Annotated in this window: 40 protein-coding genes and 1 pseudogene (2 of these 41 cut by a window edge); 15 read left to right on the top strand and 26 right to left on the bottom strand. The window is 66.4% G+C overall.

What is annotated here, in order from left to right; all coding sequences use genetic code 11:
• Positions 1 to 594, top strand: the 3' portion of a protein-coding gene (locus ABFO07_RS17450; RefSeq protein WP_059984970.1) for a DUF2827 family protein. It extends 543 nt beyond the left edge of the window; only the last 594 of its 1137 coding nucleotides appear in the window; the start codon falls outside the window, past its left edge; the stop codon is at positions 592 to 594.
• A 39-nt stretch (positions 595 to 633) separates the two neighbouring features.
• Here ABFO07_RS17450 and ABFO07_RS17445 read toward each other — a convergent pair whose 3' ends face one another.
• From ABFO07_RS17445 to ABFO07_RS17415, 7 genes are all read right to left on the bottom strand, one after another.
• Complete coding sequence (locus ABFO07_RS17445; RefSeq protein ID WP_230942271.1) at positions 634 to 1041, bottom strand: hypothetical protein; 408 nt, start codon at positions 1039 to 1041, stop codon at positions 634 to 636.
• 125 nt (positions 1042 to 1166) lie between these two features.
• Positions 1167 to 1961: an EAL domain-containing protein gene (locus tag ABFO07_RS17440; RefSeq protein WP_059885868.1), complete on the bottom strand. Its 795-nt coding sequence runs from the start codon at positions 1959 to 1961 to the stop codon at positions 1167 to 1169.
• A 506-nt stretch (positions 1962 to 2467) separates the two neighbouring features.
• Positions 2468 to 3610, bottom strand: a complete 1143-nt coding sequence (locus ABFO07_RS17435; RefSeq protein WP_059803765.1) for a DUF2827 domain-containing protein — start codon at positions 3608 to 3610, stop codon at positions 2468 to 2470.
• Positions 3611 to 3771: 161 nt separating this feature from the next.
• Positions 3772 to 5769: an acetyl-CoA carboxylase biotin carboxylase subunit gene (locus tag ABFO07_RS17430; protein WP_059803763.1), complete on the bottom strand. Its 1998-nt coding sequence runs from the start codon at positions 5767 to 5769 to the stop codon at positions 3772 to 3774.
• 78 nt (positions 5770 to 5847) lie between these two features.
• Positions 5848 to 6633, bottom strand: coding sequence for an enoyl-CoA hydratase/isomerase family protein (locus ABFO07_RS17425; protein WP_060148096.1), 786 nt, complete (start codon positions 6631 to 6633; stop codon positions 5848 to 5850).
• Positions 6634 to 6643: 10 nt separating this feature from the next.
• Positions 6644 to 8251, bottom strand: coding sequence for a carboxyl transferase domain-containing protein (locus ABFO07_RS17420; protein ID WP_059563173.1), 1608 nt, complete (start codon positions 8249 to 8251; stop codon positions 6644 to 6646).
• A 34-nt stretch (positions 8252 to 8285) separates the two neighbouring features.
• Positions 8286 to 9467, bottom strand: a complete 1182-nt coding sequence (locus ABFO07_RS17415) for an isovaleryl-CoA dehydrogenase (protein ID WP_059803757.1) — start codon at positions 9465 to 9467, stop codon at positions 8286 to 8288.
• Positions 9468 to 9637: 170 nt separating this feature from the next.
• Here ABFO07_RS17415 and ABFO07_RS17410 point away from each other — a divergent pair, with 170 nt between their 5' ends.
• Entirely contained in the window at positions 9638 to 10384 is a 747-nt protein-coding gene (locus tag ABFO07_RS17410) for a TetR/AcrR family transcriptional regulator (RefSeq protein WP_347469338.1), read from the top strand.
• A 28-nt stretch (positions 10385 to 10412) separates the two neighbouring features.
• Here the strand turns inward: ABFO07_RS17410 and ABFO07_RS17405 are convergent, their stop codons facing one another.
• Entirely contained in the window at positions 10413 to 10859 is a 447-nt protein-coding gene (locus tag ABFO07_RS17405) for a hypothetical protein (protein ID WP_060015215.1), read from the bottom strand.
• A gap of 374 nt (positions 10860 to 11233) precedes the next feature.
• Here ABFO07_RS17405 and ABFO07_RS17400 point away from each other — a divergent pair, with 374 nt between their 5' ends.
• From ABFO07_RS17400 to ABFO07_RS17380, 5 genes are all read left to right on the top strand, one after another.
• The gene (locus ABFO07_RS17400; RefSeq protein WP_322242618.1) at positions 11234 to 13393 is read left to right on the top strand and encodes a TonB-dependent siderophore receptor; all 2160 of its coding nucleotides are present in this window, start codon (positions 11234 to 11236) and stop codon (positions 13391 to 13393) included.
• 192 nt (positions 13394 to 13585) lie between these two features.
• Positions 13586 to 14377 carry a transcriptional initiation protein Tat gene (locus ABFO07_RS17395; protein WP_347469337.1) on the top strand — a complete coding sequence of 264 codons (792 nt, stop codon included), beginning with the start codon at positions 13586 to 13588 and terminating at the stop codon, positions 14375 to 14377.
• Between the two features lies 1 nt (position 14378).
• Positions 14379 to 15473, top strand: a complete 1095-nt coding sequence (locus ABFO07_RS17390) for a molybdate ABC transporter substrate-binding protein (RefSeq protein WP_347469336.1) — start codon at positions 14379 to 14381, stop codon at positions 15471 to 15473.
• Between the two features lie 35 nt (positions 15474 to 15508).
• Positions 15509 to 16219: a c-type cytochrome gene (locus tag ABFO07_RS17385; protein WP_060351906.1), complete on the top strand. Its 711-nt coding sequence runs from the start codon at positions 15509 to 15511 to the stop codon at positions 16217 to 16219.
• Positions 16216 to 17172: a c-type cytochrome gene (locus ABFO07_RS17380; RefSeq protein WP_060351905.1), complete on the top strand. Its 957-nt coding sequence runs from the start codon at positions 16216 to 16218 to the stop codon at positions 17170 to 17172. Before ABFO07_RS17385 ends, ABFO07_RS17380 begins: the two co-directional genes overlap by 4 nt.
• A 19-nt stretch (positions 17173 to 17191) precedes the next feature.
• Here the strand turns inward: ABFO07_RS17380 and ABFO07_RS17375 are convergent, their stop codons facing one another.
• Both ABFO07_RS17375 and ABFO07_RS17370 read right to left on the bottom strand, forming a co-directional pair.
• Entirely contained in the window at positions 17192 to 19108 is a 1917-nt protein-coding gene (locus tag ABFO07_RS17375; RefSeq protein WP_347469335.1) for an SMP-30/gluconolactonase/LRE family protein, read from the bottom strand.
• 475 nt (positions 19109 to 19583) lie between these two features.
• Positions 19584 to 20777, bottom strand: coding sequence for a porin (locus ABFO07_RS17370; RefSeq protein ID WP_060362715.1), 1194 nt, complete (start codon positions 20775 to 20777; stop codon positions 19584 to 19586).
• Positions 20778 to 21335: 558 nt separating this feature from the next.
• On the opposite strand from ABFO07_RS17370, the gene ABFO07_RS17365 reads away from it, so the two are divergent.
• The 3 genes from ABFO07_RS17365 (at position 21336) to ABFO07_RS17355 (ending at position 23342) form a co-directional block, all read left to right on the top strand.
• The gene (locus ABFO07_RS17365) at positions 21336 to 21875 is read left to right on the top strand and encodes a GNAT family N-acetyltransferase (RefSeq protein ID WP_060015203.1); all 540 of its coding nucleotides are present in this window, start codon (positions 21336 to 21338) and stop codon (positions 21873 to 21875) included.
• A 62-nt stretch (positions 21876 to 21937) separates the two neighbouring features.
• Complete coding sequence (locus ABFO07_RS17360) at positions 21938 to 22672, top strand: metallophosphoesterase family protein (protein WP_060028534.1); 735 nt, start codon at positions 21938 to 21940, stop codon at positions 22670 to 22672.
• 58 nt (positions 22673 to 22730) lie between these two features.
• A complete protein-coding gene (locus ABFO07_RS17355) occupies positions 22731 to 23342 on the top strand; it encodes an alpha/beta fold hydrolase (RefSeq protein ID WP_059563160.1) in 612 nt (203 codons plus the stop codon).
• A gap of 18 nt (positions 23343 to 23360) precedes the next feature.
• Here ABFO07_RS17355 and ABFO07_RS17350 read toward each other — a convergent pair whose 3' ends face one another.
• Positions 23361 to 24680, bottom strand: a complete 1320-nt coding sequence (locus tag ABFO07_RS17350) for an ATP-binding protein (protein WP_375782258.1) — start codon at positions 24678 to 24680, stop codon at positions 23361 to 23363.
• Positions 24680 to 25420, bottom strand: coding sequence for a response regulator (locus tag ABFO07_RS17345; RefSeq protein ID WP_059563158.1), 741 nt, complete (start codon positions 25418 to 25420; stop codon positions 24680 to 24682). Before ABFO07_RS17345 ends, ABFO07_RS17350 begins: the two co-directional genes overlap by 1 nt.
• Positions 25421 to 25644: 224 nt before the next feature.
• Here ABFO07_RS17345 and ABFO07_RS17340 point away from each other — a divergent pair, with 224 nt between their 5' ends.
• Positions 25645 to 26229: a thioredoxin family protein gene (locus ABFO07_RS17340; RefSeq protein WP_347469334.1), complete on the top strand. Its 585-nt coding sequence runs from the start codon at positions 25645 to 25647 to the stop codon at positions 26227 to 26229.
• Positions 26230 to 26327: 98 nt separating this feature from the next.
• Here ABFO07_RS17340 and ABFO07_RS17335 read toward each other — a convergent pair whose 3' ends face one another.
• The 5 genes and pseudogenes from ABFO07_RS17335 to ABFO07_RS17315 all read right to left on the bottom strand — a co-directional run bounded on the left by ABFO07_RS17335 (position 26328) and on the right by ABFO07_RS17315 (position 40085).
• On the bottom strand, positions 26328 to 28100 hold the full coding sequence (locus tag ABFO07_RS17335; protein WP_059563156.1) for a ShlB/FhaC/HecB family hemolysin secretion/activation protein: 1773 nt from the start codon (positions 28098 to 28100) through the stop codon (positions 26328 to 26330).
• A gap of 569 nt (positions 28101 to 28669) precedes the next feature.
• Positions 28670 to 29201: pseudogene (locus tag ABFO07_RS17330) on the bottom strand (POTRA domain-containing protein); the annotation flags it as partial.
• A 60-nt stretch (positions 29202 to 29261) separates the two neighbouring features.
• Positions 29262 to 29681 carry an SMI1/KNR4 family protein gene (locus ABFO07_RS17325; protein ID WP_081067688.1) on the bottom strand — a complete coding sequence of 140 codons (420 nt, stop codon included), beginning with the start codon at positions 29679 to 29681 and terminating at the stop codon, positions 29262 to 29264.
• Positions 29681 to 39010, bottom strand: coding sequence for a hemagglutinin repeat-containing protein (locus tag ABFO07_RS17320; protein WP_347469333.1), 9330 nt, complete (start codon positions 39008 to 39010; stop codon positions 29681 to 29683). Before ABFO07_RS17320 ends, ABFO07_RS17325 begins: the two co-directional genes overlap by 1 nt.
• Before the next feature lie 433 nt (positions 39011 to 39443).
• Positions 39444 to 40085, bottom strand: a complete 642-nt coding sequence (locus tag ABFO07_RS17315) for an FMN-binding negative transcriptional regulator (protein ID WP_124491998.1) — start codon at positions 40083 to 40085, stop codon at positions 39444 to 39446.
• A 127-nt stretch (positions 40086 to 40212) separates the two neighbouring features.
• Between ABFO07_RS17315 and ABFO07_RS17310 the strand changes: the two genes are divergently transcribed.
• Positions 40213 to 41724: a PLP-dependent aminotransferase family protein gene (locus tag ABFO07_RS17310; protein ID WP_347469332.1), complete on the top strand. Its 1512-nt coding sequence runs from the start codon at positions 40213 to 40215 to the stop codon at positions 41722 to 41724.
• Between the two features lie 257 nt (positions 41725 to 41981).
• Positions 41982 to 44126 carry a penicillin-binding protein 1A gene (locus ABFO07_RS17305; protein ID WP_230948189.1) on the top strand — a complete coding sequence of 715 codons (2145 nt, stop codon included), beginning with the start codon at positions 41982 to 41984 and terminating at the stop codon, positions 44124 to 44126.
• Here ABFO07_RS17305 and add read toward each other — a convergent pair whose 3' ends face one another.
• Both add and ABFO07_RS17295 read right to left on the bottom strand, forming a co-directional pair.
• Positions 44127 to 45230 carry an adenosine deaminase gene (gene add / locus ABFO07_RS17300; RefSeq protein WP_347469331.1) on the bottom strand — a complete coding sequence of 368 codons (1104 nt, stop codon included), beginning with the start codon at positions 45228 to 45230 and terminating at the stop codon, positions 44127 to 44129.
• Positions 45231 to 45277: 47 nt separating this feature from the next.
• The gene (locus ABFO07_RS17295; RefSeq protein ID WP_059892354.1) at positions 45278 to 46627 is read right to left on the bottom strand and encodes an NCS2 family permease; all 1350 of its coding nucleotides are present in this window, start codon (positions 46625 to 46627) and stop codon (positions 45278 to 45280) included.
• Between the two features lie 116 nt (positions 46628 to 46743).
• Here ABFO07_RS17295 and ABFO07_RS17290 point away from each other — a divergent pair, with 116 nt between their 5' ends.
• On the top strand, positions 46744 to 47655 hold the full coding sequence (locus tag ABFO07_RS17290) for a LysR family transcriptional regulator (RefSeq protein WP_059803714.1): 912 nt from the start codon (positions 46744 to 46746) through the stop codon (positions 47653 to 47655).
• Positions 47656 to 47667: 12 nt separating this feature from the next.
• Here ABFO07_RS17290 and ABFO07_RS17285 read toward each other — a convergent pair whose 3' ends face one another.
• From ABFO07_RS17285 to ABFO07_RS17270, 4 genes are all read right to left on the bottom strand, one after another.
• Positions 47668 to 48720 (bottom strand): nucleoside hydrolase, encoded by a 1053-nt coding sequence (locus tag ABFO07_RS17285; protein ID WP_124492001.1) that lies wholly within the window; start codon positions 48718 to 48720, stop codon positions 47668 to 47670.
• An 8-nt stretch (positions 48721 to 48728) separates the two neighbouring features.
• Positions 48729 to 49841: a porin gene (locus ABFO07_RS17280; RefSeq protein ID WP_059563148.1), complete on the bottom strand. Its 1113-nt coding sequence runs from the start codon at positions 49839 to 49841 to the stop codon at positions 48729 to 48731.
• 166 nt (positions 49842 to 50007) lie between these two features.
• The gene (locus ABFO07_RS17275; RefSeq protein WP_347469330.1) at positions 50008 to 51057 is read right to left on the bottom strand and encodes a hypothetical protein; all 1050 of its coding nucleotides are present in this window, start codon (positions 51055 to 51057) and stop codon (positions 50008 to 50010) included.
• A gap of 225 nt (positions 51058 to 51282) precedes the next feature.
• The gene (locus tag ABFO07_RS17270; RefSeq protein ID WP_059885244.1) at positions 51283 to 52704 is read right to left on the bottom strand and encodes an MFS transporter; all 1422 of its coding nucleotides are present in this window, start codon (positions 52702 to 52704) and stop codon (positions 51283 to 51285) included.
• A gap of 405 nt (positions 52705 to 53109) precedes the next feature.
• Between ABFO07_RS17270 and ABFO07_RS17265 the strand changes: the two genes are divergently transcribed.
• Entirely contained in the window at positions 53110 to 55557 is a 2448-nt protein-coding gene (locus ABFO07_RS17265) for a mechanosensitive ion channel family protein (RefSeq protein WP_060351585.1), read from the top strand.
• Between the two features lie 145 nt (positions 55558 to 55702).
• Here ABFO07_RS17265 and ABFO07_RS17260 read toward each other — a convergent pair whose 3' ends face one another.
• The 3 genes from ABFO07_RS17260 to ABFO07_RS17250 all read right to left on the bottom strand — a co-directional run.
• Complete coding sequence (locus ABFO07_RS17260) at positions 55703 to 56059, bottom strand: VOC family protein (RefSeq protein WP_059563144.1); 357 nt, start codon at positions 56057 to 56059, stop codon at positions 55703 to 55705.
• A 423-nt stretch (positions 56060 to 56482) separates the two neighbouring features.
• Positions 56483 to 56890 (bottom strand): VOC family protein, encoded by a 408-nt coding sequence (locus tag ABFO07_RS17255; protein ID WP_081064352.1) that lies wholly within the window; start codon positions 56888 to 56890, stop codon positions 56483 to 56485.
• Positions 56877 to 57671 carry the final stretch of an RHS repeat-associated core domain-containing protein gene (locus ABFO07_RS17250; RefSeq protein WP_347469329.1) on the bottom strand. The gene runs 3867 nt beyond the window's last position, so the window shows 795 of its 4662 coding nt (coding positions 3868–4662); its start codon lies beyond the right edge, outside the window; it ends in the stop codon at positions 56877 to 56879. The genes ABFO07_RS17255 and ABFO07_RS17250 overlap by 14 nt, the downstream gene beginning before the upstream one ends.

The following is a 57671-nucleotide window of genomic DNA, read 5'->3' as shown; positions in this document are numbered from 1 at the left end:
CTGAAGGCGCGCTTCGGCTACCGGAACCACGGCCCCGCGAAACGCATCGCGTTCTTCGAGCCGAACCTGAACGTCGTCAAGAGTTCGATCGTGCCGATGCTCGCGGCGAACGCGTGCTACGTCGCGCATCCGGAGCTGGTCGAACACGTATACATGACCAACACGTTCGACAAGAAGGAAAACGTCGCCTTCAAGCATCTCGCGCTCGGGCTCGAGATGGTGCGCGACGGCAAGGCGACGGCCGACGTGCGCGCGCCGTTCGTCGCGTGGGCCGCGCATCACACCGACATCGTCGTGTCGCACCATTGGGAAAACGGCCTGAACTTCCTGCTCTACGACGCGCTGTACGGCAACTACCCGCTGGTGCACAACTCGCCGTTCCTGCGCGACGTCGGCTATTACTACGCGGATTTCGAGATCTTCGATGCAGCGCGCGCGATCGCGACCGCCGCGCAGACGCACGACGCACGGCTCGACGACCAAGCGCGCGCGGCCCGCGACTGCCTGAGCCGCGTCGACGCATGCGCGGCGCCCAACGTCCGCGCGCATTCCGAAGCGATCCAGCGCGTGTTCGGCAGCCGCGCGCTCGGCTGACGCAGGTTCCAGCGCCGATGCCGGCGCCGCGCCGCCGCGCTAGCCGCGCACGACATGGCCGCAAGCGGCCATGAAGGCGCGCCCCTGCCGCCGCCCCGCGCGCATCAGCGACGCGAAGATGCGGCGCGTCGCGCGGCCGTACCGGGCGCCCCCGCCGTTCACCTGCTGTTCGAGACTGCCGACGATGCCGTGCGCGATCGCCGATTCGTGTCCATACACGCCAGCCAGGATTCCCGCGCAGTAGTAGCCGGCCGCCAGCTCGCGGCTCGCGTGGTCGGGCAGGCGCGCTGAGACGATACGGTGCGCGGCCGCCTTCAGGCCATCCAGATAGTGCGTGAGGTCGGTGTGCCGGGCAGCGGGCTCGCCGCCCAGGCGGTGGAGAATGTCCGCGACTTCCCGGATTGCCGCCAGTTCACGCGGGATCGCCAACTTGCTGTTTCCATCCACGACCGTTGCCCCTGTCACGACCCGGCTTCCCGCCGGGCGTCGAGCGCGCCGGCCGGCTAGCCGCGATACGGGCGCACGGCCAGTCCGCCGCCCTGCTTCGTTGCCCGCGCAGCGGGCGAGCCCGGTCACGCGACGTGCGCGCGCCCGGAAAAATGAAACCCCTGCGCCCACGGGATGCCGGCATCCATCATCACCCGCCGGTCGAGCTCGTTCTCCACGCCCTCGGCGACGATGTCCCGCGCATGCTCGTACGCCTGCGCCACGAGCCGGCGCAGCTGATAGCGGCCGACCGCGTTGTGCCGGACCAGCACCAGCATCGACCGGTCCATCTTCACGATATCCGGATTGCCGACCACCAGATGATTCGCCGCGCTGTAGCCCACGCCGAAATCGTCGATCGCGATCCGGCAGCCGCTCTGCCGGATCCGGCTCACGAACGCCCGGCCGGTGACCGGATTCAGCGGCGCGGTTTCGGTGATCTCGATCACCAGGCGCTTCGCGACCGACGGCGCGTCGTCGAGTTCGTCGAAGATCGCGCGCCACCCTGCGTCTTCCGTCGCGCTCGTCGCCGACACGTTGCAGCCGTAAACGGCATGCGCATCGGCCCGCAGGCTGTCGATGGTCCGGCGAACCACGAGCTGGTCGAACCAGCGCATCAGCCCCATCGCCGAGATGCGCGGCAGGAACGAAGCCGGCCGCAGCAGGTTGCGCGGCCCGTCCGCGAAGCGCGCGAGACATTCGCGATAGAGCTCGCCGCCCGACAGGTCGGTCCGGCAGACGGGCTCGCGCGCGAATTCGAGACGGTTCTCGATGTAGCGGCATGCCGCCACGAGATCGACATGGGCGCCGCCCGTGTCGAACAGGGGATCGGCTTCGTCAGTTTTCGTTGTCGCGTCTCGGCGACCTTCGTCCGCATTCATCCCTGCATTCCGGCAAACGGCGAGCCGCGTGAATCGGCTCATTCCTCATCATCAACGCCGGAGAAGCAAAAATATCCCCGCCCGCATTTTCTCAACAGAACAGCATCGAATCGATTTGCCAATACCCGTCGAGAAATCTCAAGGCCATTCTAGATTTAAGGCAATTCGAATACTGTCAACGATATTCAAATTTGCGAAGACGCAGGCAGAAAATATTTCAATAAAATCATACAAATACGGATACAACGAGACGCACCCACCTTCGCCGTCATTATTTCCCGAATGAATTCAATGGCGACCAATCAAGGCAATTACCAGGTTTCACGCACACGTCGATAATCGCCGCGCCGATTAAATCAAACGCAGCCAATCAAACCTGACCGTGTTTAACAATCTTACAGAATAGTTAACATTAGAATCAATTTCGGCGGGACCAACCCCGGCCCGCCTCACTTGTGCCTTGAAAGCCACCGGAGACATGGCCTCCGGTGGTTTCTTTTTTTCAGTCAGCCGGCCGCCGCGCCGATCAACTGCGCGAGCAGCGTGTCGTACTCGGCGACGAGCGCGGGGTTCGCCGACGTATAGCGCAGCAGGATCTCGCGCTGGCGCCGCGCGTAACCCGCCCAGTCGTCGTCGTGCGTATGCAGCGCACGCAGCAGCGCGTCGGCGCCCTGCTGCACGTCGTTGTCCGGATAGTAGTAGCCGAGATCGGGCGCGAGGCTCGCGTTGTGCACGAGCGGATACCCCTGCCAGCACACGTCGAAATAGAAGTAGTTGAGCGGATTCGACCACTGGTGCGACACGACCACGTCGGTCAGCTCGGACAGGAACACCGGCGTGTCGAAGCGGCCGACGAAGCTCGCCTTGCCGGCGCGCACGATCTCCAGGTAGTTCATCAGCATCACGAACTCCTGGCTCTCGCGCGCGAGCCGGTCGGCGTTCGTCACGTGCGTGAACGCGATCGCGTCCGGCTCGCGGCGATACGCCTCGTCGATGATCAGCAGCGGATACACGCAGAACTTCACCACGTTGTGGTTCGGCTCCATCACCGTCAGCCGCTTCCCGCGCGCGCCGCTCGGCCGGTATTCGCCGTGGCCGGGCAGCGTGGCGGCCCGCTCGGCGAGGAACATCGGATCCCACACGAACGGCACGACGCGGCCCGGGCAGCGGCGCAGCGACTGCAGGAACGGCAGCGACGACGGCGCAATCTGCGGAATCGCCCACACCTCGTCGTAGCCGCGGTTGATGAACAGCGTTTCCCACAGCCGGCGGCCGAACAGCATCGCTTCCATCGCGTTGATGTACTCGACGCCGCAGCAATAGCTGACGATCTTCGTGCCGCGCGCCTTCAGGTAGGCGGTCTGCTCCTCGCTGATCTGCCCGCCGAGCTCGATCAGCACGTCGAGCGCATCCTTCGCGTCGGCGAACGCGCGCGTGTCGTACACCGCGCGGCTCCACGGCAGCGCGTCGGTCAGCGGCACGTCGGTGGTGTTCACGAGCGTCACGCGGTAGCCGTGCGGCGAAGCCATCAGCAGCTTCGCGAGAAACAGCGCGTTCTGCTTGATGCCGTTGATCCAAAGGCTTTCGTCGGGCGCGCGCAGGCCAATCGTGATGCCGATGCGCAGGCCGTTCAGGACAGGAGACGTCATCGTCGGCGAGGATGGGAGGAGTGGGAATTCGCAGTGTAGCGCGCGTAGCGGCGCCCGGGGCGGGCGCCGTGCGCGGCGGACAGTCTAGCGGATCGCCGGCCGCAAGACTGTCAGGGATGGTCAGGGCCCGTCATGCGGACGACGGGCCCCGTTCGGCGGACTCAGGCGTCCGCCATCACCAGCAGCTGCGCGCCATCGGCAACCTGGTCGCCGACGCCATACAGCACCTCCGCGACCACGCCCGCGCTCGGTGCGCCGATCGTGTGCTCCATCTTCATCGCTTCCATCACGATCAGCGGCGTGCCGGGCTCGACCGCCTGGCCGGCCTCGACCAGCACCGCGATCACCTTGCCGGGCATCGGCGCGGTCAGGCGGCCGCCGCCGTGCTCGGCATCGCCCGCGTGCGCGAGCAGGTTGCGCCATTCGAACGCTTCGGCGGCACCCTGCGTAAACACATGGAACGTGTCGCCGTCCGCGAACACGCGGCCGCTGCTGCGCACGCCGTCGAGCGTCACGTCGAAGTCGAGCGGGCTCGCGCCGCGCGTCCACGCGAACGGCTGCGCCGGCGCGTCGCCGATCGCGAGCCGCTTGCCGGCCGCATCGTCGTCGACGGTCACGGTGAGATCGGCGTCGCGGTCGATCGCGCGCCATTCGAGCGTGCGGCGAAAGCCCGCGTTCAGCCGCCAGTTCGACAGCGCGGCCCACGGCGTGCCGCTGTCCGACACCCCGTCGCGCTCGCGCGCGCGCAACGCCGCGCAGGCGAGCGCCAGCGCCGCGCGCGGCGGCTGTTGGGGCGCGAACAGCGCGTCGTGATTGCGTTCGATCAGGCCCGTGTCGAGATCGGCTTCGGCGAACGGCCGGCACGCGACGATGCGCTGCAGGAAGGCCGCGTTCGTGTACAGGCCGACCACTTCGCATTCGCGCAGCGCGCGCGCCATCCGGCCGAGCGCTTCCGCGCGGTCCGCGCCGTGCACGATCAGCTTCGCGATCATCGGATCGTAGAACGGCGTGATCGCATCGCCCTCGCGCACGCCACTGTCGACGCGCACCGGCGCGCCGATCGAGAACTCGACGCCGTCCGGCAGACGCAGGTGCTTGAGCGTGCCGGTCGACGGCAGGAAGCCGCGCGCGGGGTTCTCCGCATAAAGGCGCGCCTCGATCGCGTGGCCGGTCACGCGCAGCTGATCCTGCTTCAGCGGCAGCGGCTCGCCCGCCGCGACGCGCAACTGCCATTCGACGAGGTCGAGGCCCGTGACCATCTCGGTGACGGGGTGCTCGACCTGCAGGCGCGTGTTCATCTCCATGAAGTAGAACGCGTCGCCCGTCATGATGAATTCGACGGTGCCCGCGCCGACGTAGCCCACCGCGCGCGCGGCCGCGACCGCCGCCTCGCCCATCGCCTGCCGCACTTCATCCGGCAGGCCCGGCGCGGGCGCTTCCTCGAGCACCTTCTGGTGACGGCGCTGCACCGAGCAGTCGCGGTCGAACAGGTAGACCGTGTTGCCGTGCGTGTCGCCGAACACCTGCACCTCGACGTGGCGCGGGCGCAGCAGGTATTTCTCGATCAGCACGCGGTCGTTGCCGAAGCTGCTGGCCGCTTCGCGCTGGCACGACGCGAGCGCCGCCGGGAAATCGTCTGAGCGCTCGACCACGCGCATCCCCTTGCCGCCGCCGCCCGCGCTCGCCTTCAGCAGCACCGGGTAGCCGATCTCGTCGGCCTCGCCGTGCAGCAGCGCGGCGTCCTGCTCGTCGCCGTGGTAGCCGGGCACGAGCGGCACCGCGGCCGCATGCATCAGCGCCTTCGCGGCGGCCTTCGAGCCCATCGCCGCGATCGCGTCGACCGGCGGCCCGATGAACACGAGGCCGGCCTTCTCGCACGCGTGCGCGAAATCCTCGTTCTCGGACAGGAACCCGTAGCCGGGGTGGATCGCCTGCGCGCCGGTCGCGCGCGCGGCTTCGATGATGCGCTCGATGCGCAGGTAGCTGTCGGCGACCGCCGAGCCGCCGATATGCACGGCCTCGTCGCACGCGGCGACGTGCTTCGCGTGCGCGTCCGCGTCGGAATACACGGCGACGCTGGCGATGCCGAGACGTTTGCACGTCGCGGCGACCCGGCAGGCGATTTCACCGCGGTTGGCGATCAGAATCTTGTCGAACATGGCTTCGATGTCGTCCGGTAAGGGATGGGGTTCGCGCTTCGCCCGCCGCTCACGCGAGGCGAAGCGTCAAGGTCTGCGTCATGCCCGCCATGCCGGCGTGCGCTTCTCCAGGAACGCGGCGATGCCCTCGCGCGCTTCCGCGCCCGCGCGGGTGCGCGCGATCCAGTCGGCGGTCTGCTCGATCAGCGCCGCATCGAGCGGGCGCCCCGCGACGTCGGCCACGAGCCGCTTGCACGCGCACACCGCGTCGGGCCCGTTCGCGACGAGCGCCGCCGCGAGCGTCGCGACGGTCTCGTCGAGCGCCGCGGCCGGCACCGCCTCATGCACGAAGCCGAGCGCCGCCGCGCGCGCGCTGTCGAACACCTCGGCCGTCGTGAAGTAGCGCCGCGCCGCGCGCTCGCCCATCGCGCGCACCACGTACGGCGCGATCGTTGCCGGGATCAGCCCGAGCCGCGCTTCGGACAGGCAGAACTTCGCGCCGTCCGCGACGATCGCGATGTCCGCGGCCGCGACGAGGCCGACGCCGCCCGCATACGCGTCGCCATGCACGCGCGCGATCACCGGCTTGCCGCAGCGGTGGATCGCCTCGAGCATCCGCGCGAGCTTGCGCGCGTCGGCACGGTTCTCGTCGTCCGAGTAACCGGCCATCTTCTTCATCCAGTTCAGGTCCGCGCCCGCGCAGAATGCGGGGCCTTCGGCTGCGAGCACGACCGCGCGCACGCCCGCGTGCGCGTCGAGCCATTCGAACGCGGTGGTCAGCTCGGCGATCATCGTCTCGTTGAACGCGTTGCGCACGTCGGCGCGCGCAAGCGTCACGGTCGCGACGCGGTTTGCTTCGGATACCTTGATGGTTTCGTAGCGCATCGCAGCCTCCTTACATGCGGAACACGCCGAAGCGCGTATCGTCGATCGGCGCGTTCATCGACGCGGCGAGGCCCAGGCCGAGCACGTCGCGCGTCTGCGCGGGATCGATCACGCCGTCGTCCCACAGCCGCGCGCTCGCGTAGTACGGATGCCCCTGGCGCTCGTACTGGTCGCGAATCGGCTGCTTGAACGCCTCTTCTTCCTCGAGCGGCCACGAGCCGCCCTTCGCCTCGATGCCGTCGCGGCGCACGGTCGCGAGCACCGACGCGGCCTGCTCGCCGCCCATCACCGAGATGCGCGCGTTCGGCCACATCCACAGGAAGCGCGGCCCGAATGCGCGGCCGCACATCCCGTAGTTGCCCGCGCCGAACGAGCCGCCGATGATCACCGTGAACTTCGGCACCTTCGCGTTCGACACGGCCGTCACCATCTTCGCGCCATGCCGCGCGATGCCTTCGTTCTCGTACTTGCGGCCGACCATGAAGCCCGTGATGTTCTGCAGGAACACCAGCGGGATCTTGCGCTGGCAGCACAGCTCGATGAAATGCGCGCCCTTCACCGCCGATTCCGAGAACAGGATGCCGTTGTTCGCGACGATCCCGACCGGATGGCCCCAGATGTGCGCGAAGCCCGTGACGAGCGTCGTGCCGAAGCGCGCCTTGAACTCGTCGAATTCGGAATCGTCGACGATGCGCGCGATCACCTCGCGCACGTCGAACGGCTTGCGCGTGTCCACCGGAATCACGCCGTACAGGCTCTGCGCGTCGTAGCGCGGGGGCTTCGCGTCGCGCAGCGTCACCGGCGTCGCGATGCGCGGGCCCAGGTTGCCGACGATGCTGCGCGCGATCGACAGCGCATGCGGGTCGTTCTGCGCGAGATGGTCGGCCACACCCGACAGGCGCGTATGCACGTCGCCGCCGCCGAGATCCTCCGCGCTCACTTCCTCGCCCGTCGCCGCCTTCACCAGCGGCGGGCCGCCGAGGAAAATCGTGCCCTGGTTCTTCACGATGATCGACTCGTCGCTCATCGCCGGCACGTACGCGCCGCCCGCCGTGCACGAACCCATCACCACGGCGATCTGCGCGATCCCCGCGGCCGACATCGTCGCCTGGTTGTAGAAGATGCGGCCGAAGTGGTCGCGATCGGGGAACACGTCGTCCTGGTTCGGCAGGTTCGCGCCGCCGGAATCGACGAGATACACGCACGGCAGCCGGTTTTCCGCGGCGATTTCCTGCGCGCGCACGTGCTTCTTCACGGTGACGGGATAGTAGGTGCCGCCCTTGACCGTCGCGTCGTTGCAGACGATCACGCACTCGCGCCCGGCGATGCGGCCGATGCCGGTGATGATGCCGGCGCCCGGCGCATCGTCGTTGTACATGCCGTTCGCCGCGAGCTGCGACAGCTCGAGGAACGGCGTGCCCGGATCGAGCAGCTGCGCGATCCGGTCGCGCGGCAGCAGCTTGCCGCGCGACAGGTGCTTGTCGCGCGCGGCCGGGCCGCCGCCCTGCGCGAGCTGTTCGATTTTCGCGCGCAGGTCGGCGACGACCGCCTCGAGCGCCGCGGCATTCGCGCGGAATTCTTCCGAACGCGGGTTCAGCTTGGATTCGATGATCGGCATCGACAGGGCTCCGTTCGCGTGACGTGGCGTGGCGTTACATCGTTTCCGCGAACAGCTCGCGGCCGATCAGCATGCGGCGGATCTCGCTCGTGCCGGCGCCGATCTCGTACAGCTTCGCGTCGCGCCACAGGCGGCCGACCGGGTATTCGTTGATGTAGCCGTTGCCGCCGAGGATCTGGATCGCCTCGCCAGCCATCCACGTCGCCTTCTCGGCCGTGTACAGGATCACGCCCGCGCAGTCCTTGCGCACCTGGCGGATGTGGTCGCTGCCCGCCGAATCGAGGTGGCGGCCGACCGCGTACAGGTACGCGCGGCATGCCTGGAACGTCGTGTACATGTCGGCGACCTTGCCCTGGATCAGCTGGAATTCGCCGATCGCCTGGCCGAACTGCTTGCGGTCGTGGATGTACGGCACGACCGCGTCGAGGCACGCGGCCATGATGCCCGTCGGGCCGCCCGACAGCACCGCGCGCTCGTAGTCGAGGCCGCTCATCAGCACCTTCACGCCGCCGTTCAGCTGGCCGAGGATGTTCTCTTCCGGCACCTCGACGTCCTGGAACACCAGCTCGCCCGTGTGCGAGCCGCGCATGCCGAGCTTGTCGAGCTTCTGCGCGACCGAGAAGCCCTTCATCCCCTTCTCGACGATGAACGCGGTGATGCCGCGCGGGCCGGCCTCGATGTCCGTCTTCGCGTAGACGACGAGCGTGTCGCAATCGGGGCCGTTGGTGATCCACATCTTGGTGCCGTTCAGCACGTAGCGATCGCCGCGCTTGTCCGCGCGCAGCTTCATGCTGACCACGTCGGAGCCGGCGTTCGGCTCGCTCATCGCGAGCGCGCCGATGTGTTCGCCCGACACGAGCTTCGGCAGGTATTTCTGCTTCTGCGCGTCGGTGCCGTTGCGGTGGATCTGGTTCACGCACAGGTTCGAGTGCGCGCCGTACGACAGGCCGATCGACGCGGATGCGCGCGAGATCTCCTCCATCGCGACCATGTGCGCGACATAGCCCATGTTCGCGCCGCCGTATTCCTCGGCGACGGTCATGCCGAGCACGCCCAGGTCGCCGAACTTGCGCCACAGGTCCATCGGGAACTGGTCGGTGCGGTCGACCTCCGCCGCGCGCGGCGCGATTTCCTTCGCCGCGAAAGTCGCGACGGCGTCGCGCAGCATCTCGATGTCTTCACCGAGCATGAATTGCACGCCGGGCAGGTTGCTCATGTCTCCTCCGTCTCCAGAAAGTGCGTTGCGCGCACCGATTTCTGAGTTTTGCTCAAAACCGGATGCTGCGCCGATTTGTTAGCCAATACTGCGGAAATTTTGCGTAGTGTCGCGCCTGGCGCGGGCCGTCGTCAATAGTTTTTTGAGTGATACTCAGATATGATCGCCGAATGACAGCCGCCGCTTCCGACACCATGACCGCCACCGTCAAAGCCGACCGCGCCGACGCGCCCCGCGCGCCCGCCGGCCGCAAATCCCAGCAGCGCGTGCAGGACATCCTGCGCGCCGGACGTGAAGTGTTCGCCGAAAAGGGCTACGAGCACGCGACCGCCGCCGAGATCGCGCAGCGGGTAGGCGTGTCCGAGGCGACCGTGTTCAGCTACTTCCGCGGCAAGCGCGAGCTGTGCGCGCGGGTGATCGCGGACTGGTACGACGAAATCATCGCGGCGTTCGAGCACGGCATGCCGCTCGACGCGCCGGTGCACCAGCAGTTCGCGTTCATCGTGCACACCCACCTGCGGCTGATGCTCGTGAACGGCACCGGGCTGTGCGCGCTCGTGCTGTCGGAAGGCCGCGCGAAACAGCACGCGCTGAGCGACGAGCTGACCGCGCTGCAGCGGCGCTACACGGCGCCGCTGATGGACGTGCTCGCGCGCGGCCAGGCGGCCGGCCAGGTGCGCACCGACCTGCCGCTGAGCCTGCTGCGCTCGATGGTGTTCGGCCCGATGGAGCACGTGCTGTGGGACGCGATCCTCGGGCACCGCAAGCTCGATACGGAGGCCACCGCCGCGCAGCTGATCGACATGCTGTGGGCGGCCATGCAGTCGCCCGCGCCGGAACAGGCGGCGCTCGTGCGTTTCAGGAACGAGGTGGCCGAAGCGGTGCGGCGGCTGGAAGGGGCCGGCGCGCGCGCGTGAGCGCGCCGCCGGTCGATCAGTCAGTCGGTCAATCCGCCAGGCGGCAGTGCGTGAGCTTGAGCCCCGGCAGCACCGGTGCGTCGACGTAGCCTTCGTTCAGGCAACTGAAGCGCAGGTTCCCGGATGCCGTGAACGCCTTGATCTCGCGCCCCGGGAATTTCGCTTTCAGCGCATCCTGGTCGGCCGCGTCGAAATGGGTGTCGAACTGCGCGCCGTCGCTCGTCACCGCACCGAAATACGTGCCGCCCGGGTCGCTGCCCATCCGGATCACCGCGCCGACGAACGCGAGCCGCTTGCCGTCGTATTTCGCCTTGGCCGCGGCCATGTCTTTCGTGTACGCCTCGATCACGGCCCCGTATTGCGTGTCGATCGCGGCGCCGTCGGCCGGCGCGGCCACCGCGCACTGCCCGACGCCAGCCAGCGCGGCGCAGGCCGCGAGCGCGGCCGCCGCATGTCGTGCGGAAATGGTGTTCATCTTGTGGTCTCTCAGGTCTTGAAGTAAAAGACGGCGCCGTGCCGGATGCCCCGTCATGCGCCGCGAGGTTCGCCGTCGTGTTTTCAGTTGTTCGGCCGACGGCGAATGGCTGCGATCGCGCGCTCTTGTCATGGCGATGCGTGCGAATGCGCGCGCTACGGTAGCAGACGGCCTATGGCGGTGCAATCGCGTCGCCGCGCGGCCGGAATCGGCGGAAACGGTCTTCCCGGGCCCCGCCGGAAACGGCGTTCAACGTGAGTCCGGCTCACGCTCTTATTGCAAATGATTCTCATTAACAATATGATGCCGCCTCCGGCCGCCCTGGCGCCGGCCATCGTGTTCCCGATTTCCCGCTTCCCATCCGCTACCGATTCATGCCTGTCCGCCGAACGACCCGCCGCGCCCGCGCCTTCCGCCCGTTGCACGCAAGCCTGCCCGCCCTGATCACGTTCTGCATCGCGAGCGGCGCGCATGCCGGCACCGACGACACCGCCGGGGCCGATGCGCCCCCCGCTGCGCCGGCCCTGCCGACGATCAGCGTCAACGCATCGGCCGTCGCCGATCCGACCATCGGCTACCAGCCGCGCACCACGTCGATCGCGGGCGCGCAGGACACGCCGCTCGAGAAGATCCCGCAATCCGTCGCGGTCGTGAGCAGCAGCGTGATGCAGGACCAGCAGGCCCGTTCGCTCGACGACGTGCTCGGCAACATCAGCGGCGTCACGCAGACCAACACGCTCGGCGGCACGCGCGACGCGTTCATCAAGCGCGGCTTCGGCTCGAACAACGACGGCTCCGTGCTCGTCGACGGCGTGCGCACGCCGGTGCTGCACAGCTATCTCGCGACGATCGACCGCGTCGAGGTGCTGAAGGGCCCCGCGTCGCTGCTCTACGGGATGCAGGACCCGGGCGGCGTGATCAACCTCGTCACGCGCAAGCCGGAGGACACGTTCGGCGGCGCGATCTCCGCGACGCGCACGAGCCACGGCGGCGCGGGCGCGACGTTCGACCTCACGGGCCCGCTCGGCAAGCCGGGCCAGGTCGCGGGCGGCACGCTCGCGTTCCGCCTCACCGGCGAATACGACACGAGCCGCTACTGGCGCACGTTCGGCCGCCAGCGCGACGCGCTGATCGCGCCCGCGCTGTCCTGGCACGACGCGAACACGTCGATCGACGTCAGCTACCAGTACGTCGACTACACGACGCCGTTCGACCGCGGCACCGCGCTCGTCAACGGCCGGCTCGACGATTCGCTGCGCTATCGCCGCTACGAGGAGGCGTGGTCGCAGAGCAGCGGCATCCAGGAGACGTTCCGCGCGCGCGTCGAGCATCGCCTGTCCGACGCGTGGCGGCTTCGCGCGACGTATGGCTGGGGCCGCGACCGCTATGCGCAGACCATCACCCGCGCCACGAGCCTGAACGGCGCGACGGGCGCGATGATGCGCTCGTCCGACGCGAACCTCGGGCGCAACGATTCGGACCAGATCGCGACGCTCGGCCTGCTCGGCAACGTGACGCTCGCGGGGATGAAGCATGCGCTCTACGTCGGCGGCGAATACGAGCGGCAGCGCAGCTTCCGCGGCGACACGATCCGCGGCAAGGCGACGCCGGGCTTCAACCTGTTCGATCCCGTCTACGGCCTGCTCGCGCCCGGCGGCACGCCGAACCGCGCGCAAAGCGACAGCCTGTCGAAGGTGCACGCGTACTCGATCGTGCTGCAGGACTCGGTGAACCTCACCGAACGGCTCACCGCGGTGGCCGGGCTGCGCTGGGAGGACTGGCAGCAGGAATCGGGGATGGGCCGGCCGTTCGTGTACGCGGACCGCTCGCACGGGAACGTGTGGCTGCCGCAATTCGGGCTGGCATACGCGATCACGCCGTCGCTGACCGCGTATGCGAACGTGAGCCGCTCGTTCAAGACGAACGTGTCGTCGAACGCCGCCGCGCCGCTCGCGCCGGAATCGGGCCGCGTGGTGGAGGCCGGCCTCAAGTTCAACGTCGCGCGTGCGATCACCGGCACGCTCGCGGTCTACCAGATCGACAAACGCAACGTCGCGGTGACCGTCGACAACGTGACGTCGACGATCGGCGCCGCGCGCTCGCGCGGGGTCGAACTCGACGTCGCGGGGCAGCTCACGCGCCACTGGAGCGTGATCGGCAGCTACGCGTACACGAACGCGAACGACCGCGAAGCGAACCTGCCGCTGATCAACGTCGCGCGCCATACCGGCAGCCTGTTCGCGGTGTACGACACCGCGCTCGCGAACCTGCCGGGCCGCTGGCGCTTCGGCGGCGGCGCACGGTTCGTCGGCGCGCGGCCCGGGGATACGGCGAACCGCTTCACGCTGCCCGGCTACGTGACCGTCGACGCGTTCGCAGCATATGAAACGACGATCGGCAAGTTCCCGACGCGCTTCCAGCTCAACGTGAAGAACCTGCTCGACAAGACCTACTACCCGTCGAGCAACAGCAACCTGATCGTGGCGGTGGGCGAGCCGCGCCTCGTCACCTTCACGACGACGGTGTCGTTCTGACCGCCGGCAGGCACGGTAGGCGCGCCCCGGCCGGCGCGCCCGTTTGATCAGACGAATCATCGGGCCCCCGAATATCTCCCATCCGATATCGCGATTTCCGCGATCGATCGCGCCCCTCTAGACTGGCTGCGCAGTCTCGACGTGGCGCCGCGCCTGCGGCTGTCGAACCGAATCCCGATCCGGAGACACGCGATGACGAATCCGCATGCGCGCCGCGGCGCGCTGAAGACATTCGGCCTGGCCGCCGGCGCGGCGCTCCTCGGCGCCGCGAGCCGCCCGCAGGCGGCCACCGCCGGCACCGGCGCGCTGCTGCCCGGCGGCGCCGCCCGCCTCGCCGCGCTCACGCGGCGGCTGGCCGCCACGCCGAGGCGGCGCGACTTCAAGACCGTCCCGATGATCCTCGAGCATCCCGACCAGTGGGACCACGCGGCGCTCGCCGAGGTGCTCGGCTATCGCGGCGGCCCGAAGCAGGCGTGGGACAACACCGAGCTCGGCGGGCCGTGGCTGAACCTGATGCGCAACGCGCTGAACGCGCAGGTCTGGGCGTTCGGGCACCCGGATTTCCTGGTGGTGTCCGCGACGCACGGCAGCGCGCATCTCGCGCTGTACGACCAGGCCGCGTGGGACAAATACGGCCTCGCGAAACTGGCCGGCGACACGTTCCCGGCCAACACGCTGCTCGACGCGAAGCCCGCGCAGGCGAAAGGCGCGGGCGATCACGAAAGCGCGGACGGCGCGTTTTCCGCGCGCGACAACAGCATCGCCGCGCTGCTGCAGCGCGGCGTCGTGTTCCTGACGTGCCACAACGCGATCTGGGAGCTCGCGGAGCGGCTCGCCGGCACGAACGCGAATCCGGACAAGCTGCCGCTCGACGCGCTCGCCGCCGACCTGACCAACCATGTGATCCCGAGCGCGATCGTCACGCCCGGCGCGGTCGGCACGCTGCCGGAACTTCACCAGGCCGGTTTCTCGTACGCAAAATAAGATGACGCACACGACGACATCCCCTCACGCACCGGCCGTGTCGCGCCGGGCACGCCGCATCCTGCGGGCCGTGCTGGCGGGCGCGATGTGCGCCGCCGTTGCTGTCGTTGCCGCATCGGGCGCACCGGCCGCGTTCGCCGCCTCCGCCTCCGCCTCCGCCGCCACCGACACCACCGTGTTCCCGCCGTGGCAGCACGGCCGCAACAACGACGCGCTGCATCGCGGCCTCGAATTCACGGTGCCGCAGGTCGACGTGCTCGCCGATTTCCACGGCGACCTGAGCGCCCCGAAGCTGGTGCTGTTCGTCGGCGGCAACTACTTCTTCGCGATGGCGCCGCTCGTCGCGCAGTTCGAGCAGGACCACCCCGAGTTTCGCGGCAAGATCTTCTGGGAGACGATCCCGCCCGGCCTGCTCGTCACGCAGATCAAGGCCGGCGGCACGATCACCGTCGGCAACATGACGTGGACGGTCAAGCCCGACGCGTATTTCGCGGGCCTGTCGAAGGTCAACGAGCTGATCGCGGACGGCACGCTCACGGGCCCCGCGGTGCCGTACGTGACCAACCAGCTGACGATCATGGTGCGCGCGGGCAACCCGGCACGCATTGCATCGCTGAACGATCTCGCGAAACCGGGCCTGCGGCTCGCGATGCCCAACCCCGAATTCGAGGGCGTCGCGCGGCAGATCCGGGCGTCGCTCGTCAAGGCGGGCGGCGACGGGCTCGCGCGCGCCGTCTACGACGACAAGGTGCGGGCCGGCACGACCGAGCTGACCCGCATCCATCATCGCGAGACGGCGCTGTTCCTGATGCAGGGGCGCGCCGACGCCGGCGTGCTGTGGCGCTCCGAAGCGATGTTCCACGAGCAGGCCGGGCATCCGCTGGGCCACGTCGACATTCCGGCCGCGCAGAACGCCACCGAGATCTACGCGGGCGCGCTGGTGAAGGATGCGCCGCATCGGGAAGCGGCGCGCCAGTGGCTTGCGTTCCTGCGCTCGCCGGATGCGTTCCGGATCTTCCAGCGCTACGGCTTCGGGCGCTACGATGCCGATGCAGGTGCCGACACGAACACGCAGGCTGAACAGACGCACCCATAGCAACAAATAGAACGCATCCCCACACCGGAGGAGACTTGAACGATTCGATCGTGAAGCCGCGCCGCCGCGCGGCCGCCGCGTGGCTGGCCGCCGCCGGCCTGCTGTCGGCCGCGCCCGGCGCGCACGCGGCCGACGCGGCGCTCGGCAAGACCATCGCGACGCAAGGCAGCGCGACGGGCGCGGCCGCGTGCATCGGCTGCCACGGCGCGCACGGCGAGGGCATCGCGGCGGCCGGCTTTCCGCGTCTTGCCGGCGTGCCGGCCGCCTATCTGTCGGCGCAGCTCGCCGCGTTCGCGGACGGCAGCCGCCAGAACCCGGTCATGCAGCCGCTCGCGAAGCTGCTGTCGGCGCCCGAGCGCGACGCGGTAGCCGCGTATTTCGCGGCGCTGCCCGCGCCGCCCGGCATCGCGGCGGGCGACGATGCGCCGATCGCGCCGTCCGACACCGGCGCATGGCTCGCGACACGCGGACGCTGGACCGACGGCCTGCCCGCGTGCGCGCAGTGCCACGGCCCCGGCGGCATCGGCGTGGGCGCCGCGTTTCCGCCGCTGGCCGGGCAGCCGGCCGCCTATCTCGCGGGCCAGTTGCATGCGTGGCAGCAAGGCACCCGTCCGCCCGGGCCGATGGCGCTGATGCCGCACATCGCCGGCAAGCTGTCCGACGCGGACATCGACGCGGTGGCCGCCTACTACGCCCGCACCGGCGCCACGCCGGCCATCGCCGCCACGCAACGGAGCACGCCATGATCGATCGATTCCTGTCCGGGTGGGTGCGCGGCACGCTCGCCGCGCTGCTGTGGACGGCAAGCGGTTCGGGGTTCGCCGCCGATGCGCCGGCCGCGCCCGCACCCGCACCCGCCGCCGCTTCCGCGACCGACGCCGCCGCCCCCGCGAGACGCTTCACGCCGCCCGCCGAATCGGCGATGCCCGGCGGCGACTTCGGCAAGACCGTGAAGCTCGGCGAGCAGATCTTCCTGCATACGCCCGAATTCGCCGGCAAGTACGTCGGCAACCGGCTGACCTGCGCGAGCTGCCACCTCGACGCGGGCCGCCGCCCCGATGCGAGCCCGATGTGGGGCGCGTATCCGCTGTATCCGGCGTACCGCATCAAGAACGGCCACGTGAACACGTTCGCCGAACGCCTGCAGGGCTGCTTCCGCTACAGCATGAACGGCAAGGCGCCGCCGAACGGCGACCCGATCCTGGTGGCGCTCGAAACCTACGCGTACTGGCTCGCGAAAGGCGCGCCGATCGGCGAGAAGCTGCCGGGCCAAGGCTTCCCGAAGCTGCCGCCGCCCGCGCTGAAGGCCGACTACGCGCGCGGCAGCGCAGTCTACGCGCAGCACTGCGCGCTGTGCCACGGCGCCGACGGGCAGGGCCAGTCGAGCGGCGGCAAGCCGGTGTTCCCGCCGCTCTGGGGGGCGCGCTCGTTCAACTGGGGCGCGGGGATGAGCGACATCCGCAACGCGGCCGGCTTCATCAAGGCCAACATGCCGCTCGGGCTCGGCGGCACGCTGACCGACCAGCAAGCGTGGGACGTCGCGACGTTCATGGACAGCCACGAACGCCCGCAGGACCCGCGCTTCACCGGATCGGTGGCCGCGACGCGCGCGCAGTTCCACGACACGCCCGACTCGATGTACGGCCTGACCGTGAACGGGCGCGTGCTCGGCGCACCCGGCGCAGCCGGCGCGCGCTGAGCCGAGCGCGCCGCCTCGGTCACGGCCGCCAGCGGTACACGACGATGCTGGACCCGTTGTAGTTGTCCTTCGTGATCACGTACTCGCCGGTCGAGCGCAGATACGCGCGGATCCCGTACATCGAGTCCACGTCGTTGCCGACGTCCATCGCAGCCGGGTTCGAATTCGTCAGCGTGGCGACGAGGCTGCCGGTGTTCAGGTCGAACACGTCGATGTTCGGCACCGTGTGCACGTACCCGACGAACAGGTAGCGGCCGGCCGCCGCGATCGATTTCGGGTTCGCGCTGGTCAGGTCGATCACCGGGTTCGGCGCGGTCGTGTTGCCGGCCTTCCAGCCGTGATAGACCTCGATGTGCCCGTTCATCGCGGTCCAGTCCCAGTTCCCGGCGAGGCCCTGCGCGAGGATCATCGTGTCGCTGTCCGACTGGTAGACGATGCGCGTGGTGGGCGCGACGGTGGCCGGCACCGGCGTCGTCGTGGCCAGGCCCCACGACGGCTTGCCGGTCGCGTCGAAGCCGGTCATCGGGTAGCGGGTGATCGCGTTCGTGCCGTTCAGGCCGGCCCACACGTCACCGTTGCCGTCGATGCAGAAGCCCGCCGTGACCTGCAGGGTGGTCCGGAACGGCTTGCCCGGCAGCATGCCGGCCGGAATCGCGATATAGCCGTTTGCCGCGTTGAAGTAATAGAAGTTGAAGTTGCCGGGGTTCTGCCCGGACGCCACGAGGATCCGGTTGCCGCCCACCGCCACGAGCTGCCCGAAAAACTGGCCGCGCTGGTAGTCCTTGATGTCGAGACGCGGATCGTTCTTGTAGGTGAACGGATCGATCGTGTTCGCGACGAACGTGCCGCCCGCGGTGCCGGTGTAGATGTTGTTGCCGCTGTAGAAGTACGCGCCGTCCGTCACCGGGTCCGGCGCGCCGATGCCTTCGAAGTTGAGCGCCTGCAGCTTCCATTGCAGCGCGCCGGCCGGGCTGTACGCATGCAGATCGGTGCTGCCGTTGCGCCCGAGATCCCAGCCGCCGCCCCACGCGTTGTTGAGCACGTACAGGTTGCCGGCCGCGTCCTTGCCGATGCCCACGACGCGCGTGAAGCGCTTGTCGCCCACCTGCCCCTTGATCCCCGACGTGGAGTCGAGATAGCCGCCCAGCACGCCGAACGAGCCGACCTGCGCCGGAATGCCGACGATGCTGTAGTGCTTGATGTTCATGTCGGGGCCCTGGTCCCCCACCATCAGCAGCCCGGTCGACGCGTCGAAATACAGCGCGGACGGCCGCGCGCCGGCCGGCATCTGGATCGTGTTCAGCAGCGCGCCGGCCGGGCTGTACTGCACGACCACGCCCGCGCTCATCCGCGCGACCCACAGGTTGCCGGCCGCATCGAGCGCGAGCGCGCCGGGGCCCGTTACGCCGATGTCGCGCTGCCAGACGCCGTCGGTCGTGAACACCCGCACGCGATTGCCGTAGAAATCGCTGACGTACAGCAGCGTGCCGGCCGTCGCGAGCCCGGTGATCACGTCGGCGTACTGGACGCCCGTCCACACGCTGACCGGAATCCGCAGGTCGCGGGTGTTCGTCGAGCGGTTGTAGCGCCCCACCGAGCCGCTGCCGAACGTGCGGTTGTAGCCGAGCGCGACGAAGATCGACGATGCGTTGCCGGTGATCGCGCCGCCGTGGAACTCGTCGTGCAGGCCGATCGTGCCGATGCCCTGGCCGTTCTGGTACATCGCGACGCCGCCCGCGTTCTCGTCCCAGCGGGATGCCGTGTAGACCACACCTTCCGGCGCGACCCACATCGATCGCGCGCCGTTGCCGACGTGCGCGGCGATCGTGCCGAACGTGTTCGCAATCCAGTCGGTCGAATATTGCGCATGGGCGGCCGACGCCAGCATTGCGATCCATGCACCGAGCCATGCCGCGCGAATCAATTTCTTGAACATGAATAATCCGCTCCTGACGGTCGTCCCCGGACAATCTAAATCGCCGGACATGAAACATTGGTGATTGCATTGAATGACGCACCGGCGGCGTGATGCATTGTTCATCACGCGCATTCGGCCGCGCCAGTTTTGTTACGCATTCGCGGCGCGCCTTCGCCCGTTCGGCCGGCGGCGACGCGCTTTCGGCACTTTCTTCCGGTTTGCTCAAGAAATCGTGCGTCATTTTTTCGTATTGACGCGCTTTTCCTGAAATCACCGGAAATTCATTCAATCATTACAGAATGAAATTCGAATGCAAGCAAAAATTAATATTCGAATATTTATAGTCAATTCCGGAATGCGCGGGGGAATGAAATCGCAGGGGAACGGGAGGCGGATCGGCCGTGCCTCCCGGGAGCACGCATTCGCGTCATGTGGCCTCCCTGGAAAGAGGCCCAGGCATAGGGGCGACATGCCGGCCGGCCGCCGCCTTCCGTCAGAACCGCTGGCGCAGGCCGACGCTGACGATCGTCTGCGAGCGCGTATCGGACGAATGGCTGTTCGCCTTGTCCGACACCGACGCGGTTGCCGCGACCGGGCGGCCGAGCGCGTCGAGCGTCGTGCCGGACGCATGCTGGTACGCGCCGAGCAGATACACGCTGGTGCGCTTCGACAGGTCGTAGACCGCGCCGAGCGTGACGTTGTGGTACTGCGCGCGATCGTCGATGCCGTCGACGTCGCTGCCGCGCGTGTAGCTGTAGCCGGCGAACAGTTGCGTCTGCGTGCGCACCTTCCAGCGCGCGAAGATGCCCGCGACGTTGAAGGTCGCGTGGCCGGAGAAGCGCGACTGGTCGCCGGCGCGGTACTGCACGTTGCTGTAGTTCACGCCGACGAGCGCCGCGCCGAAGTCGAGCGTCGCGCCCGTCGCGATGATCTGCTGCGACTGCGCGCTCGCGTAGCCCTCGTTGATCGACGAATTGAACAGGCCATCGTCGCTGCCCTGCCACTTGCCGGCCGTCTTGTCGGCCGGGCCGGTCTTGCTGTTGTCCGAGCGCTCGTAGCCGACGCCCACGCGCAGCGGGCCCGCCGCATATGCCGCGCCGACGCTCCACGTATTGCGCTGCTTCATGCTGCCCGGCTGGCCGCCGAAGCCGTACAGCGCGCCGAACGTGAAGCCCGCGTAGTTCGCGCTCGTGTACTTGATCGAGCCGTCGACGCGCGCGGTCTGGTCGAGATCGTCGATGTCGCCCGGGTGCGCGCCGAACCCGCCGATGAACGACGACGGCCCGACCGGGCTCACGAAGTCGTCGAGCGACGTGTACTGGCGGCCGAGCGTGACCGTGCCGTAGCGATCGCTGCCGACGCCGACGAACGCCTGCCGGCCGAACTGGCGGCCGCCCTGGCCGGACGTGCCGTTGGCGATGTCGAAGCCGTTTTCGAGGACGAACAGCGCACGCAGGCCGCCGCCGAGATCCTCGGTGCCCTTGATGCCCCAGCGGCTGCCGGACAGGTTGCCGGACGTGAGCCCGACGTTCGAATGCCCCGTGTACGCGCCCGGGGTGCCGACACGCTCGTTGCTGCGATAGGTGATTCCCGCATCGACGATGCCGTACAGCGTGACGGCGCTCTGCGCGGACGCGATGCCGGCGAGCGAAAGCAGCAGCGGCGCTGCGATCAGTTGCTTGTTCATGGTTTTGGCGTCTCCGGGCGTTTGACCCGTTGTTCCAGGGCCTGCTCACGCTGATAACGGGCTTGCGAACGTGCCTTTGCGCCCACAGGGCAAGGAGAGAGGAGGCGCAATAGCCGTCGCTATTGCAACGACGAACGACGCGGCAATGCGGGCGGAAAGGCACGTTCCCCTGATTTGAAAAAGTCATGTGTGGGGCTGGCCCCCAGAAGGGCCGATCGCTGCGTCATGCGCCTCGCGAATAGTCGCGTATTCGCTTCGTCGCATTCCTTGCGATCGGCCCTTCTGGGGCCAGCGCAAGCCCGTTATTAGCGTGAACAGGCCCTAGCTGGCTTGTTGCGAGTTGAAATGGCCGGCCGCCGGGTTGCGGCGCGGCGCCCCCCGCGCGCTTGGTGAACGCGCGAGACGTCGCGCGGCGGGGATGCCCCCGCTGCGGGGCGTTCATGGTAGTTGGAACCGGTTCCTCGAGTAAGCCGATGCCCCTAAACACTCTTTTTCCAAAAGTGAGATAGTTCGCCGACGCGCCGCTGCGCAATCCAATGCCCCTCGCGAGATCCGACGATGAGAATCGATGCTCCGCCCCGGCCCGGCTACCCGGGCCTGTCGCTTCGCCAGCTCGAACGCGCCGACATGGACGCGTGGCATGCCTATCTGTCGAACCCGGACGTCGTCCTGCACACGAGCTGGAACCTGCGCTCGCGTGACGGCCTGCTGCCGCTGTTCGACGGAATCGAGTCGACGGCCGCCGATTCGATCCGGCGGCTCGCGATCGTCGACGACAGCGCCGGCGGCGCACTGGTCGGGACGATCGGGCTGCATACCGTTTCCAGCGTGAACCGCTCCGCGGAAATCGCCTACGACCTCGCGCCGTCGCACTGGGGGCGCGGCATCGCGAGCGCGGCCTGCGCCGCCGTCACCGAATGGGCGTTCGCCGAATACGGCTTCGTGCGCCTCCAGGGCGCCGTGCTCGACACCAACGCGGCGTCGGCCCGCGTGCTGCAAAAGTGCCGCTATCGCTACGAAGGGCTGCTGCGCGCGTACCGGATGGTGCGCGGCACGCCCGGCAATTTCCAGCTGTATGCGCGGCTGTCGACGGACTGATGCGCGCATCCCGCGAATTCGCGACAATCGCCTCTCCGCCCCCCGCTCCCCGCTCCCCGCCCATGAAAATAGCCGCGCTCTCCGACATCCACGGCAACCTGGCCGCCCTCGACGCCGTCCTGGACGACATCCGCCGACGCGGCGCCGACGTGATCGTCAATCTCGGCGACATCCTGTCCGGCGCGCTCCACCCGCGCGAAACCGCGGACCGCCTGATGCCGCTCGGCCTGCCCACCATCCGGGGCAATCACGAACGGCAGGTGCTCGAAGGCCTGCGCGGCGCAATGGGGCTGTCCGACCGGCACGCGCACGACACGCTGCGCGCCGATCAGCTCGCGTGGCTCGCGAGCCTGCCCACCCGTCTCACGCTGGGCGACGACGTGCTGCTGGTGCACGGCACGCCGGCCAGCGACCTCGAATACTTTCTGGAGACCGTCACCGCGGACGGCTGCCGCGCGGCGACGCACGACGAAGCGAAGCAGCGTGCCGGCGACACGGCGGCGTCGCTGATCCTGTGCGGCCACACGCACGTGCCGCGCGCGCTCGCGCTCGACGACGGCCGCCTGATCGTGAACCCGGGCAGCGTCGGCCTGCAGGCGTTTGCGGACGACCTGCCGTTCCCGCACAGGATCGAGACGGGCTCGCCGCACGCGCGCTATGCGATGGCGTCGCGCACGGCGTCCGGCTGGGCCGTCGAGTTCCATGCGATCGAATACGACTGGCAGACGGCGGCGGCCACCGCCGCCGCGCTCGGGCGCGACGACTGGTCCGTCGCGCTGCGCAGCGGGCGGTGCTGAACGGAACGGCCTTACGCGCGCCATCGCCACCACATCCATCAAGGGGAATCCAACCGATATGCCGGTTCCATCACAACTGCTTTTCCTGCCGGGCGCCTCGGGCAGCACCGCGTTCTGGCAGCCGCTGATCGATCATTTGACCCACCCCGCCGAGCGGCGCGTGGTCGCCTATCCGGGCTTCGGCGCCGAACCGGACGATCCCGACGTGCGCGACTTCGACGGCCTCGTGCGGCGCGTGCTGCGCCACCTCGACCGGCCCACGGCCGTGATCGCGCAATCGATGGGCGGCGTGATCGCGCTGCGCGCGGCGCTCGAACGGCCCGAACAGGTCACGCACCTGGTGCTGACGGTCACGTCCGGCGGGCTCGACATGCAGGGGCTCGGCGCGCAGGACTGGCGGGCCGACTTCGTCAGCGCGAATCCGCATCTTCCGGACTGGTTCGTGTCGTTCAGCGCCGATCTGTCGGGCGAACTGGGCCGGGTCGCGCAACCGGCGCTGCTGCTGTGGGGCGACGCGGATCCGATCAGCCCGGTCGCGGCCGGCAAACGCCTGCTCGAACGGCTGCCCGACGCGCGGCTGCACGTCGTGCCGGGCGGGCGGCACGACCTCGCCGCCGTTCATGCGGCCGCGATTGCGCCGCTCGTCGACGAACATCTGCAACGCGTCTGAGCGGGTCGTGCGTCGCAATCAGCGATCGAGATTGCGCAGCGTCAATCGCGCCTCGAGCCCGCCTTCCGGCCGGTTCGCGAGCGTCAGCGCGCCGCCCATCGCGAGCGCGAGCTGCCGCGCGATCGCGAGGCCGAGCCCGGTGCCGCCCGTGTCGCGGTTGCGCGACGTCTCGATGCGCCGGAACGGTTCGAACACCGCGTCGAGCTGGTCGTCCGGAATGCCGGGGCCGCGGTCCAGCACCGCGATCACCGCGCCGCCGTCCGGCGCGGGCGCCACCTCGATCTCGGCCGCGCCCGAGAACTTCAGCGCGTTGTCGACCAGGTTGCCGACGATGCGGCGCAGCGCCTTCGGCCGCGTGACGAGCGCGAGCGGCGCGCGATGCGCGAGCGTCACGGCCTGCCCCGCATCCGCGTAGTCGCACACGATGCTGTCGAGCATCGCATCGAGATCGGTGCGGCGCGCGGCCTCCTCGGTGCCGTGCAGCGTCTTCGCATAGGCGACGCCCTCCTTCACGAGATGCTCCATCTCGATCAGGTCCTGGCGCAGCTTCGCGCCCTGCGTGTCGTCGTCCATCACGTCGACGCGCAGCCGCATCCGCGTGATCGGCGTCTGCAGGTCGTGGGAGATCGACGCGAGGATCTGCATGCGCTCCGCCATGTACTGCGCGATGCGGTCCTGCATCGCGTTGAACGCGCGCGCCGCGCGGGCGACTTCCGACGGGCCGCCTTCGCTCAGGCGCGCGCCCTTCAGGTCGGGGCCGAGCGCATCGGCGGCCTGCGCGAGCTGCTTCAGCGGCCGCGTCGCGAGCCGCACCGCGAGCCAGCAGCACGCGGCGAGCACCGCGAGCTGCAGCACGAGCACGAGCGGCAGCCAGCCCGACAGCGGCACCGTCGACATCGGATGGATGTCGATCGTCAGCGGCGAGCCGTCGGTCAGGCGCAGATGCACCTGCAGGTGTTCGCGGTCGCCGGGCATCGCGTTCGCGGTGAGCGGGTACGCGCCGCCGATGCCGTCCGAGATCGAGCGCTCGACGCGCGCCGACAGCCGCGCCTGCGGCGGCGTGCCCGTCTCGCCCGGCCCGAGGATGAACTGGTAGCTGCGCCGCGCGAGCCGCGGCAGCCACTCGGCGCGCTCGGCGGGCGGCAGATGGTCGAGCAGCGCGACCGAGCTTGCAACCTCGCGCTCGATGTAGCCCATCATCAGGTTGGTGGTGGCCTGGTCGCGCTCCGTCACCGTGAGCCAGAACGACAGCGTCTGCGCGAGCGCGAGGCCCACGCACAGGATCAGCGCGAGCCGCGCGAACAGCGTGCGCGGCCACTGCCAGCTCATGCGCGGCATCATGGCGTGCCTTCGACGGCGGTCACGGCCGACGAGAACACATAGCCCTCGTTGCGCAGCGTCTTGATGTAGCGCGGTTCGCGCGCGCCGTCGCGCAGGCGCTGGCGCAGGCGGCTCACCAGCAGGTCGATCGAGCGGTCGAACGGGTCGGACTGTCGGCCCTGCGTGAGGTTGAGGAGCTGGTCGCGCGTCAGCACGCGCTGCGGATGATCGAGGAACACGCGCAGCAGCCGGTATTCGGCGCCGCTCAGCGCGACCAGCGTGCCGTCGGCATCGAGCAGGTGGCGCCCGGTCGTGTCGAGCCGCCATTCGCCGAACGCGAGCAGCGTGGCCGTCTCCGTCACCTGCATGCCGGGCGGCAGCATGCGTGTGCGGCGCAGCACCGAGCGGATCCGCGCGAACAGCTCGCGCACCGCGAACGGCTTCGCGAGATAGTCGTCGGCGCCCATCTCGAGGCCGACGATGCGATCGGTCTCGTCGCCGCGCGCGGTGAGCATCAGCACCGGCACCGCGCGGAACTTGCCGACGCGCAGCTCGCGGCACAGCACGAGGCCGTCCTCGCCGGGCAGCATCAGGTCGAGCACGATCAGGTCCGGCGCGCCGCTGTCGAGCACGGCCCGCATCTCGCGGCCGTTCGCGGCCAGCGACACGCGCATGCCCTGCTTCTCGAGATAGTCGGCGATCAGTTCCCGGATGCCGCGATCGTCGTCGACGATCAGCACGTGGTCGGTCTTTTCCATGGAGGCCATCATACTCGCGGCGTGTGCCGCCGAAAGGGTGGAGTGCGGGCGGCGGGCCCGGGCGATGCTGCTTTATACCGCAGCTCGCACGCCGGTTTGTATCCCAATGTATCCGGCGCGGACGCAGACACACGACATTGCAAACAGGCGCTCCGCGCACACATGCCGGATACGTGCGGGCGGCTCAATACGGTCTGTCGAAACCCCGAACCCGGAGAACGCCCATGTTCACCCGCCTCAAGACCGCCGTCGTCATCACCGCCGTCGCCGCCACCGCCGCGCTGGCCGCCTTCGCCGACACGCGCGGCGAAACCGTCCCGCCGATGGTCGAAGCCGGCGCTCAGGCCCCCGAACTCGCCGGCATCGAGCGCTGGCACAACAGCGCGCCGCTGAAGCTGAGCGAGTTGCGCGGCAAGGTCGTGCTGGTCGATTTCTGGACGTATTCGTGCATCAACTGCATTCATACGATTCCGTATGTCAACGAGTGGTATCGGAAGTATCGTGACCAGGGGCTGGTCGTGATCGGCGTGCATACGCCCGAGTATCCGTTCGAGCGGGATGCGCGCAATGTCGCGGATGCGCTGGGGCGGTTCGGGATTCGGTATCCGGTTGCGCAGGACAATCGGTATGACACGTGGAACGCGTACGGGAATCGGTATTGGCCGGCGCTGTATCTGGTCGATGCGAACGGGCGGGTCGTTTATACGCGCTTTGGTGAGGGGCAGTACGAGAAGACTGAAGCGGCGATTCGGGAGGCGCTTGCGCAGGCGGGGAAGACTGCGCGGGTGGGGGCTGTGCAGGCGCGGTAGCGGCCGCCCATGGCGGCCGGGCGGTGCGGCATCGGAATCCGCCGGGCCGGGGTGCGAGTCCCGGATGCGCGGGTGTCACATCGACATCCCGCCATCCCTCAAAACTGCGCAGTCAACTGAAATCCGACCGTGACACGCGCAGTCGGAAACCCGGATGGCTTGTAGACCGGCGTTCCAGCGAACAAATCGTACCCATAGGCGCCAAATCGAGTGGCGACGCTGCCCTTCACGCCAATCACCGCACCGGCCAACTGCGTACCAACCAACGCAACCGGCTGCGGTCCCCATACACGACCGTAATCCAGCCCGGCATAGATTGCTTGGCCGGTCTGCCCGATAGGCATTTGCAGTTCATTGCGCCAGTACAAGCCACGTGCCGCCGCCAACATCGTTTCGCCGTCAAAGCCGCGCACCGTGTAACGGCTGCCGATGGTCACGTCGTCGATGTAGTACAGCGTGTTACCCGTGTACTGACCATGAACGCTCGTCACGTAACGGAACGGCTGCTTTGCGATCGCGAACGGCACCGACAGATTCGCATCCAGCACCGCCATTCTGTAGCGGTAGGTCGGGCCGCCACCCGCCGCGAGTATGTCGTCCTGCGCGCCGAGTCCGCTGACACCCTGACGATAGGCGAGCGTGCCGTCGAACTGCGCACCGTCGAAGTAGTGACGATCGGTCAGGCCGAGTTCGATAACCGTGTTGTTGCGGCGCTGCTGCGTAATCTCCGTGTCTTCGATGAAGCTTTCGCCGAAGCGACGCGACAAACGGATGTACCCGCCGAACACGTCGTTCTGACTGCGCAGCAGCACGCGGGACAGTTTGAAATCCAGCGTCTTTGAATTGCCGCTCGCGACGAACGTCTGGTTAACGCCGGCGATTTGCTGATAGTAGGTGTTCGTGTACGCGGCAATCGTGGCGGTCCAGTAGCCCCACGGAATCGAATAGAAGCCGTTCCAGCCGTGCGAGCCGAGACGCTTGTCGCCAAGTTCGAGGTCTTGACTCACGCCGACGTTGAACACGTCGTTCAAGCCGAGCGGGTTATCGATGCCGATCGACAGATTGCCCTGAAGTTTGCCTGTCGCGCGTGTGCCCGAATTGTCGATCGATGCGACGACTGTCCACGGCTTGCCGCGCTTTACGTCCAGTACCACATCGCTTTCGCCCGGTAAGTCAGCGGGGACGATTTGCATCGACACGTCCTGGCTGGTGACGCGTTTCATTTGCTCCAGACCTTGCTCGAGGTCGCGCAGGTTCAGCAGTTCGCCGTTGCTGGTCGGGAATGCGGTCTTCCAGGTGCCGCGCAATTGCTCGTCGGCGAAACGGACGTGCCGAATCACGCCGGGAATCAACGCGAGTTTCAGCGTACCTGTCGTCAAATCCTGTTCCGGTAGCAACACGCGCGTCGTGATGTAACCGCGCGCCAAGATTTCGCGGGACAGGCCCTTGACGATCGTGTCGACGCTTTGCTTTCCGACACACTGGCCCGAGTAGTGGGCAAGCCATTCGCGCGCGAAGGCAAAGCGATCCATCGGCAGCGTGGACGCGCCGGCCGATTTCGCGGCGTCGGGCAGCGAATCGGGCACGTCGAGCGCGAAGCGGTCGATACGGAAGCACGGCTGTTCGGTCGGCAGCGGCGGATATGTTTCGGCGCGCGGCACTTCCGATCGAACGGAAGGGGCACGCACCTCGGCATCACGCTGTTGCGCGTCGCGTTGCTGCTGCGCTTGTCGATCCTGTTCCGCGTTCGCGCGGGCGGCAGCGGCTTGGTCAGCAGGCGTTGGGGCCTGCTGCGCACTGACAGCGAGCGAGAATAATGCAATAAGGGGAGATAGTCTCCAACGACTCAGAATTTTAGCCGCCCGATTCATCGCTTGCCACTCTCAAGATCAACCCTGCCTTTTCCAAAGAAGATATTCTCAATATACTTAGATAAGAGCAACAAGTCTGCGTAAGCCTTGGCACCAAAATCTGGATATTTTTTCGCAATGTATAGATCCAAATTTACCCGACCAATATCACCCATCTCCTCCCGCACTTCTTTCACAAATCGAGGCTGGATAATCCAATTCCGACCGGGCAAGGCAACACGGTCACGATGCTCCATAACCCATTCAACTCCGCCCTTGTAATTCTCAATAGCAGACCTTAACCCCAACATCAAAAATTGGTCCTCCACCACAAACCGAAATGACGTATATGGAGGATACGCCACCCTATCTTCGCGAACCCCATTTCCGCACTTGAAGTCAATATTTACAATGCGAGATTGATATTTTCTCCACTCTATCGGTGAAATTTTTTCAATTACATCGCAAAGCTCACCACCATTTTCCAGCTCAACCTCCATTACCCCCCCTCCTCGAATAACCTGTACCAATATCCCGCCCGGATTATGATTGTTAATCATCTGAAGCCAATCCTCCTTAGGATTTGTCGCGTCGACGAAGCGAACGCGGCGATTCACGCCGGGAATCAGTGAGAGGCTGAGTGTGCCACTTGATAGGTCTTGCTCGGGAACGAGCACGCGTGTGGTGACGTAGTCGCGCGCCAGAATCGCTTGAGACAGCCCCTTGACCAGTACGTCAATGCCTTTTTTGCCGGCGCATTGCCCTGCGTAGTGGTTCAGCCATTCGCGGGCGAAGGCGAAGCGATCCATCAGGAGAGCGGGCGCGCCTTGGGTTTTCGCTGCATCGGGTAATGAACTCGGCACGTCGGGCGCGAAGCGATCAATGCGGAAGCACGGCTGTTCGCTCGTCAGCGACGGATATGTTTCGGTGCGCGCCCCTTCGGACCGCACCGAAGGGGCGCGCAGCGCGGCGTCGCGCTGCTGCTGCGCTTGTCAATCCTGTTCCGCGTTCGCGCGTGCGGCGGCGACTTGGTCGGCAGGCGTAGGCGTTTTGTTGCGCATGAGCTGCGAACGATTCAAAGACTGCAAGAGGTAAGGCCGCCATTCGCTTTGTTGCTTTCATCATTAAATTGGATTGCATTTTTCCGGCAGCACATCACCCCCTTCAAGTCGGCGGAAATTCCTAATTCCCAGAAATCCAGACTTCTTTCACCCAATCAGCAAGATCAGGCCACGATTCTGTCGTCGATCCATCTTGCGACCAAAATCGTATCTGTCCGCCTGGAACGATACAATAATAGTCCCCATTATCTTCGCAAATCGGGATCCAGTCGCGCGGCAAGCCGATTCGTCGCGCCTCTTGAATTGCCGCGAGCAACTCACACCGATCATCTCTTTCGCGAGTAACTACCAACGGCTCTTTAGTACCAAAGAATATGGTGCTCGCATCCTTTAAAAATAGCCGATATTCATCCGAAAAAGAAAATCCTATCTCACTCTCATACTCTGACAGCAGTTCATCATCAGGGGCAGGCGTTTTGATGCGCCTTCCCGCTGATAAATTTTTCAATTCATCAATAGCGGCTATCAACTTGGCATCCATCAATGACCTCCGAAATCCTTGGCTCGGCTTTCCCAATACTTCGCGCGCCACCCATCGAATTGAGAGCGATTGATTCCTGATGGGATATCAGTTCCCGAGTTAATGTGAATGGTAGAGCTGTTTTGCTGATGAAAAGTTTGCGTAACTTCAGCGATCGGCCCATCGTTAGATTGTAGCATATGGTGCAAGTTGATCGGCCGCCCATCCGGACCAATCGGCGCTCGGCCAGCCTCCATTAATTCAAGATTTGTCATACCGGTTCTAGTATCCACGCGCGCAGGATCAATCAAATCGTTGCGTTGATATACTTTCGACCCGTCAAAATCTATAGGGTCGCTAGTCCAATACGATCTATCTTTTCCAAATGCATTGGAAATCGCATTCTCTGAAGCGGATTTATTATTGCCAATCGTCGCCTGCGAATTGCTTTGCGAGGTGCTTTGATTCGCGACATTACTTCGACTGGAATCGCCGTCGCTTCCGTTACCACTTGAAATAATCGGCGCACCCGGGCTCGCAACGGGAGCAACTGCAATCGTCGGGCACAGCACACCGGGAGCGCACATTGTCACGCCCGGCGTCACAACTGCATGCGCGGTCGGCGGAGTGCGATTGTTGTTGCTCACGTCGCCAAGCGGGCTTGCATCCGCGTCGGGCTTCTGTCCGGGCGGTTGAGGCAAAACGCTGCCAATCGCATAGTTTAGTGAACTGACAGGATGCGTTGCCGTTTCTACTATGGCATCCCAAAGACGACCGAGGAATTCACGTCCCGTTCCGCCGGTGCCAGTTGCATTGCCTTGGCTACGGTTATACAGGTCCGCATTCGATGCCGTGAACGCTCCCGATGTACCGCCGATCAACGCGCCGCCAGCACCAGCCAGCACGTTCGACAGGACGTTGCCCGCCAGCAGTGAGCCCGTACTGTTACCGACCGCATCCGCAAGGCTGTTCAGCTTACCTGCGACCGCAGACGACAGGGCAGCGCCTGCTGCTCCCGCGAAGGCATTTCCACCGCCCATTCCCGCAAGTAGCGCACCGCCTGCCGTATGCATCAGCACGCGGTTGGAACCACCTTCCGCCCAAGAATCCGCCTCGGCCTGATAGGCAGCCTGTGCCGTCGTATCTCCTGCAGCCTTGGCCGCATCGGCTTCGCGTTGTGCTTCCTTTTGCTTCGTATCCGCATAGGCCCCGATACCTTGCGCGATGACCTGACCGGCCGCCTGCCCCGCGTTCATCAAATCCGCCTGCTGATCCAGCAGGTTTTGCACGTCCGGCGTCTTCGAAACTGTCCCGTTCAGATTCGACGTATCGCGATTCAGGTTGGCCAGGTCCTGCGCCTGACCTGCCGGATTCGTGATATTGATCGTGCCCGCGCTCACGCCGCTACGCGTCGTCGCGTTCTCGCTTCCGCTGTCCGATTGCGAAATCATCGGCGTCACACCGCCCGCACCGCTGACCGATCCCGGTCCGATCGCCTTACCGGTGATGCCTACGCCCGCACCCGCGCTAAAGCCGCTGCTGTCCGCGTTGTAGGTCGAATGATTCTCGATATCGCGGTAGGTCAGCGTCCCCGTCGTCAACGTGTTCTTCGACGGATCGGCCGTGCTGGCAATCACTGCGCCCGTCAGGTCCGTATTGCCCTTGACGTTCACATTGAAACCGCCATCGCCCGCCTGAATCCCGGCTTGTTCGTTCACACCTGCGTAATTGCCGCTCGCGCTTCCGTGCGACGAACTGAAACTGGCGCTGCCGCCTCCCATCGTGCTGACACTGAACCCGCCGCCTGAACTGCTTTGGTGCGCGCTGCTGACGGTCGTATCCTGCACGCTGCGCATGTTCAGGTTGCCGCCTACGTCGGCCGTCACAGTGCGGCCCGAGACATTCGAGCCAATAACGTTCGTGTCGCCGCCGCTGAGAAGCGTCACACTGTTCGCACCCGTCACGTGCGAATTGTTTTGCATCACGGCGTCACTATTGCCGTCGCCATGCGCGCGCGACATGGCTGCCGAAATCCCGATACCGTTCGTGCCGATCGACACGCCGACGCTCGCGCTCGACGACGAATTCGAGCTGCGCGTCGAATCGGTGTTCGTCGTGTTCTGCAGGTCAATCCGGTTCTTCGCGGCCAGCAACACGTCATTGCCCGACACGTTCGAACCGGCCACCGTGATATTGCCGCTGCCCGGGGTGCCGTTGCCGGTCGCAATCAGCGCAGTGGTGCCGCCGGCCGTGACGCTCGAGCCGCGCTGCGCCGTCTGGTTTTCCGACGTATCGAGTCGACTATGGCTCGATCCAACGCTGATTTGAACGCCGATGCTCGGCGCACCGCCACCTGCGAGCGCGCCGCCCGTCAGCCCGGCAACGCCCATCGCGGCATTACCGGCCGCCGCGATCGCGTGCAGGGCCGTCGCACGGCTGTCGCCGCTGCCGCTCTTTGCCGCCTGCGCCTGCTGATAGGCCCCGTTGATCGCATCGCCGACGCTGCCCGACAGGCCGAGCGTGACGCCGCTGCTGCTGGTTGTCTCGCTATGCGTCTTGTTGTTGGTGTCCGTCGCCGAATCGATCACGACGTTCGCGGCGGTGCCCGTCAGGTTCTTTCCGGCAACCAGGTCGCTGCCCGTCACGTGCAGCGTGTCACCGGCCTTGACGGTCAGGTTGCCGCCTATCGATCCAACCGTGCTCGCGTTGTTCGTGACCGACGAAACATGATCCGTATCTTTCTTCGTCTGCGTGCCGATACTCACATTCAGGCCGCTTGAGCCGATGCCCGAATGCGTTTCGTGATAGTAGCTGTCCTGCGTGACCGTATCCTTGGACGTCGTGATATTGACGTTGTTCGCCGCTGCAAGATTCACATCGTTCGTACCAACGACCGTACTGCCTTGAACGGTCAGGTCGTGGCCCGACTGAATGTTGACGGTGTTGCCCGATACCGTGCTGCCGACGCCGACGTTCGCACGCGTCTCCTTCATCGAATCGGTCTTCGTGCTGCTGACGAAGCTGCCGCGAGTAACCCGCACATCCTGATACTTGTCGTGTTCTTCGCGAGCTTCGTTGATCGTGACGTTGCCCGTCGCCGCGATGTTCGCCGCACCGGTGCCGTTCTCAACGCCGTTCGTCATGCCAGCGGTGAGGGACGAACCCGTGAGCGTGACGTTGCCCTTCGACTTGTCGCCACTTGCCGCCGCCAGTGTCGCGTTTCCGCCCGCCGTGAATTGCGTACCCACGGCGTGTTCGTCGTAGTTGTGATCGACTTCCTTGCGTGTCTTGTCGTCCACCGCGACGTTATCGAGCTTCGCGGTATCCGTAACGATCGTTGCCGTCAGGTTGCCACCCGCGAGCACGGCCAAATCCTTGCCGGCGGAAACGGTCGCACCCTTGAGCGTCGTATCGTTACCGCTTTGCATCCCCAGACTGCCACCTGCGGTGATGCCGCTCGTGACGTTCTTCGTCTTCGATTCTTCCCAATGATGCTGACCATTCAGATACATCGATTGGTTCGTCGTGGACTGAACCGTATCAACGTTGATATCGCGACCCGCCGTGACCAGCGCATCGCCGCCAGCCGAAAGATTCGCGCCATGAAGCGCGAGGTCGCGACCGGCCTGAACCGACAGGTCGCCCGTTGCCGCAATCGTGCCTTGCCGGCCGATCAAGCTTGTACTGACCTTGCTTACGCCCGATGCGCCGGTCGCGCCCACGGCATCGACCAGCGTCGTGTTGACGATATCGCGACCGGCGCTGACGGCAACCCGATTGCCGGTAATCATCCCCGACGAGTTCACCACATCGTTGCTGGCCGATACGACCGTCGTGCCGTTCGTCGCGCTGCTCGAAATCGTGCCACCGCGGTTCAGGATATCGGTCGCGGTGAGCACCGTCTTCGATCCGCCCTTGATGACGCCCGTATTCGTCGCGGTGCCGACCGTATGGATTTCCACATCGTCGGCCGCGATCAAACCGCCGCTCGGCTGCAGGTCGTTCGCATGCGTTTGCGCCATATAGACGACCGGCGCCAACACGTGCGTCGTGCTGCCATCGGGCAGGGTCACGGTCTGGTCGACCAGCCACACGATATCGCTCGTCAACGCATCCATTTGCGCAGCGGAAAGCGCCACGCCCGGCACCAAGCCGAACGACTTCGCATAGTTCGCGCCGTTCGTCATCAGCGCGCGATATTCATCTTCGGCGCTCGCGTAACCCGGCAGGAAAGTGCGCCCCGTCAACTGCGTGATCTGGTTGCGCACCATCTGCTGCTCGTACATGCCGTCACCCAGACGCTTTTCGATGCTCGCCGGGTTCAGGTTCAACTGGCCGAGCATGTAGTCGCTCGAGATGAATTTCGTATAGCTCGTCAACCGCGGATCGGTGACGATCAAATACGGCTGGCCCGGCGCAGGATGAACCGAGTACATGCCGCTGGTGGGCAACGTGATCGACAACGCACCCGTCGCGCTCGCGACTGATTGCAGCGCCGGAACCGTCGTCGTTCCATTGGCCGCGCCGACTTTGGTCAGATTGCCGCCCGTCACGCCTTGATTGGCCGAATTGTTGCCGAGCGTGCCGCCCGTCGCGCCGGTCGCGGAATTCTGCGCGGCGACATTCTGGTTATTGACGCTCTGCGCGCTGATAGACACCGACTGATTCGCGATGATCGTGCCGCCCGTGCCGCCGATCGCGACGGGCGTATGAACAACGGGCGGCTCGACGATCGTGCCGCGATCCCGATTGGTATCTTCGTTCCACGCATACATCGACACGATATTGTCGGTCTGATACTGATACAGCGTCTGGCCGACGTTGTTGACGACCGTGCCGCCGTAACTGCCGCTCCCAACCGAACCGTTCTGCTGCGTACTGCCGATCTGAATCGACTTGCCGGCCGCGATCACGCTGTAGTCGTTGTTGATCGTGCCGACGTTCGCCATCGTGATACTGCCGCCCGCGACGAGTTGCGCTTGCGGCGCCTGGCTCGTTACCTTGTCCTGCTGAATCGTGGACGTGGTATCGCGCCAGATTTCGACACGCTGATAGCCCTTATGGGCGTCGCTGCGCGTCGCATATTCCGTGTCGGGAACATAGTTGACGTGCGGGTCATACGCATCCCAATAGTTGACCGTAATCGTGCCGTTGCCGTTATCCGTCAGCGTGTTGTAGTAGATCGTCTGCTGCTGACCGTTCACGGTCAGGACGAGCACGCGGTCCGTAGCATTCGAACCGCTTGATTGGGACACCACCTGCGCGCTGCTGAACGTGTCGTTGCGTGGGGTCTTATAGCCATAGTCGAATACCGCTTGCGTGCACGACGAATGCGAGTTGGCATTGGTCGTCGCACACGCTATGTACTTGTCGCGCTTGGTTTCGTGCTTGCTCGTCGTGCCGGTCGTTTCGGTCGTGACCGTAGGCGCCGGGCGCGTATTGGTAAACGTGCCGGCCGCGAGTTCGACATTCCCTTGCGCTTCGATCGCCGATTGATCGTTCAGCACGTTTTGCGTGCGGTTGGCGAGCAACCCGTTAGCGTCGCGCTGGCCGTTCGCCGCGATATTGATATCGCCGACGCTGAACAGGTTCGCGCCGCCTGTATTCGACAACTGATTCGTCGCGTACAGGTTCAATTGATTGGCGGCGGCGAAGACTGCGGCGGCCCCGGTATTGTTGATCGTGTTCGCGTTCGACGTGACGTTGGCACCGATGACTGTGCCCGTGTTGTTCAACGTCGCGCTGTTGGTCGTAACCGTATCGCCTTCAATGCGGCCGGCGTTGTCGATCGTGCCGCCGTTCGCATTGACCGTCGTGTTCGCGGAATTCAAATCCGCGCCGCTCTGGTTGTCGACGTTCGCCGCATTCACGGTGAGCGCGCCGTTGGCATCCAGCACGCCCTGGTTCGTCAGCTTGCCCGACGTGGTGAAATTCAAGTTGCCGTTCGCGTGCAGCCTGTTCGCTGCCGTCTGCGTGTAGTCGCTTCCGAGCGTGATCGAGCCATCGCGGCCTGCGATGATGGAACCGTCACCGGACAGCGTGCCGGCCGTCAGCGTCAGGTCTTGATCGCTACCGATCGCACCGCCCTGATTCGACAGCGCACCGGTCTGAATCGATACGCTGCCGCCGCTGCCGGCGTCGTTACCGATTTTGCCGGACGTATTGTCGATCGACGCGGCGTTCAGCGCCAGCGCGCCGTTTGCTCGAACAGATCCGTTCTGATTCGAAAGGCGGGCGTTCCCGCCGTTGAACATCAGATTATTCGCGGCCGACAATACGCCGCCGGCATTGTTCGCGTTATTGGCGACGTTCAACGTCAGGTCGTGGCCGGCCAGCGTCTGACCGCCTTGCGCATTCGTGAGCGATTGCGCGGTCAGCGTCACATCGCCGTTGCCGCCGATCGTGCCTGCGCCGGCTTTACCGGATGCACCCGTGTTCGTAATCGACGTGCCGCCGTCGATCGTCGTCGCGCCCGTGCCAATATTTACGATCCGCCCGTCGCTGTTATCAATGCTCGTCCCGGACAATTGGAGCGTCGCCGTTGCGCCGTTCGCCTCGATTTGGCCGCCGTTGTTGAGCACGGCACCTTGCGCGGCAACCTTGAGGTTGTCCTTCGCCTGAATCAGGCCGGCCGCGTTCCCGAGCTGGCCGTTCGACTGCACCGACAACGATCGTGCTGCCAGCAACGAACCGTTTGAATTGTCGACCACACCGCCCGAAACCGACACATCGCCATTGCCGCCGATCGTGCCGCCCGCCGTGTTCGTCAGCGCGTTCGTCGCCGTGACGGACAGTGCATCCGTGCCGAGTGCTTTAACGGCACCGCCATCGTTTGCCAGACTGTCGGCCGCGATCGTCAACGCGTGATTCGACTCGACGACACCCGTCTGGTTGTTGATCGCGCCTTGGGATTTGATCGATACGCTGTCGGCACCGATGTATCCGGCCGCGCTGTTGTCCAACGACTGGACGCCAAGCGTAGCTTGCCGCTGTGCGGACAAGGTGCCGGCCTGGTTCGACAATGCTGCGGCGGTCAGCGCCAGCGCGCCATTGGTCGCGATGGAACCGCCCTGGTTCGACAACGCGCCCGTTGCGATCGTCAGCGTACCGCTACCGGCATGTGCGATCTTGCCGTGATCATTGATCAGCGTCGCAGGGGTGAGGCTCAGATCGGCGCTGTTCGTCCGTACGGTGCCCGAACGATTGTCGAGCGTGCCGGAAACGGCGATCGTGGTCGGGTTCGTGCCGGTCTGCGTGATCGCGCCCGACCGGTTCGCGAGATCGGTTGCCGACAGCGACAACTGGCTTGCCTGTATCGAACCGGAACTATTGTCCAGATTGGTCGCGCGAACGTTCGCCAACGCGCCGGCAGAAATACTGCCGGATGCATTCGCCAGGTGCGTACCGGCGTCGATCGATGCGTTCCGACCGGCCGTCAGTGACCCGCTACCGTTGTCGATCGATTGCGCGCCGATGTTCAAATCGGTCGTGGCGCTGATCGATCCTTGGTTTGCGATGCTGCCGGCCTGTACCGAGACAGCGCCGTCACCACCGATCACGCCGCCTTGCGCGCCGTTCGCGGTCATACCCGCTGCGTTGGTCAGTTGGCCGCTCGTCGTGATGGACAAGCCGTCGCCGTTCAGGGACGTGACGCGCCCAGCGCTATTCTGAAGGGAAGCGGCGACCATCTTCATTCGGCCGGCGCTCTGGATGATGCCTTGCTGATTGTCGATCGCGCCGCCTTCGACGTCGGCCGTGTTCTGCGACACCAGCGTGCCGGCCTGATTCGAAAACGCCCCGGACGCGCGTACCGTCAACGCGCCTTGCGACGATACCGTGCCGCCTTGGTTCGACACGCTGCTCGCCGTCAGCGTGGCACCGCCCTGGCTGGAAAGGCTGCCGTGATCGTTGACGAGCGCGCCCGCTGCAGTCGCGTTCAATGCGCCCTGTGCGCTCGTCGTCGCGTTCGACAGATTGATGTCGCCCGCCGTCGCATTCACATCCAGCGTGCCGTTCGTCGCCGTCTTGCTGCCGGCGAGATCGACGCCGTAGCCGCGCAACGTCGTGTTGCCGCCCGCGATGTTCTCGCCGGTTGCGCTCAATTGGCCCGTCGTCGCCACTTGCAGCTCACCGGCTTGCGTGACCGCGCCGTTGCTGTCCACGCCCGCGCCGATTGCCCCTGTGGAATTCAACGAACCGGCATTGACGCCGACGTTGTGCTGCGCGGCGAGCGTACCGGTATTCACGACGTCCGCGCCAGTATTGAGCGACACGGATTGCTGGCTGTAGGTCGTGCCATTGTTGTCGATGCCGCCGTCTGCCGACACTGCGACATTGCCGAGCGAGCTGATTTTGCCGGACTGCACCAGCCGGCCCGCTGTCGTCAGCGTCAGGCCGGCCGCATCGGCCGCGATGGTGCCTGCATTGCGAACCCCAACACCGCCCTCGGTGCCCACCAAAAGGATGCGATTGCTATACATGCCGCCCAATTGGGCTACGTCGATCGCAACAGCGGGGGCGGCGCCGTCACCTTGAATCCGCGTCGCGGCAAGGGTGTCGTGATTAACCTGATTGGCACCCGCGACGACATTCAGGTTGTTCGCGTAAATGGCTGCATTCGCCTGAACAGCGCGCGCAATGATGTCGACCTGATCGATATTTGCTGCATTCAGACCCGCGCCGGATACCGTGACAAGCCCGCGACTCACATTGAAGCCGGCCACCGATCCATCTGCGCCGTAATACGGAACGCCCGTTGTCAATACAGCGCGCGAGGTATTGATGAATCCGCCGCCATCGATTTGCAGTCCAGCCGGATTGCTTATGATCACCTCGGTTTTTTGGCCTGCGACCTCGACAAAACCGCGAATCGCGCTTGGATTATTGCTGATAACCTGATTGACGATGATCCGCGCAGCGTCGTTCGCCCCGAAATTCGGGTTGCCGTTGATCATGCCCGCTTGCTGCGTGTTGACAATCGTGGGCGAATTATTGAGTATCACGCCCGGTTTTTGTACGTCGAATTGATTATAAGTATTTAAAGATACGCCGGCGCTGCCGGGCTTATTGATGTTGACTTGCGGTAGTCCATTTTGCGTCTGGATCACCGAAGGCGCGTGCGCGCCGCCGCCCGCAATCTGCGCATTCGCCCACATCGGCATCGCACCGGCCATGACCAGTACCGCAAATGCTGCGTGACGCAGTGCGAACCGTGCGAATACCAGCGGCGCCCGATCTGCTGAGACCACTTCGCCTCGGCCTGCGTTACCTGACGCATTGGCCGTCTCTTCGACGGCAATCAGCATGCCCCGGACACGACTGAATACCAGTCGGTAGTTATTCTTGTTCATGATTCTGGTCTACTCGCAAATCGCGCCACGGCGCACTACGGATCAACGGACCAGCACATTGTCCCGCAGAAAATGTCTCTCCTCTTCTTGATGCGAGTTAAGGAGTGTCAAATCGTGGTGTCAGCAAGACGTTTGTTAAGCGAACCTGTCAACTTCAACAAATTAAATCCCAACACCTCGAAAATATTTCGTCCGCCCGAATCTCTCTTACCCTCCATCGAAACGCGAAAATCGGCGCAATAATCGCCATCCGGGAATCAATCGCATTCCCCTCCATCGCATTATTCGCGATCTCGCGTCAATCAAGTTTTTCTCGGTCACATATGACCTATCCGAGCACGGCCAACTACAACCGCTCCGTCGACGCAATCCCACATCGGCGCGCTTCGCTCAGGAGTCCACCGGGTCGGTCTGCACAATGTGACGCGGCGTGTCACTCATCCGCCTTCGCGTCCGCCTCTCCCCTCATCGCCTCCCCGATCGCAAGCTCGCCCCTCGCCACCAACGCATCCGCCGCCCCCCGAATATCCCCCACCGCCTTGTTCTGACTCAGCTTGCGCTTGCCGACCAACCGCGTGATCTCGATCTGCAACCCGACAATCGACTGCACCATCGCATCGAGATAATCCCGCGGCGCATCGGCCATCTTCCACGGCTCGGGCTGCGCTGCCTCGTGCGTGCGCGTCAGCCGCGCGATCAAGCCGCGCACGAAGCGCTCGTCGTCGCGCACCGCGATGCGCCCGTGCGCATGCACGACCACATAGTTCCACGTCGGCACCTGGCGGTGCGTCGCGTGCTTGCTCGGATACCAGCTCGGCGAAATGTACGCATCCCCCGCGCGGAAGATCACCAGAACTTCGTCGCCGTCCGCGACGTCGCGCCAGACCGGATTCGCGCGCGCGACGTGCGCATGCAGCTCGCCGAGCCCGCCGTCGCCGGTCACCAGCTCGAACGGCAGGTGGTTCGCGTCGAGCCCGCCGCCGCCGTGCGTGACCAGCGTGCCGAACGGATGCTGCGCGATCAGCGCGTGCAGCACCTCGGTGCGGGATTCGTCGAAATGGGCAGGGACGTACATGGCGGCTCCACGGTCAGGCAAAGGTCTATCGGATGTTCAGGGGCACACACCCGCGATGCATCGATTGTGGCCGCAAACCGGTTTATGCTGTAGAGCCGGTTTCGGACATTTTCAGCGAACCAGAATCATGGCGAGAACTGCCCGCATCATCGAAATCCCGTCGATCGGCGCGCTGGACCGCGCCGCCGGCAACCTGAGCCGCCAGCTCGCGCAGGCGCTGCGCGAAGCCGTGCGCCACGGCGACATCCGGCCGGGCGATGCGCTGCCGTCCACGCGCCAGCTCGCGGCGTCGCTGCGCATCGCGCGCGGCACGGTGGTCGACGCGTATGCGCAGCTGATCGCCGAAGGGTTCCTCGAAGCGCACGGCGGCGCGCAAACGCGCGTCGCGCAGGCGCTCGCCGTCACACCGCCGCCCACGCCCTCGCGCGCAACCGGCACCGCGCGCCGGCAGCCGGCACGCGCAGGCCTGCCCGAGCCGGCCGCCGCGTTCGCGCGCATCGCGCAGGAGTTCACGCCGCTGCCGGCCGCGCCGTTCGCGATCTCGGTGCCGATCGGACCGACCGCGCCCGACGACATCTGGCGCCGGCTCGGCAACCGCCTGCGTGCGCACGGCGCGGGCGCGCCGTCCGGCTATGCCGATCCGCGCGGCGCGCTGCCGCTGCGCGAAGCGATCGCCGCCTATGTGCGCAAGTCGCGTTCGGTGCGCTGCGAGCCCGACCAGGTCGTAATCACGAGCGGCACGCAGCAGGGGCTCCATCTCGCGTGCCAGGTGCTGCTCGGCGCGAACGACCAGACCTGGGTCGAGAATCCCGCGTATCGCGGCATCACCGCGCTGCTCGAAAGCACCGGCCGGCGCGACGCGATGGTGCGCGTGGCGGTGGACGACGAAGGCATCGACGTCGAGGCCGGCATCCGCCTCGCGCCGCACGCGCGCGCCGCGTTCGTCACGCCGTCGCATCAGTACCCGCTCGGCATGCCGATGAGCATGGCGCGGCGCAACGCGCTGCTCGCGTGGGCGCGCACGCACCGCGCGTGGATCGTCGAGGACGACTACGACAGCGAGCTGCGCTACGAGGGCTATCCGTTTCCGTCGCTGCAGGGCCTCGATCCCGACCGCGTGATCTACCTCGGCACCTTCAGCAAGGTGCTGTTCCCGTCGCTGCGGCTCGGCTACGTGATCGCGCCCGACGATCTCGTCGCGGCATTCTGCGGTGCACGCGTGCTGATGGATCGCCATGCGCCGACCGCGGACCAGCATGTGCTCGCGGCATTCATCGACGAAGGCCATCTCGACCGCCACGTCCGCCGCGTGCGCGGCGTGTATGCGGACCACCGCGCACACCTGATCGACACGCTCGGCGCGCGGCTGCCGCGCACGCTTGCGTGGCTGCAGCCGGGCGACCAGGGGATGCACGTCGTGCTGTGGCTGGCCGGCGGGCTCGACGATCGCGCGGTCGTCGCCCGGGCCGCCGAAGCCGGCGTCGCGGTGCGCGCCGTGTCGCCGATGTTCGCGCCGGGCACCGGCCGCCCGGGCCTCGTGCTCGGCTTCGGCGGCTTCAGCCCCGCGCAGATGGAAGCGGCCGCGCAGCGGCTCGCCGACGTGATCGCGACCGTCGCCGCCGAAGCGTCGCAGCGCTGACGCCGCCGCGCGATTCGTCAGGCGAATCGCATGGAAAAAGGCGGCGACACGTTGTCGGCGGGAAACAAATGTAATCGTCTGTAAATCCTGCAAGCGGGAGCCGGTTTCGGCCGCCGTGGCGCGGGTTCCGTTTGCTACGATCGCGCCTTTTCCGCCCGCGCCCCGCATCCGTGACTCGCCGAATCGTGTCGTCTTTCCGTGAATCGTGCGCCAGGTGGCTCGCCCGCGTCCGGCCGCACGCTGCCGCCGGCGCCGCGATGGCCCGCGCCGCGCTCGCCGGCTGCCTGCACCGCCTGCGGCACCCGACCCGCCGCGGCATCGCGCTGACGCTCGCCGCGGTGCCCGTGCTCGGCGTGCTGGCCGTGCTCGCGTTCGTGCCGTTCACGCCGAGCATCGGCGACATCCGCAAGGCACGCCTCGACCGGCCCGCGCAGATCGTGTCGGCCGACGGCCAGCTGATCGCCGAATTCCGCGCGACGAACCGCGAATGGGTGCCGCTGTCGCGCATCTCGCCGCACATGGTCGACGCGCTGATCGCGACGGAAGACCGCCGCTTCTACGACCACCACGGCATCGACTGGCGCCGCACGCTCGGGGCCGCGCTGCACACGTTCTCCGGCGATCGCCAGGGCGGCTCGACGATCACCCAGCAGCTCGCGCGCAACCTGTATCCGGACGAAGTCGGCCGCGCGCCGACGCTCACGCGCAAGCTGAAGGAGCTGGTCACCGCGTTCAAGATCGAGAGCGTGTACAGCAAGGACCAGATCCTCGAGACCTACCTGAACACGGTGCCGTTCCTGTACAACGCATACGGCGTCGAAATGGCCGCGCGCACCTACTTCGACAAGTCGGCGGCCGAGCTCGACATCCTCGAAAGCGCGACGCTGGTCGGCATGCTGAAGGCCAACAGCTACTACAACCCGGTGCTCAATCCCGAGCGCGCGGCGCAGCGGCGCAACACGGTGCTCGGGCAGATGAGCAAGTACGGCAAGCTGCGGCCCACTGCATACGCATGGCTGATCCGGCAGCCGCTGCGCGTCGATTTCGAGCCGCAGACCGCCTCGCCGGGCCTCGCGCCGCACTTCACCGCGCAGCTGCGCAAGTGGCTGATCGCATGGGCCGATCGCAACAACTACAGCATCTATGCGGATGGCCTGGTCGTTCGGACGACGATCGATTCGCGCCTGCAGCAGATCGCGACGGAGGCCGTCGAACGACAAACCGACCAGCTCCAGGCGATCGCGGACGATGCATGGCGCGATGCCGACGGCTGCGGGCTGCGCAACGCACTGTTCCGCGGCTTCATCCGGCAGACGCCCGACTACCGCAGCGCGCGCGAGGCCGGCGTGCCGGATCCGCTCGCGCTGCGCCGGCTCGCGTCGAATCGCCCGTTCATGCGCGCGCTGTGCCGCAGCAAGACGCAGGTGCAGGCCGGCTTCATCGCGATCGATCCGCGCAACGGGCAGGTGCGCGCGTGGGTCGGCAGCCGCGACTTCGCCAGCGAGCCGTTCGACCATGTCGCGCAGGCGCGCCGCCAGCCGGGCTCGACGTTCAAGCCGTTCGTATACGGCGCGGCGTTCGCGGACGGCGCGCGGCCGAGCGACACGTTCGTCGACCGCAACGTCGCGATCCCGCTCGACGGGCATGCGGTGTGGCGGCCGACCGACGAGGAGCCGCCCACCGGCCTGCCGATGACGCTGCGCGACGCGCTCGCGCATTCGCGCAACCGCATCACCGCGCAGCTGATGCAGCGCGAAGGCCCGGCCAAGGTCGTGCAGCTCGCGCGCGCGATGGGCGTGCGCGACAGCCCGCTCGACGCGGTGCCGTCGCTCGCGCTCGGCACGAGCCCGGTCACGCTGAAGGAGATGGTGTCCGCATACGGGACGATCGCGAACCGTGGCGTGTACGCGGAGCCGCAGATGGTCACGCGCATCGAGGATCACGACGGCAAGGTGCTCGCCGAGTTCGCGAGCCCACCGCCGCAGCAGGCGCTGCCGGTCCACGCCGCGCAGACGCTGATCGACGTGATGCGCGACGTCGTCGACTTCGGCACCGGCGCGGACATCCGCACGCGCTTCGGGCTGCGCGGCGACGTCGCGGGCAAGACCGGCACCACGCAGGACAACGCGGACGGCTGGTTCATCCTGATGCATCCGCAGCTCGTGGCCGGCGCGTGGGTCGGCTTCGACGACGGCCAGGTGACGCTGCGCAGCGACTACTGGGGGCAAGGCGCGCACAGCGCGCTGCCGATCGTCGGCACGTTCTACGATGCGGCGCTGCGCGCGCGCGTGATCGACCCGCGTGTGCAGCTCACAGCGGATTACCGGCCGCGGGTTGCCGCGCCGCGGCCGAAGCGGCCGGCGCGCCCGAGTTTCTTCGACTGGTTCAGGCTGTTCCGCTGATCAGCGCGGCGGCGGCAGCGTCGCCGCGAGCCAGTCGAACGCCTGCGACCATTCGGTGCGCCACGCGGCCTTCGTTGCTTCGTCCACCCACGCGCCGTCGATCCCGTTCAGCATGAACGGCTTCAGCTCCGCGACCGTGAAGCCGAAATGGCTGAACATCAGCTCCCACGCTTCGCTCGGGTTGACCTTGTGCAGCGTCGGATCGTCGGTGTTCGGATGCACCTTCAGCCCGAGCCCCGGCATCTTGCGCAGCGGATGCTGCTCGGCCCACTGCTCGGGCGGCAAGGTCCGCAGGTAGTACGAATTGGTCGGCACCACGGTGAACACGATCCCGCGCTCCGCGTAGCGCGCGCACAGCGCCGGGTTGTCGACGATCGTGTAGCCGTGATCGACGCGATCGACCTGCAGCAGGTCCACCGCCGTCTCGACGTTGCGCCACGGCATGCCGAACTCGCCCGCATGCGCCGTCGTGCGAAAACCCGCTTCGCGCGCATCGCGATAGGCCTTCCAGAACAGCTCCGGCGGCCGGTCGTTCTCGCGATAGTCGATGCCGAGGCCCGCCACTTCGTCCGCGCGATGCGCCTTCATCCACTCGACGATCGCCACCGCTTCGTCGGGATCCTGCTCGCGGTCGATGCTCGGAATCAGCCGCGCGCTGATGCGGAAATCGTGCGCCGCGTCGCGGATCGCCGCGACGATCGCGGCCTGCGCGTCCGCATACGCGATGCCCGACACGCGCACGGTGCCGGTCGGGTTCCAGAAGAATTCGCTGTGCCGCACGTTGTGCGCGGCCGCATCCTCCAGGTACTCGTAGGCGATCCGGTGCAGGTCGTCCGGCTGCGTCAGCAGATGTCGGTCGAGCGCGCGCAGCACGTGCAGCACGCCCACCGGCTTCTCGCCGCGCGCGTAGAACGCGTTGATCTCCGCACGCGCGATCGGCGCACCGCTTTTTTCGGCGAGCGCGACGAACGTGTCGTGGCGCACCGCGCCGAGCAGGTGGCAATGCAGCTCGGCCTTCGGCAGCGCGTGGAAGAAGGCCCGGTGGGCCGGCGTGATCTCGATGCCCGTGCGCGCGGCCGGGACGTTGCCTGGTGTTCCGTTCAATTTCAGTCTCGCTTGGGGTGATGCCAATGCGTCGTCGAACGCGCCGCTCAATGCGGCTTCACGACGGTCCAGAAGTAGTAGCCGAGCGGCAGCGCGAGCACGACGAGCCCCCACGACACGTCGCGCCAGCGGCCCGCCAGCAGCTTGACGAGCACGTAGCACAGCAGGCCGCCCGCGATGCCGGTGCCGAAGCTGTTCGACATCAGCGTGAGCAGCACCATCGCCATCACCGGCAGTGCATCGGTGAAGTCGTCGAAATGCGTATGGCGGATCGTCGCGAACATCGACAGCCCGATCAGGATCAGCGCCGGTGCGGTCGCCTCCTTCGGGATCGCGAGCGCGACCGGCACGAACAGCAGCATCGCGGCGAACAGCACGGCCGCCGCCAGCGACGACAGCCCGCTGCGGCCGCCCGCCTCGACGCCCGCGGCCGATTCGATCAGCGCCGTCAGCGCGGGGATGCCGAACACCGGCCCGAGCGTCGCGGCGATCGAATCGACGACGAACGGCCGGTTGATGTCCGGCAGGTTGCCGTGCGCGTCGAGCAGGTTCGCCTTCGCGCCCACCGCGAGCGCGGTGCCGAGCGTCGAGAAGAATTCCGCCGCGAAGAACGCGAACAGGTACGGCGCGGCGGCGAGCGACAGCGCGCTGCCGATGTCGAGCTTCAGCGCGATCGGCGCGATGCCGTGCGGCATCGACACGAACGACGCGGGCAGGTGCGTGACGCCGAGCGGCACGCCCGCGGCAGCGGCCACGAGGATCGCGATCAGGATCGCGCCCGGCACCTTGCGCGCCTGCAGCACGATCGCGACGGCCAGCCCGATCAGCGCGACGAGCGCGCCCGGCCGCGAGAAATCGCCGAGCGCGAACGCATTCGTCTTCGCGTTCGCGACGACCATCCCCGCATTGCGCAGCCCGAGCATGGTGACGAACAGCCCGATCGACGCGCCGAGCCCGAGCTTGATCTGCACCGGAATCAGCCGCACGACGACGCTGCGCGCGCCCAGCACCGTCAACAGGAAAAACAGCACGCCGGACACGAACGCGATGCCGAGCCCGGTCTGCCAGCCGATGTGTTCGGTCGTCGCGAGCGTCACGCCGATGATCACCGAGCCGCCGATGCCGGGGCCGACGAGGAACGGCAGGTTCGCGTACAGCCCCATCAGCACGGTGAACAGCACGAACACGACGATCGTCGCGGTGGTCGCCGCGCCGCGCTCCATCCCGCCGGTGGCGAGCAGCGACGGAATCACGACCAGCAGATACGCGGCCGCGAGGAACGACGTGACGCCCGCGATCGCCTCGGTGCGCACGCTGGTGCCGCGCGCGGCGAGCGCGAAGCGGCGCTCGAGCCAGTTGGCCGGCATGCGCGCCGGTGCTGCGTCTGTCGATGACATGAAGGTTCTCCCGTCGATTCCGAATGATGTCCTATGCTGGCCGGCGCCACGCGGTCTTATACTGCCGCGTACCGCTCGCCGACCGTCCTTACGTTTTTTTCGTCCTTTACCGCCCGATGCCGTCCGACCGCTCATCCCTGCTGCCCGCGCTCACGCTGCGGCAGGTCCAGCATTTCGTCGTGCTCGCGCATGCGCGCAGCTTCACGCAGGCCGCGCAAGCGCTGTCGCTCACGCAGCCCGCGCTCACCGCGTCGATCCGCCAGATCGAATTCCTGCTCGGCGGCCGCCTGTTCGCGCGCTCCGCGCACCGGCTCACGCTGACGAGCGCGGGCGAAGCCGTGCTGCCGCTCGCCGAGCGGCTGCTGAACCAGGCGCGCGGCACCTTCGACGACATGACGCGGCTGATCGGCGAGCGCATCCAGACAGTGCGGATCGGCTTCATCCCGTCGGTCGCGGGCCGCCTGCTGCCGGCACTCAACGCGCTGCGCGGCACGCATCCGACGCTGCGCTTCACGCTCACCGACCTGCCGAACAGCGCGCTCGTCGAAGCGGTGCGCGACAGCGTCGCGGATCTCGGCATCGGCGTGCGCGAGCCCGACCAGGACGACGGCGCGCTGCGCTACCAGCAGCTGTTCGAGGACGAGATCGTGATCGTCGTGCGGCGCGACGATCCGCTCGCCGGCGCGAAAGCCGTCACGTGGGCGAAGCTCGTCGACCGCGAGCTGGCCGTGTTCATGCGCGGCAGCGTCAGCGAATCGCTGCAGCGCACCGGCGGCGCGCAGAAGCTGCACCTGAACGTCACCTACCGGATGGAATACACGGAGCCGCTCTACGCGCTCGCGCGCAACGGCCTCGCGACGGTCGTGCTGCCGAGCCTCTACACGATGCATCTGCACGATCCCGAACTCGTCGCGCTGCGCGTCGAGAAGCCGCGCGTCACGCGCGCGATCTCGCTGATCTCGCTCGCCGGCGACGATCGCGGCCCGCACGTGCGCACCTGTCGCGAGTGGCTGGCGAAGCACATCTGAGCGCGCGCGACGTTACGGCAGCTTCGCGATGCGCTCGACGAGCGCCGTGTAGAAGCGGTCCGCGTCCACCTCGTTGATCCACGTCGCGTTCGGCGCGCGGCCGCTGCGGCCGTTCCAGTCGACCACCGTTTCGCCGAGCGTCCACTGCCCGGCCGTCTCGATCGCGACGTTCACCTTGCGCCCGCCGAACAGCGTCGGATCGACGAGATAGCCGACCGCGGTCGGGTCGTACATCGGCGCTTCGTCGACGCCGCGCCGCTTGCGGTTGTACGCGAGCTCGGCCGCCATGATGTCCGCGACGATCGCGCCGCAGCGGTTGCCGAGCGCGCGGAACGGCGCGACCCGCGCGGGCGTGATCGGCGCCTTCACCGCGACGTCGCGCGGCAGCACGACGATCGGCACGCCGCTGCCGAACACCACGTCGGCCGCCTGCGGATCGACATAGATGTTGAACTCCGCGGCCGGCGTGATGTTGCCGCGCTCGAAGAACGCGCCGCCCATCAGCACGATTTCGCGCAGGCTCGCGCGGATCTGCGGCGCCTCGATCAGCGCGCTCGCAAGATTGGTGAGCGGCCCGAGCGCGCACAGCGTCACGCTGTTCGGCGCGGCGCCGCGCAACGTGTCGACGAGGTACGACACCGCATGCCCGGGCGCGAGCGGCGCCTTCGGTTCGTGCAGTTCGACGCCTTCGAGGCCCGTCTTGCCGTGCACGTTCGCGGCCGTGATCAGCTCGCGTGCGAGCGGGTGCGGGCAGCCCGCGTACACCGGCAAGGTCTGCGTGCAGCCGGCCCAGTCGCGGATGATCCGCGCGTTGCGTTCGGTCAGCTCGAGCGGCACGTTGCCGGCGACGGCGGTCAGCGCGCGCACGTCGACGCGATCCCGCGCGCCGAGCGCGAACAGGATCGCGATCGCGTCGTCCTGCCCCGGGTCGGTATCGATGATCACGGTGCGGCGCGCGGCCGCCGGGCCGGCGGCAAACGCGCCGCCTTCCGGCATCAGCGCGGCGCCCGCCAGCGCGGCGGACAGTTTCAGGAAGTGGCGGCGGGCAAAGGTATCGTTCGTCATGGTCGTGTTCAGAATACGTGGCGCACGCCGAGCGTCGCGGTCATCTGGCGCGTGCCGGTCGAGCGGGCGTACGCGAAGATCTGCGCGTGATCCGCATCGCCCGCCGCCTGCTGCGCGATCACCGTCAGCGCGACGTCGGTGCGCTTCGACAGGAAATAGTCGGCCTGCAGATTCACCTGGTGCCACTTCGGGCGTTTGTCGATCACGTCGTACTTGCCGTTCGTGAACGCATACGCGGCGCCGAGGAACAGCTGCGGCGTCATCGTGTAGACGACGTTCACGCCGACGTTCTGCAGGTGCAGGTGCGAGTTGTCGAGGTAATCGTAGCGGACGTCGGTGAACATCGCCGCGAACTGCGCATGCCCGATCGTGTAGAAGCCGCCCGTGCCGGCGATCCGCTGCCGGCTCGCGAACACCGACGGCGACGTCGCGCTCTTGCTGAAGATCAGCAGCGGCGACGCGTAGTCGTTCGCGATCGCGCCGTCCGGGTTCGTGCGGCTGTACGGATGGTTGTACTGCGCATACACGGCGCTCCAGCGCAGCGGGCCGCGCTCGTAGCCGATGCCGAAGCTGTACGCGTTGTTGTCCGCGAAGCCCGTCGCGTTGCTGAGGCCGTACTGCGCGGTCAGCTTCAGCCCGTAGAACACCGGGCTCACGTACTTCACCGAGTTCTGCACGCGGATGTCGTTGTAGCCGTTGTCGTTGTCGCCGATGTTCACGCCGTTGCTCGCGATGATCACCGGGCCGATGTAGTCGTGGATCGCATCGTACTGGCGGCCGAACGTCAACGTGCCGTAGGTGCGGTCGGCGAGGCCGAGATACGCCTGGCGCCCGAACATCCGGCCGTTCTGCGCGGCGTTGCCGGTCATCACGTTGAAGCCGTTCTCGAGCTGGAAGATCGCCGACAGCCCCTGCCCGAGATCTTCCTTGCCCTTCAGCCCCCAGCGCGGGTTCTGGTTCGTGCCCGACAGCGCCTGCCAGGCGTTCTTGCCGCCCTGGTTGGTCGCGAAACCGACGCCAGCCGAGATGAGACCGTACAGCGTCACGCTGCTTTGTGCGCTCGCGTGGGTCGCGAATGCGCCGAGCATTGCGAGCGGGGCGAGCTTGTGGAGAGTTTTCATGCGGGTCGTGGGTCGGTTGAGGTCCGGGCGAGCGCGGCGGGTTCCGCGAATCCGGACTCGACTATACGAATCCGCCGTCGATCATAAAAGTTTGCTTTTCTTATGTGGCAATAAAACGGATTTATTCTCACGACGGCCGCGGGTTCGCTTCGAACGGCCGGCTCGCTCAATCCGCCGTATCCCCGCCCTTCGGCACCTTCGACCACGCGCTGCGGCCCGGCAGCGGCGCCCACGCCGGGCGCGCGTTGCGCGCGGAATCGACGACGACCAGATAGCGGCCCTCGATCGGCGTGATGTCGCGCCCCGGGTGCAGCACCCAGAACGACCGGCCGGCCTCCATGCTCGCTTCGTAGTCCGCGTCGAGGATGCCGTGCCGGTCGATGAACGTGTTCAGCGACGCGGGAATCCGCACGCAGCCCTTCGAATGGCGCACGCCGAGCAGCGGTTCGAGCCGCTCGGGATCGGTCGCATGCATCTGGAAACGCATCGCCGACACGCCGCCCTTGCCCCAGCCGCGTTCGCTGTCCACCCAGCCGAAGTCGTAGATCCGCATGTCGCGGCGCCCGTAGCCGCGTATGCCGTTGTCGTTCGTCGTGCCTTCCGCGCGGAAGTCCATATTGTCGGGCGTGTGCGTGAACACGCCGAGCGGCGTCAGGAAGTGGTCGTACTTGCCGGGCAGCCCGGTGGCGACCGGCGCTGCACCGATCATCAGCCACGCATTGGCCGGCGTCGCGCGGAAGTAGATGAACAGCGCCTGCACGGCCGGCGCGCGATCGACCATCACCACGTATTCGCCGGCGAGATCGGCCAGATCGGCAGCCGCGAGCGCCTGCTGCAGACGCCGGCCGTACATACGCTGCTCGCCCGCCGGCACGTTCAGCCGGCGAGCCACTTCCTGCGCGAAGCGCTTGCGCATGTCGAGCGCGCGGGTCGTCGCGCCAGCGGCTTCGGATGCGGACAACGGCGGATGCCGGCGCGGCAACACAACCTGGGCCTCGCTGGCCGGCGTGCCGGAAGCCGCGGAAGCGGCGCTTGCGGAAACGGCGGCTGCCGCAGGCGATGGAGATGCCGCAGACGCCGCGGCAGCCGGCGAGGACGCCGACGGCTCGGCAAGGACAGGTAACGCCGGCGCGGCGGCAAGCCACACGCACGCGGCAAGCGGAACGGCACGGCGACGCGGCCACGCGAACCGCCACGTCAGGTCGGAAAGCTTCATGCGATCGATGCGCGATCGACCGATCGGGCCGGTGCGCGCCGTCGGACGGCGCGCGGGCTGCGCGAAGCGGCAACGCGCCGGGCGCGGCATGCGCCCCGGACGCCGACGCCTCCGCGCGGCGCGGCCGCCACGCAGAATGCGCGTCGGGCCGATGGCGGCTGGAGAGTCGTCTGACGTTTCATTCTACGCGCCCATGCGCAAACCGGCAGCGCGGGCGCGCGGCCGCTACTTCGAGATCGCCTCGAGCGCGACGCCCTTCGTGCGCGGCCCCATCAGCCCGATCGCCGCCATCACGACCGCCATCGCGCCCGCGATGAACACGAACACGCCGGCGGTGCCGAAGCCATTGAGCACCGCGGCGATCACGAACGACGTGAAGATCGCCGAGAAGCGGCTCCATGAATAGACGAAGCCCACTGCCCGCGCGCGGATCGCGGTCGGGAACAGCTCGGCCTGATACGCGTGATAGCTGTACGACATGATGTTGTTCGCGAGCGTGAGGCCGATGCCGAGCACGATCAGCAGCGGGGCCGCCGTCGTCCGGCTGAACAGCAGCCCGCAGACGATCGCCGTGCCCGCCATCGCGACGATCACCGACTTGCGCTCGAAGCGGTCGGCGATCACGAGGCCGATCAGCGGCCCGATCGGCGCCGCGAGCGCGATCACGCTCGAATACATCAGGCTCGTCGTGATCGTGATGCCCTGCTTGATCAGCAACGTCGGCACCCAGTTCGCGAAGCCGTAGAAGCCGACCGTCTGGAACACGTTGAAGATCGTCATCATGATCGTGCGCTTGCGGTACGGCGGCACCCACATGTCCCTGAAGCGGCCGCGCGCGGGCACCGGCTCGGCGGGCGCGGGCGGCGGCAGCGGGCGGCCGTATTCCGCCTCGACCTTCGCCTCGAGCGCGCGCATCACGCGGTCCGCCTCGTCGAGCCGGCCCTGCTGCGCGAGCCAGCGCGGGCTTTCCGGCAGGCCACGGCGGATCCACCAGACGAAGATCGCGCCGTGCGCGCCGATCAGCACGACCCAGCGCCAGCCGTCGAGGCCGAACGGCGCATGCGGCACGAGCAGGTACGCGAGGAACGCGACGACCGGCACCGCGACGAAGCCCACCGCCTGCTCGCATGCGAACGCACGGCCGCGAATCTGCTTCGGCACGAGTTCGGAAATGTACGTGCCGATCGTCACCATCTCGACGCCGAGCCCGAGGCCGACGACGAAGCGCCAGAAGTTCAGCCCGGCGGCCGTGTCCTGGAACGCCATCACGACGTTCGCGGCGGAGTACCACAGCAGCGACCACGTGAAGATCGCGCGGCGGCCGAAGCGGTCGGCAAGGAAGCCGCACGCGATCGTGCCGATGAAGAGGCCGGAGAACAGCGCGGCGATGAAACTGGCGACGCCGGTGGTGCCGAACAGCCCGTGAGTCGTCGCGCTGAGGATGCCGCTTTTCACGAGGCCCGGTGCGACGTAGCCGCTGTAGAGCAGGTCGTAGAGTTCGAAGAAGAAGCCGAGGCTCAGCAGCACGACGAGTTTCCACACGCTGCGGGTGGGCGGCAGGCGGTCGAGGCGGGCCGAGATCGAGCCGGCGTCGAGCAGCGTGGCCGGTGTGGCCGGCGTTCGCGAAGAGGTATCCGTTGAGGCCATCGTGGGCGCGTCTCCTGATGTTGTCTTGTCGTGTTGTCGCGTTGCCTTGTCCGTCAGGCGGCCGCCGCGCGGCCGTCATGCGAGCCGGCCCATTGTACCGGCCCCGACACCGCGCGGCCGCCGGCCCGCACCTTGTGTAAATTGCGTAACCGTCTGTCGACCGGCGCACCGCGGCGCCGATCGGTGGATCGACCGCCGCGTCGCGCCGTGCAGGTGCGTCCCGTCAGCGTGCGCGCGGCGGCACCGGCCCGCCGCCGCCCCATCGCGCCCCGCATCCCGCTATGCTCTGAGGATTCCACGGCAGCGGCCGATGCCGGCGCACCCGGTAACATGCCGGCTACCCAACCGTGACAACACGTGGACGATTTGACGGCCGCGGCCATGTCGGCAAATCGTAAGGATTCCATGCGCATACAACACCTTTCCACTTTCATCCGCCGGGTCGCGCTGATCGCGCTGCTGCATCTGATCCCGGCCGCAGCGGCGCACGCGTTTCCGTCGCCGGCCTCCGAAACCGGCGCGGCTGCCGCCGACGGCGCGTCCGCCCCGACGATTTCGTTGAGCGACGCAGTCGCCGAGCTGAAGCAGATGCAGGTCCAGCAGGACCGCATCAAGCAGCAGACGTCCACCGCGACGAACAGCAAGGCGCTGGATTCGCTGGCCGACTCGACGCAGACGTTGAGCGCCGCCGTCGACAAGCTGACCGCACAGCTCGTCCCGCAGCGCGCGAAGCTTCAGGCGCAACTCGACGTGCTCGGGCCGCCGCCCGCGCCGGGCGCGGCGCCCGAAACCCCGGCCGTCGAGCAGCAGCGGGCGACGCTGAACGCGCGCAAGACGCAGATCGATGCGGCGCTGAAGCAGGCCGCCGACCAGAAGGGCAATCTCGCCAACCTCACCGACCAGTTCTCGAAGCTGAATCGCAGCCTGCTGAAGAACCAGCTCGTGCTGCGCTCGGGCAGCATCTTCGGCGCGCAATTCTGGCTGCCGCTGTTCCGGCTGCCGCCCGGCGACGCGCAGCGGCTCGGCGACTTAGACGAGCAGCTCCTCGCGATGCTGAAGTCGGCCTGGCAGCCGGGGCAGCGCATCGTGACCACGCTGCTGCTGCTCGCCACGCTGGCCGTCTGGATCGTGGGCCGGCGGCTCATCGAACACTGGCTCGCGTGGTTTTGCGTGAATCGCTTGCCCGAAACCCGCCTGCGCCGCAGCGCGCTCGCGCTGTCGACCGCGGTCACGACGCTGCTGACCACCGGCATCGCGGTGCAGCTCTTCTATGTCGCGTTGGCGCGTCGCTACGATCTCACGCCGGCGCTCATCGACCTGTGGGACGAATTCGCGAAGCTGGCGCTCACCTGCGCGCTGATCGCGGGCCTCGGCCGGGCACTGCTGTGCACGCGTCATCCGTCGTGGCGGCTGCCCGCGCTCGCCGATCCGGTCGCCCTTGCGATGCGGCCGTTCCCGGGCGTGCTGGCCGCGCTGCTGCTCGTGTCCGGCACGATCGAGGAACTCAACCGGATCGTCGACACGAGCCTGTCGGTCACGCTGTTCGGCCGCGGCATCGTGGCGCTCGTCGTCGCACTGACGGTCGGCGCGTCGCTGTTGCGCGCGAACCGTGTGCGCAGCGCGATGGCCGCGGCCGGCGAAGCGCCCGAACAGCGCTCGACGCTTGCGGGGCTGATCCATGCCGGCGTATCGCTCGCGATCATCGTGTCGCTGCTCGCGCTGATGATCGGCTACATCACCGTCGCACGCTTCATCACCTTCGAGCTGGTCTGGTTCGAGATCGTCCTGTGCAGCGTCTACGTGCTGACGCAACTGACGCGCGACGCGTGCGCCACGCTGTTCAACCCCAACCTGTCGAGCGGCAGGCAGATCAAGCACCTGTTCGGGCTCGGCGACAAGCATCTCGAACAGGCGCAGACCGTGCTGTCGGGCCTCGGCACGAGCCTGCTGATGCTGTTCGCGGTGATCGCGCTGCTGACGGGCGGCTTCGGCACGACGCCGGGCGATCTGCTCGACAGCCTGATCGCGGTGGCCGGTGGGCAGAAGCTGCAGAGTCTGAACATCATGCCGGACCGGATCATCAACGCGACGATCGCCTTCGCGGTCGGCCTGTACCTGCTGCGCTCGGTGCGGCGCTGGCTCGACGCCGAGTTCATGCCGGCGCTCGGCATGGACCCCGGCATGCGCGCGTCGCTCATCACGCTGTTCACCAACGTCGGCTATGCGCTGGTCGCGCTGATGACGCTGGCGCTGCTCGGCGTGCGATGGGACAAGCTCGCGTGGATCGTCAGCGCGCTGTCGGTCGGTATCGGCTTCGGCCTGCAGGAGATCGTGAAGAACTTCGTGTCGGGGCTGATCCTGCTGACCGAACGCCCGGTGAAGGTGGGCGACATGATCAGCATCAGCGGCGTCGAGGGCGACATCCGCCGGATCAACGTGCGCGCGACCGAGATTCAGCTCAGCGACCGCTCGACCGTGATCGTGCCGAACTCGCAGCTGATTTCGCAGAACCTGCGCAACGTGACGATGGGCAACAGCACGCAGGGCGTCGCGACCCTGGTGCTGACGTTCCCGCTGAACACCGATCCGGAGCAGGTGCGTGATTTGCTGCTCGACGCGTATCGCGAGCATCCGTCGATTCTGGACAAGCCCGCGCCGTCCGTTACGTTCAGCCAGCTGACGCCGGACGGGATCACGCTGAGCGTGACGGGTTACGTCGCGAGCCCGCGGATCGCGGGGTCGACGAAGAGCGACCTGCTGTTCGAGATACTGAAACGGCTGCGCGCGGCGCAGATCACGTTGTCGAGCCCGCAGATGCTGGTCGTGCAGAACATGCCGGGAGGGAAGGCGTAGCAGCACCCAAGCGGCTCGCACTGCGACGTACCGGCGCGTTCGGCAACGCAGCGTTGCCAGAGCATTCGCCACGTCCGGTTGACCATACCCGCTTCCGGGAAGGGGTGACCGGATTCACACCCACGCCAGGCTTGCGCGAATGTCATCAATCGATGGTGACCGTTTCGTTCCAGCCGTAGACGATTTCGTCATTTGTCTCGTCGTCTTCGTAGCAGAGAAGCGTGATCAAATTCCCGCTTGGATCGCGCAGATGCGCGACATATCCGGCGGGCATCCTCGCAATCATCTCGAACCTCGCCCCGCCTTCCTTCAGATGACGGCAATACACGCCGAAATCCTTTTCGATCTCGATTTCAAGGATGGCGTCCATGCCGACGGCCTCCTTTCCGTCCCGATACATGAACCGGCCGATCCCCCCCTCTTCGCCGCCGAACAGGATTTCACCGTCTTCCGTCACAGAAAACCCCAGGCCACGGCTGTAAAAATCCTCCATTTCCGGCATACGTTTCCGTTTTACCGGAATCACGAATCTGACCTTTGATCGAATTCCTGCCAACTTGCACCCCGAGTAGTGTTCGTCACATTTCGTTGAAAACAACGCGTGATGATTGCATATTCGTCCACATTGATTTCCGACCCCGATCGTTCGGGTCGCGGCTTGCCGTGACGTTCGTTCGCGGTCACGGATTCTAACCACGCCGAGCGCGCACCCTTACCGGTTCGTCTACACTTAAAACGAAACGAGCCGACTGCCTTAGCACGGCAGCCGGCCCGCCCCATTCACGCGATGCGTCGATTCTGATACAGCACAAATGCTTGATGTCAGCGGCCGCTCCACGCCTGCGCGTCGCCGCCAGACGCGTCATCGATGTACGCGCCGCTCATTGTCTCCGGTCGACACGAGACATGAACTACAACTGGGCGGTCAGTCGATTGTGACTGTTTCCTCCCAGCTATAGATGATTTCATCATTCTTCTCGTCGTCTTCATCGCAGAGAAGCGTGATCAAATTTCCGCTTGGGTCCCAGAGACGTGCTGCATATCCGGCAGGCATCCGAGCAATTTCCTTGAATTTCGCACCACACTCCTTCAGGTGCCGGCAAAAAACACCAAAATCCCGTTCAATCCATATACGAATAATGGAGATACCGCTTACCGCATCAGCTTTCTCTCTATATAAGAACAGGCCGATCCCGCCGTCTTTTCCAAGCAGTACCTCCTTGCCATTCACCACTTGAAAGCCCAAACCATGACTGTAGAAATCCACCATCTCCGGCTTACCTTTCGGTTTCACCGGAATAATAAACCTGACTTTAGCCTTAACGTCTTCCATATCGTCCCTTAGCAGGCGGCCTGCCGCTTTCTTTGGAAGCAGATCTCGCCCTATCTGTTGCACAGCGATTAGCTCTGTACACCTTGGCCCCAACACGACTCAGCGCCTTTTTCTCAGCCTCATAGAATGGACTGCGATTTGGTGCATTATCGATACCTATATCGATGAATTCGTACCCTTCCGCCGCCATTTTTCTGATCCATGCGGCATTTCGAGCGACCGCCTGTTGCTCCCATGACTTGCCAAACGATTCGCCATCGTCTTCGATATCTGCCGTGATCGACTTCCAGTCTTTCTTGATCGTCCGGAATTCATCACACGTATGCTTGACGCGCATCGCAGCAGCATAAGCCTCGACCGACGCCTGCCCCTCACCGATCACCACATACTTCCTCAACCCGAGCGGATCGACAAATTCGATCGGGTTCGGCGCGTACTGATAGAAGTTGATCCCGCCGGCGAGCCCGATCGGATCCTGCGAGATGAAGCGCCCCGCACCTGAATCGTAGTACCGGTACCGGTTGTAGTGCAGTCCGGTTTCGTCGTCGTGCTGCTGGCCCTGAAACCGGATCGCGCTCCGTGCGACGATCCCTGCCGCCTTCGACGCGCGCGCGATCACGTCGCGCGCTTCGCCCCACGCGCGATACGACGCTTCCCACACGACCTCGCCCGCCTCGTCGGTCATCAACAGCGGCGTGCCGACCTGATCGCAATGGTAATAAAGCAGATGCGCATCCGCCAGCCGCTCCGGCCGTCGTTGCAGCGGATCCGTTTCTGGCGT

The organism is Burkholderia stagnalis, assembly GCF_039848545.1.
GTDB classification, from domain to species: domain Bacteria; phylum Pseudomonadota; class Gammaproteobacteria; order Burkholderiales; family Burkholderiaceae; genus Burkholderia; species Burkholderia stagnalis.
The sequence above is the reverse complement of the archived record's forward strand: the minus strand, read 5'-3'. Positions and strand labels throughout refer to the sequence as shown.

Excerpts from the sequence above, each read along its gene's own strand:
- ABFO07_RS17440 (WP_059885868.1), bottom strand. The coding sequence starts at position 1,961 with ATGAATGCGGACGAAGGTCGCCGAGACGCGACAACGAAAACTGACGAA.
- ABFO07_RS17435 (WP_059803765.1), bottom strand. The coding sequence starts at position 3,610 with ATGACGTCTCCTGTCCTGAACGGCCTGCGCATCGGCATCACGATTGGC.
- ABFO07_RS17430 (WP_059803763.1), bottom strand. The coding sequence starts at position 5,769 with ATGTTCGACAAGATTCTGATCGCCAACCGCGGTGAAATCGCCTGCCGG.
- ABFO07_RS17425 (WP_060148096.1), bottom strand. The coding sequence starts at position 6,633 with ATGCGCTACGAAACCATCAAGGTATCCGAAGCAAACCGCGTCGCGACC.
- ABFO07_RS17420 (WP_059563173.1), bottom strand. The coding sequence starts at position 8,251 with ATGCCGATCATCGAATCCAAGCTGAACCCGCGTTCGGAAGAATTCCGC.
- ABFO07_RS17415 (WP_059803757.1), bottom strand. The coding sequence starts at position 9,467 with ATGAGCAACCTGCCCGGCGTGCAATTCATGCTCGGTGAAGACATCGAG.
- ABFO07_RS17410 (WP_347469338.1), top strand. The coding sequence starts at position 9,638 with ATGACAGCCGCCGCTTCCGACACCATGACCGCCACCGTCAAAGCCGAC.
- ABFO07_RS17405 (WP_060015215.1), bottom strand. The coding sequence starts at position 10,859 with ATGAACACCATTTCCGCACGACATGCGGCGGCCGCGCTCGCGGCCTGC.
- ABFO07_RS17400 (WP_322242618.1), top strand. The coding sequence starts at position 11,234 with ATGCCTGTCCGCCGAACGACCCGCCGCGCCCGCGCCTTCCGCCCGTTG.
- ABFO07_RS17395 (WP_347469337.1), top strand. The coding sequence starts at position 13,586 with ATGACGAATCCGCATGCGCGCCGCGGCGCGCTGAAGACATTCGGCCTG.
- ABFO07_RS17390 (WP_347469336.1), top strand. The coding sequence starts at position 14,379 with ATGACGCACACGACGACATCCCCTCACGCACCGGCCGTGTCGCGCCGG.
- ABFO07_RS17380 (WP_060351905.1), top strand. The coding sequence starts at position 16,216 with ATGATCGATCGATTCCTGTCCGGGTGGGTGCGCGGCACGCTCGCCGCG.
- ABFO07_RS17375 (WP_347469335.1), bottom strand. The coding sequence starts at position 19,108 with ATGTTCAAGAAATTGATTCGCGCGGCATGGCTCGGTGCATGGATCGCA.
- ABFO07_RS17370 (WP_060362715.1), bottom strand. The coding sequence starts at position 20,777 with ATGAACAAGCAACTGATCGCAGCGCCGCTGCTGCTTTCGCTCGCCGGC.
- ABFO07_RS17365 (WP_060015203.1), top strand. The coding sequence starts at position 21,336 with ATGAGAATCGATGCTCCGCCCCGGCCCGGCTACCCGGGCCTGTCGCTT.
- ABFO07_RS17360 (WP_060028534.1), top strand. The coding sequence starts at position 21,938 with ATGAAAATAGCCGCGCTCTCCGACATCCACGGCAACCTGGCCGCCCTC.
- ABFO07_RS17355 (WP_059563160.1), top strand. The coding sequence starts at position 22,731 with ATGCCGGTTCCATCACAACTGCTTTTCCTGCCGGGCGCCTCGGGCAGC.
- ABFO07_RS17350 (WP_375782258.1), bottom strand. The coding sequence starts at position 24,680 with ATGCCGCGCATGAGCTGGCAGTGGCCGCGCACGCTGTTCGCGCGGCTC.
- ABFO07_RS17345 (WP_059563158.1), bottom strand. The coding sequence starts at position 25,420 with ATGGAAAAGACCGACCACGTGCTGATCGTCGACGACGATCGCGGCATC.
- ABFO07_RS17340 (WP_347469334.1), top strand. The coding sequence starts at position 25,645 with ATGTTCACCCGCCTCAAGACCGCCGTCGTCATCACCGCCGTCGCCGCC.
- ABFO07_RS17335 (WP_059563156.1), bottom strand. The coding sequence starts at position 28,100 with ATGAATCGGGCGGCTAAAATTCTGAGTCGTTGGAGACTATCTCCCCTT.
- ABFO07_RS17325 (WP_081067688.1), bottom strand. The coding sequence starts at position 29,681 with ATGGATGCCAAGTTGATAGCCGCTATTGATGAATTGAAAAATTTATCA.
- ABFO07_RS17320 (WP_347469333.1), bottom strand. The coding sequence starts at position 39,010 with ATGAACAAGAATAACTACCGACTGGTATTCAGTCGTGTCCGGGGCATG.
- ABFO07_RS17315 (WP_124491998.1), bottom strand. The coding sequence starts at position 40,085 with ATGTACGTCCCTGCCCATTTCGACGAATCCCGCACCGAGGTGCTGCAC.
- ABFO07_RS17310 (WP_347469332.1), top strand. The coding sequence starts at position 40,213 with ATGGCGAGAACTGCCCGCATCATCGAAATCCCGTCGATCGGCGCGCTG.
- ABFO07_RS17305 (WP_230948189.1), top strand. The coding sequence starts at position 41,982 with ATGGCCCGCGCCGCGCTCGCCGGCTGCCTGCACCGCCTGCGGCACCCG.
- ABFO07_RS17295 (WP_059892354.1), bottom strand. The coding sequence starts at position 46,627 with ATGTCATCGACAGACGCAGCACCGGCGCGCATGCCGGCCAACTGGCTC.
- ABFO07_RS17290 (WP_059803714.1), top strand. The coding sequence starts at position 46,744 with ATGCCGTCCGACCGCTCATCCCTGCTGCCCGCGCTCACGCTGCGGCAG.
- ABFO07_RS17285 (WP_124492001.1), bottom strand. The coding sequence starts at position 48,720 with ATGACGAACGATACCTTTGCCCGCCGCCACTTCCTGAAACTGTCCGCC.
- ABFO07_RS17280 (WP_059563148.1), bottom strand. The coding sequence starts at position 49,841 with ATGAAAACTCTCCACAAGCTCGCCCCGCTCGCAATGCTCGGCGCATTC.
- ABFO07_RS17275 (WP_347469330.1), bottom strand. The coding sequence starts at position 51,057 with ATGAAGCTTTCCGACCTGACGTGGCGGTTCGCGTGGCCGCGTCGCCGT.
- ABFO07_RS17270 (WP_059885244.1), bottom strand. The coding sequence starts at position 52,704 with ATGGCCTCAACGGATACCTCTTCGCGAACGCCGGCCACACCGGCCACG.
- ABFO07_RS17265 (WP_060351585.1), top strand. The coding sequence starts at position 53,110 with ATGCGCATACAACACCTTTCCACTTTCATCCGCCGGGTCGCGCTGATC.
- ABFO07_RS17260 (WP_059563144.1), bottom strand. The coding sequence starts at position 56,059 with ATGCCGGAAATGGAGGATTTTTACAGCCGTGGCCTGGGGTTTTCTGTG.
- ABFO07_RS17255 (WP_081064352.1), bottom strand. The coding sequence starts at position 56,890 with ATGGAAGACGTTAAGGCTAAAGTCAGGTTTATTATTCCGGTGAAACCG.